Here is a 57671-nt window from a genome sequence, read left to right as displayed (position 1 = left end):
TCGGCTGGGTCATCTGGGCGATGGAACGACGCCGGCCCTGGATCGCCTTCGGTCTGGGGGCGGTCCTGCTGCTGGTGCGTGAGGATATGGGAGCCACGCTGGCGGCCGTCGGCCTGGTCCTGGCCATCCGGCGGTTCTGGGTCCCGGCCGCGGCGGCTGTGGTGTTGGGTCTGGTGGGCTTCTGGTTCGCCGTCGGCGTCGCCATCCCGCATTTCGCCGCCGACGGCGAGTTCAGCTACTGGGAGTACACGGCTCTGGGTGCGACGGCGGGCGCGGCGGTCACCACGCTGGTGACCCGTCCCTGGACGGTGCTGCCGGTGCTGGTGGACCACCCGCTGAAGCTCGGGCTGATGCTGGCCCATCTCCTGCCGCTGTGGTTGCTGCCGCTGCTGTCGCCCTATGTGCTGCTGGGCATGCCGATCCTGCTCTCCCGGCTGCTCAACGACAGGCTCACCGTCTGGGGGCTGGTCTACCAGTACGACGCCATCCTGGTGCCGATCTTCCTGCTGGCGGCCCTGGACATCCTGCGCCGGATCGGGCTGCGGCGAGGCTGGGGAAGCTCTCCGGCGATGTGGCTGCCAGGTGGGATGCTCATCCTCACCGTGATCGGCGGTGCGGTGATGGCCTACACCGTGCCGCAGCACTATCAGCTCTTCCCGTTCCACCGGACCTACACGGCAGAGAACTGGCAGCTGGACGGGCGTGCCGAGGCGCATCAGCGGGCCGTGGGGATGATTCCCGACGGCGCCTGCGTGGAGGCCGCGGACACTGCGGTCCCGCACCTGGTGGACCGGACCTATGTGGGGCTCAACGGGACGCTGAGCGAGGAGCACGTGAACTGGCTGATCATCGATGAAACCGTCGATGAGCTGGGCGGCAATGATCCGCTGAGCCCCCAAGAGGCATTCGACCGGGCCGAGGAGCTCGGCTTCGAGGTGGTCATCGAGGATGATCACGGCCTCTGGGTGCTGCACCGGGACATCCCCGACGCTTCGATCTGCCATGAGTATCTGCAGCGCTGAGGGCCTGTATCCTTGACGCCCGTGACCAGGATCTCCGCTCAGCCGCGCAGCGCCGGCCCCTCCTCTCAGCCGCGCAGCGCCGGCCCCTCCTCTCCAGGGTCCTCCCGCATGCAGTGGATGGATTTCCTCCGCGGCATCGCCGTGCTGCTGGTGGTCGTGCTCCACGCAGCCTCCCACGGTGGGGCAGAGACGGAGACCTGGAGCGAGATCAACCGGCATCTGACGCCGTTCCGGATGCCGCTGCTGATGTTCCTCTCCGGGATGCTGCTGCACCGGTCCCTGGCCAAGCCGCTGCCGATCTACCTCTGGGGCAAATTCGCCGCCATCGTCTGGCCGCTTCTGGTGTGGATGTGCCTCTACGGCTTCTTCGTGCGCAACGGCATCGGGGGTCCCGGAAACGGCATCGACTACTGGCTGAGCGGGGACTACCTGTGGTTCCTGATGTCGCTGACGCTCTGCTACCTCTTCGCGGCACTGTTCAAGCCGCTGCTGAGCCGGTTCCCCACGGGCAACGGCTGGGCCTTCCTGGCGGTCTTCGCGGCGATGATCATCACCTATGTGACCGGTGATGTGGCCGGGGGAGTCATCGGCAGCACCGTCTGGTACGGCTCCTTCTTCTTCCTGGGCGCTTGGGCGGTCCGCTTCGCCCCGATCTGGGTCAGGTCCCACTGGTTGCTGATCCTGCCGCTGCTGCTGGCCTCGGCCTATTTCGCCCATATCGCCGTCCACGACCGTGACCTGCGGGTCGGCACCCTGGAGGCGGCCGGCATCTCTGTGCTGGGGATCGCGGTGATCCTGTGGCTGGCCGCGCGGCTGCCGCGGATCGCCCCGGTCCGCTTCATCGAATGGGTGGGCCGCAGCTCCATCGTGGTCTACGTGGCGCACTTCCCCATCATCATCGTGGCCCGCGGCAACGTCCTGCAGCCGCTGGGCCTGGAGCCGGGTGTCCATGTGATGCTGATGACGCTGATCGGCATCGGCGGATCGGTGCTGCTGGTGTGGCTGCGCCCCTGGACCACCTGGCTCTATGTGCTGCCCGGACATCAGAAGGTCGCAGCCCGACTCCTGGAGCGCCGCTGATTCCAGGATCCCTGCTCTGGCGACTAGGCTGGGGAGCATGGCTGAATTTATCTACTCGATGATCAAAGCCCGCAAGAAGGTGGGCGACAAAGTCATCCTCGATGACGTCACGATGTCCTTCTACCCGGGCGCCAAGATCGGCGTGGTCGGCCCCAACGGCGCCGGTAAGTCCACGATCCTCAAGATCATGGCGGGCCTCGACGAGCCCTCCAACGGTGAGGCCTGGATCTCGCCGGGCTACTCGGTGGGCATCCTGCAGCAGGAGCCCCCGCTGAACGAGGAGAAGAGCGTCCTGGAGAACGTCCAGGAGGGTGTGGGTGAGATCTTCGAGAAGGTCCAGCGCTACAACCAGATCTCCGATGAGATGGCCAACCCCGATGCGGACTTCGAGGCCCTCATGGAGGAGATGGGCAAGCTCCAGGAACAGATCGACGCCGCCAACGCATGGGACATCGACTCCCAGCTGGAGCAGGCCATGGACGCTCTGCGCTGCCCGCCCGGCGAGGAGCCTGTCACCCGCCTCTCCGGCGGTGAGCGCCGCCGCGTGGCACTGTGCAAGCTGCTGCTGTCCAAGCCGGACCTGCTGCTGCTCGATGAGCCCACCAACCACCTCGACGCCGAGTCCGTGCTCTGGTTGGAGCAGCACCTGGCCGACTACGAGGGCGCCGTGCTGGCCGTGACCCACGACCGCTACTTCCTCGACCACGTCGCCGAATGGATCTGTGAGGTCGACCGCGGCCGCCTGTACCCCTACGAGGGCAACTACTCCACCTACCTGGAGAAGAAGAAGTCCCGTATGGAGATCCAGGGCAAGAAGGACGCCAAACTGGCCAAGCGTCTGTCCGAGGAGCTCGAGTGGGTCCGCTCCAACGCCAAGGGCAAGCAGACCAAGTCGAAGGCCCGTCTGCAGCGCTACGAGGAGATGGCGGCCGAGGCCGAGCGCACCAAGAAGCTCGACCTCGAGGAGATCCAGATCCCGCCCGGACCGCGTCTGGGCACCCAGGTCATCGAGGCCGAGAACCTGCAGAAGGGCTTCGGCGACCGCACCCTGATCGATGGGCTGGGCTTCTCGCTGCCGCGCAACGGCATCGTGGGCGTCATCGGCCCCAACGGCGTCGGCAAGTCCACTCTGTTCAAGTCCATCGTCGGCTTCGAGGAGCTCGACGGCGGAGACCTCACCATCGGCGACTCGGTGAAGATCTCCTATGTGGACCAGAACCGCGAGAACATCGACCCGGAGAAGAGCCTCTGGGAGGTCGTCTCCGACGGGCTGGACTACATCCACGTCGGTGCCGTGGAGATGTCCTCCCGCGCCTACGTCTCTGCCTTCGGATTCAAGGGCCCGGACCAGCAGAAGAAGGCAGGCGTGCTCTCCGGCGGTGAGCGCAACCGCCTGAACCTCGCGCTGACCCTGAAGCAGGGCGGCAACCTGCTGCTGCTCGATGAGCCCACCAACGACCTCGACGTCGAGACCCTCGGCTCACTGGAGAACGCCCTGCTGGAGTTCCCCGGCTGCGCCGTGGTCATCTCCCACGACCGCTGGTTCCTGGACCGCGTGGCCACCCACATTCTCGCCTGGGAGGGCACAGGGGATGACCCTGCCAACTGGTACTGGTTCGAGGGCAACTTCGAGGCCTACGAGAAGAACAAGGTGGAACGCCTCGGCCCGGAGGCCGCCCGCCCGAGCCGAGTCACCCACCGCAAGCTGACCCGCTCCTAGAACGGGGCGGCTTCACGCTGGTCGGAGGCCGAGGTGTCCCAGCCCTGCTGGGAGGCCTCGGCCTTCTGCGTGTCTGGACCCTCCTGGTCCGCCTCCGGGGCAGGAGAGGCCCCCTGCTCCGAGGAGCCGGGGTTCAGCCGGGTGAAAGACCCGGTGCCGAAGGTCAGGTCATGGCCCAGCCCGTCGGCGTCGATCTCCACCGCCGTGCCGCGCTGGCCGGCGTCGTTCTCCCAGGGGCGGATCTTCAGGCGACCGGTGACGATCACCGGATCTCCCTTGGCCAGGGTGCTGTGCGCATTCAGCGCCAGATTGCGGAAACATGTCACGTTGAACCAGTTGGTCTCCCCGTTGACCCATTCCCCGGACTCCCGATCGAAGCGGCGCGGAGTCGAGGCCAGGCGGAAGGTGGAGATCGGCAGGCCCTTATCGGTGGTGATCTTGCGGATATCGGTGCCGGCGAAGCCTCGCACGGTGACGGTCTCTGACATGAGAGTTCCTTTCCTGTGATGAGCATGTCCACCCTCAGAATCTCCTCACGGGGATACGCTGCGGACAGGAAGCGTGCGATCTGGGGAGTCCCGGGCGTGGCGCACCGCACTCCGGCTCGCCTGTGGAGGAATCCAATCGGTACACTCATAGACTGGACTCTCCGGAGTCCTTGCCCCAGTAGCTCAGGGGATAGAGCAGCGGCCTTCTAATCCGCCGGTCGGGGGTTCGATTCCCTCCTGGGGCACTTTTCGCCACACCCTCTGCACGGAGACACCTTCTATGACCACCGCTGCCGCTCCCACCGCACTCTGCGGCGGAGCCGCTGTGCCGCGCGTGGTCATGCTGAGCCTCCACACCTCGCCGCTGGTCCAGGCCGGCCAGGGCGACGCCGGCGGGCTCAACGTCTACGTCAACGCCCTCTCACGCTCCCTGCGCGCCGCCGGTGTGGCCGTGGACATCGTCACCACCAGCATCGAGGAGGCCGGCTCAGCCGAGCAGGCTGATGTGGTCACCGTGCTTGAGGACGGCCGTCGCGTGCATACCTTGGCTGTGCCGGCTCATCTGCTCAGCGGCCCCGACGGCCGACCGGATAAGAACCGCCTGGTCGAATACGTGGAGGATCTGGCCGCCCGCGCCGAGACCTCGCTTGCCGGTTGCGGGGAGCCGGGGGAGCAGATCATCCTGCACTCGCACTACTGGATCTCCGGTCTGGCCGCACTGCATCTGGCCGACCCGCGGCGCCCGCTGATCCACACCATGCACACCATCGGACGGGTCAAGCGGGAGCGCGACCCCTCCTCGCGGGAGGACCCCCGGCGGGATGCCGCCGAGGCGCGGATCGCCGCCCGTGCAGACCTGCTCACCGCCAACACTCAGCATGAGGCCGATGATCTGCACCGGCTCTTCGGCGTGTCGCGGCAGCGGGTGGGTCTGGTCAAGCCCGGTGTGGACCTCGCTGTCTTCCATCCGCCCGCAGGATCGGGGGAGGAGGATCCCCGCGCCGAGTTGGAGGGTCGTCCGCTGCGGCTGACCTTCGCCGGGCGGCTTCAGCCGCATAAGGGACCGCAGGTGGCCATCGAGGCTCTCGGCGTCTTCCGGACCATGATGCCGGAGGTGCCCCTCGAGCTGACGGTGGCCGGGCAGCAGAGCGGCAGCGATGCGCTGGATGTGGCCACGCTGGCCGAGGCGGCCGGCGTCGGGGATCTGGTGCGCACTGCGCCGCCGATGCCGCATCAGGATCTGGCCGATCTGTTCCGCAGCAGCGACGCCGTCCTGGTCCCCTCCTACAGCGAGTCCTTCGGTCTGGTGGCCCTGGAGGCCATGGCCTGCGGCACGCCGGTGCTGGCTCATGACGTCGGGGGCCTCTCCGAGCTGGTGGGACATAAGCGAACCGGACGTCTCATCGGTTCACTGGATCCCCAGGAATGGGCCGGACAGATGCGCTGGTTGGTGCTGCACCGCCGCGCCTGGAACCGTTACAGCAGCACCGCCTCGGCCACGGCGCAGTCCTACTCCTGGGCTGCCACGGCCAATGCCGCACTGGCGCTCTACCGCCGTCTGGCGCCGGCCCGCGTGGGCTGATCGCGCCTGATCAGACTCAGCGCTTGGTCCGCATGACCGAGCGTTGGATGGTCTCGCGGATCTTCGGTCTGATCCCCTCAGGAGCGCGGACCATGCCCTCCTGAGCCACTGTGGCCACGTGGTTGCCCGAGCGGTCATAGATATAGCCCATGCTCAGCCCGCGGGCGTTCTGCGCGCTGGGACTGTCCTGCAGGTAGAGGAGCCAATCATCGGCGCGGGCATCGCGGTGCCACCACATGGCGTGGTCCAGTGACGCGATCTTCATGCCCGGCTTGGCCCAGTAGAGGCTGTGCTGGCGCAGGATCGGCTCCAGCAACGTGTAGTCGGAGGCGTAGAGCATGGCCGCGCGGTGGATGTTCGGGTCATTGGGCAGCGGCGCCTTGGCCCGCATCCAGACGCCGTTGGACGGCCGCGGAGACTTATCCGACTCCAGGTAGAGCGGCTTGTCGATGTGGCGGATCTCGAAGGGGCGCCCATAGCCCCACTCCTGCATGACCGGATGCTTCACATGCCCGACCAGTTCCTGCGGGGAGGGGAGCTCCTCCGGCGCCGGGATCCCGTCCAGGGTGGGCAGCTGATGCTCCAGGCCGGGGGAGGGCTTCTGGAAGGAGGCGATCATCGAGAGGATGGGGCGCCCGCCCTGATAGGCCTGGCTGCGGCGGGCGGAGAAGCTTCCGCCGTCGCGCAGCCGCTCCACGCCGATCTCGATGGGTTCCGTGGCATCGCCGGGCCGCAGGAAGTAGCCGTGCACCGAGTGGATGGCGCGCCCCGGCTCCACCGTCCGCATGGCTGCGGCGGCAGACTGAGCCAGGACCTGCCCGCCGAACACGCGCCAGAAGGCCTGCTCAAAGACCGGGCCGAGGAAACGGTCCTCAGGGTGGGCCGTCTCCTCGGTGACCGAAAGCTCCTCCAGGTCCAGCATGCCCACCAGCTGCTCCACGGCCTCCTCAGGCGTCGGGGCGCGGTACTGGTGCTCAGGCATGGGGAACTCCTTCGAGGACGGTGCGGCTTCTGCCCACCACTCTAGTTCAGAGGACCGAGGCCAGGCCGAACACCGCGGCGGCCGCGCCGAAGCCCATCACGCCGATCAGCGTCTGCAGCACCGTCCAGGTCTTCAGCGTCTGCTTCACCGTCATGTCGAAGAACCGCTGCATCAGCCAGAAGCCGGAATCGTTGACATGGGAGGCGATGACCGAGCCGGCCGCCACGGAGACCACCATGGCCGCCAGCTGCACCTCGTTGAAGCCGGCATCCATCACACCGGCGGAGAGCAGGCCGGCGGTGGTGGTCAGCGCCACAGTGGCCGAACCCTGAGCGATGCGCAGGACACCGGCGATGATGAATCCTGCTGCGATCATCGGGATCCCGACGCCGTCCAGGGAGTCCGACAGCGCCTCACCGATCCCGGACTCACGCAGCACGGAGCCGAACATTCCGCCGGCGCCGGTGATCAGGATGACGGCGCAGACCGGTGCCAGCGCCTTGTCCATGACCTCTTGGGCACCGCCCAGGCCGCGTCCTCCACGGGTTCCCAAGGTCACCAGGGCGACCACCAGGGTCAACGCCAGGGCCACCGGCACCTCGCCCAGTGAGGTGAGCAGTCCGTACCAGGTCTGTTCGGTCTGCTCCTGGGTGACGACCTCAGCGGTGGAGAGGGTGTCCAGGCCGGTGTTGAAGAAGATCAGCACCATCGGCATCAGCAGGATCGCGATCACCAGGCTGAACCGGGGAGGATTCTGCTCTGCCTCCTCGGAGGCCTGTCCCAGCAGAGAGGGGATGGGAAGCTGGAGCCGCCGTCCGGCCCACAGACCGAAGAGGTAGCTGGTGACGTACCAAGTGATCACTGCGATGGGCAGGGCCATCAGCAGGATGATGCCCACGTTGGCGCCGAAGAACTCTGCGGCGGCCACCGGTCCCGGATGCGGCGGCACAAAGATGTGCATCACCGAGAAGGCGCCGGCCACGGGCAGCCCGTAGAGGAGGACAGAGCCGCCGAGGCGGCGGCCCACAGCGAAGACCACGGGCAGCATGACCACCAGGCCGGCGTCGAAGAAGATCGGGAAGCCGAAGAGCAGCGAGGCCACACCCAGGGCGAAGGGCGCCCGGTCCTCGCCGAACCGTCGGATCAGGGCGTCGGAGAGCACCTTGGCCCCACCGGAGACCTCGATGATCCGGCCGAGCATCGCGCCCAGGCCGACCAGCAGCGCCACTGAGGCCAGGGTGGAGCCGAAGCCGTCGGTCAGCACGCCGACGATCTCGCCGGTGGGGATTCCTGCCACCGCTGCGGTGGCCAGGGAGACCAGCAGCAGGGCGAGGAAGGCATGGATCTTGAAGCGGATGATGAGGATCAGCAGCACGGCCACCGATCCGGCGGCGATGGCCAGAAGCGGCCCTGCGCTCATGGTCTGTTCCCAGTTCTCCAGCGTCATCGCAGCGATCCCTCCTCGCTCTTGGCCAGCCAGGCCGAGGCCGCATCGATCAGATCCTCGATGGAGCCGTCGTTGGAGAGGACGACGCCGTCCTCATCGGCATGCAGCGCCTCCAGAGTGGCCAGCTGAGAGTCCAGCAGAGAGGCGGGCATGAAGTGGCCCGAGCGGTGGGCCAGGCGGCCGGTGAGCCGCGGAGTGTCCACCGTGACGTGGAGGAATAGCACCTGCCCGTGGGCCTCACGCAGCACATCGCGGTAGCTGCGGCGCAGAGCGGAGCAGGTGATGATGCTGCCGCCGGCGGTCTGCTCGCTCATCCAGTCGCGGAGAGTCCGCAACCAGGGCCAGCGGTCCTCATCGGTGAGCGGGATCTGCTGAGACATCTTCTCGATGTTCTCCGGCGGGTGAAACTCATCGGCTTCGGCCATGGGCAGTCCCAGCCGGTCTGCCAGTTCGAGCGCCAGTGTGGATTTGCCGGAGCCGGAGACTCCCATCACCACCAGGTGGCGAGGAGCATCGGGGCGGGGCCGGATAGGCTTGCGATCAGGACTCGTCATCGAATTCCTTGAGGTCGGGTCGGGGCCGGAGCCCCCCATCGTCTGTGATGGGGGCCACTGGCAGACAAAGGTAGCATCTTTTCTCGAAAAGGTGTGATTTTTCTCAACCACGAGGGGAAGGGGACCGTGTGGCGCCGCAGGCCAACGGCATCGCAGCCGTGCGCCCGGAGGGCATGTCAGCCGCTCTGGGACGGGAGATCATCGGGGGAACGCTGCAGCCGGGGGAGATCCTCACCTTGGACTCCCTGCAGGGTCGCTTCGGCGTCTCCCGGACGGTGGCCCGCGACGGCGTCAAGGTCCTGGAGTCTCTGGGGCTGCTGTACTCCAAGCGCCGCGTGGGGCTGGTGGTCACCGCGGAGGACCAGTGGAACGTCTACGCCCCCTCGGTGATCGCATGGCGTCTGGAGTCGGAGCACTCCCGCAAGGCCTATGTGGAGCTGAGCCAGCTGCGCATCGCCGTGGAGCCCGAGGCCGCCGAACTTGCGGCCCAGCACCGCAGCGAGGAGCAGATGGAGGAGCTGCTCGCCCTGGCGTCCAAGATGCGCCGTCTGGGCGAGGCCGGACGTCTGGAGGAGTTCATGGTGGCCGACGTCGCCTTCCATCGGCTGCTGCTCGAGGCCGGGGGCAACACCATGTTCACAGCGCTGGGCGATGTGGTGGCCGAGGTGCTCACCGGCCGAACCCATCACGGTCTGATGCCCGAGCGCCCCAAGCCCGAGGCTCTGGACGCCCATGACGCCGTGGCCCGGGGCATCGCACAGCAGGACACGCGCACGGCTCGGGAGAATATGCAGCTGCTGGTCGATGAGGTGCGCCGGGCTCTGGAAGAATGAACGCTATGACCCCCTCTTCCTCACCTGAGGTCCTGAACTTCGCCGAGGCCGTCTCGCTGCAGGACCTCTCCACCTACATCAAGCGCGCACGACGCATCCAGGAGCAGGGGATCCGCCTGCAGGCCGCCGGCTCCGTGGTGGCGGCCTGGGTGCCGGTCATGACACCCAGCTCACTCAACGGCTCTCTGCCGGCGGTGCTGGGGCTGCGCACGATGGCTCTGGCCGAGGCCTCCACCGCCGATGTCACCGCCGAGCTGAACTCGGTCAGCGAGCGCCTGGCCCGCATGAACCCCGCAGAGACCGAGCTCTCCCTGCCGGTCAGCCGGCTCAACGCACCCTGGGCGGCTGTGACCCCGCCGCGCTCCGGCTGGGAGCCGTTGGGGACCATCAGCGATGACACGCTGCGTTCGGCGGCAGAGGAGGGGATCCGTGAGATCTCCGAGGCCGTTCCGGATACGGCGGGAGCCCATGTGGTGGAGCAGGTCCGCGAGCGCGTCTGGGGCCGAACCCTCGACGGCGGTCTGCCGGCCGGTGCGGCCTTCGGCAGCTTCGCACTGAACTTCCTGGGCGCGGCCGAGACTGGAGCCATCACCACCGTCCACCGTGTGGGCCGCTGGATGCGGCTGAGCTCCCAAGGTGGGTTCACCCTGGTCAGGAGCTGAGGCTCTGCGGGTCCTCCCGTCGGGGGAGGGCTCAGCTGTTGACCATGGAATGGGCCGCCCGCTCCAGGTAGTCCCAGAGGATCTCCTCATGGATAGGGGAGAGCTCTGCGGCCTTGACCGCATGGCTCATGAAGGCCAGCCACTTGTCCCGGGCTGCGGCATCCACGCGGAAGGGCATATGCCGCATGCGCAGCCGCGGGTGGCCGCGCTGCTCCTGGTAGCTCCGCGGACCTCCCCAGTACTGCTCCAGGAACATCAGCAGGCGCTGCTTGGCCGGCTCGAGGTCCTCCTCGGGGTACATCGCCCGGAAGTCTTCGTCCTCGGCCACCTGGTCGTAGAAGACGTCCACGATCATCTTGAAGGTCTCGTGCCCGCCCACAGCATCATAGAAGCTCTGCTGCTCCGGACCGGTCTTCTCCTGATCGTCGCCCGCGCCGCTGTCCTGCTGGACGGCCGGCGTCGTCGTCGGGATGCTTCCGTCCGGGTTGGGCAGGAAGCCGAGGTCGGCTCCGGCGGGGCGTCCGGTCTCCCGGTCCACGGCACCGCCGTCTGCGGGCAGGCCGCTCACCTGCGAGGGTGCTTTTCCGACCGGCTTCACCGTGGCGATGGGCGCACCCAGTCGGCGGGAGAACTCCGGAAGCTTCCGGCCGTCCTCTGATGTCTCGGGATGCTCATTCGACTCGCTCATGATGCCTCCATTCTACGGGCTAGGATGGTTCTGATCTGAAGGATCTGCCGTCTCTGAGAGGAACTTCGCCGACTATGCGCGTCCACATCGCCACTGATCATGCCGGAATGGAGCTCTCCGCCCATCTGGTCGAGCACCTCAGCGCCCAGGGCTACGAGATGGTCGATCACGGTCCGCAGGAATATGACGCTCTGGACGACTACCCAGGCTTCTGCCTGAAGGCGGCCGAGGCGGTGGCCGCGGAGCGTGCCGAGGGGCACGACTCCCTGGGCATCGTGCTCGGCGGATCCGGCAACGGCGAGCAGATCGCGGCCAATAAGGTCCGCGGCGTTCGGGCGGCGCTGGCCTGGAGCCTGGACACCGCACGTCTGGCGCGCGAGCATAATGACGCCAATGTGGTCGGCCTGGGCGGTCGCCAACACTCTCTTCAGGAGGCCACCGCCCTCGTGGAGGCCTTCCTGACCGCCGCGTGGAGCGAGGACGAGCGGCACACCCGCCGCATCGGCAAGATCGCCCACTACGAGGAGACCGGCGAGATCCTCGACTGAGGCCCTCGGCTCGCTATGCCTGAAGGACATACGCTGCACCGGCTCGCCCGGCAGATCGATCGGCTCTTTGTGGGCCGACCCTGGAAGGTCAGCTCCCCGCAGGGACGGTTCGACGCCGGCGCGGCCCGCTTGGACGGACGCACACCGGACCGCGCTCAGGCCTGGGGGAAGCACCTGTTCATCCACGTGGGCGCGGATATCTGGCAGGTCCACCTGGGGCTCTACGGAGCCTTCAGCTTCAGTGGGGATGAGCAGTTCACCCAGGGGGAGACCGCCCTGACGCTGGGCGCCCCGCGTGCCGCCGCTCAGCAGCTTCAGCCCGAATACGACGACGCCGGGTGGATAATCCCCGAGGCGCCCCAGGGTGCGGTGCGCGCCAGGATCCGCAGCCAGCACGGCTGGGCCGATCTGCGTGGACCGGCCACCTGTGCGGTGCTGACCGCCATCGACTATGAGAAGGTCATCCGCCGGCTGGGGCCAGACCCGCTGCGCCAGCCTGAGGGCGGCTGGGATCCGCAGGGCCGTGAGCAGTTCCTGCAGAACATCTCGCGGCGTCGGATCAGCATCGGAGCCGCGCTGATGGACCAGGCGGTGATCGCCGGCGTCGGGAACATCTACCGGGCCGAGTCCCTCTTCCTGGAGGAGATCTCACCGGATACCCCCTCCAGCAGCATCAGCCGCGAACAGGGGGAGGCGCTCTGGAGCCGGCTCACCCAGCAGCTGCGCCACGGCGTGGCCGAAGGTGTCATCCGTACGCTGCGACCTGAGGAAGCTGACGGCGAGGAGAGTGACGGCGTCGGGGGCTCCGCGGCCGTCAGGAGCACCGATGCCCGGGCCGGGCTCACTCATGACTACTATGCCGGGCGAGTCCGCGATGTCGAGCGCCGTCATCACGTCTATCAGCACCAGGGCACTCCCTGCCTGCGCTGCGGGGAGACCATCGCCATGCGGGAGCTGCAGGGCCGGCGCCTGTACTGGTGCCCCGGCTGCCAGACCGGCTGAGCTGCCGCAGCGGTGCCGCTGAGGCAGCTGTTCAGCAGCTGCGCAGACCTGGGTGTGAACGGCCCGCTGCCCGCTCGTCGGCGTCGATGTCCGCTGATCCTGAACAGTCCCGTAGAATCGCACCGTCCGCAGCGGACGGCCCGACGCACCACCCGAGCGAGGAGAAGCACGCCCCGTGTCCGAGAACATCAGCATCACCCTCAACGGCTCATCCACGACCCTTGAGGCGGGCACCACAGGCACCACACTCTTCGCCCAGGAGGCCACAGCGGTGGTCATGCGCGTGGACGGCGAGCTGTGGGACCTCTCCCGCGAGATCCCTGCCGGTGCCGCCGTGGAGTCGGTGGACATCACCGAACAGGACGGCCTCAACGTCCTGCGCCACTCCACCGCCCACGTGATGGCCCAGGCCGTCCAGCAGCTCTTCCCCGGCTCCAAGCTGGGCATCGGCCCCTACATCACCGACGGCTTCTACTTCGACTTCGACGTGGAGGAGCCCTTCACACCTGAGGATCTGAAGAAGATCGAGAAGGCGATGCAGAAGATCATCAAGTCCGGCCAGACCTTCGAGCGCGAGGTCGTGGACACCGATGAGGCCAAGCGCCAGATGGCCGAGGAGCCCTATAAGCTCGAGCTGCTGGGCGAGTCCGGCGGTGAGACCGCCGAGGGCGCCTCCGTGGAGGTCGGCGGCGACGTCATCACCGTCTACCACAACGTGGACCGCAAGGGAGAGCGCGTCTGGGCAGATCTCTGCCGCGGGCCGCATGTGCCCTCCACCAAGCTCATCGCCAACGGCTTCGCTGTGATGCGCGCCGCCGGTGCCTACTGGCGCGGCAAGGAGACCAACCCGCAGTTGCAGCGGCTCTACGGCACCGCCTGGCCCACCAAGGAGGACCTGGTCGCCTATAAGGAGCGCCTGGCCGAGGCCGAGCGCCGCGACCACCGCCGTCTGGGCCGTGAGCTCGACCTGTTCAGCTTCCCCGAGGAGATCGGCTCCGGCCTCTCCGTCTGGCACCCCAAGGGCGGCCTGGTCCGCGGCCTCATGGAGCAGCACGCACGCCAGCGCCACCTGGAATCCGGCTACACCTACGTCTACACCCCGCACATCTCCAAGGCGGACCTCTTCGCCACCTCGGGGCACCTGGCCAACTATAAGGACGACATGTGGCCGGCCATCTCCATGGATGAGGAGGTGGATGAGGACGGCAACGTCACCAAGCAGGGCCAGGACTACTACCTCAAGCCCATGAACTGCCCCATGCACATCCTGATCTACAAGGACCGTGGACGCAGCTACCGCGAGCTGCCGCTGCGGTTCGCTGAGAACGGCACCGTCTACCGCAACGAGCGCTCTGGCGCACTGCACGGACTGACCCGCGTGCGCGGCTTCACCCAGGACGATGCGCACCTCTTCGTCCGCCCCGACCAGCTGGAGGCGGAGGTCACCAAGGTCGTCGAATTCGTGGTCTCCCTGTTGCAGGACTTCGGGCTGGAGAACTTCGAGCTCGAGCTGTCCCTGCGCGACGACGAGAAGGACAAGTGGGTGGGCTCGGACGACTTCTGGGACTCCGCCACCCAGGCGTTGCGCAATGTGGCGATCAGCTCCGGCCTCAAGCTCACCGAGATCCCCGGTGAGGCCGCCTTCTACGGCCCGAAGATCGACCTGAAGATCACCGACGCCATCGGGCGCAAATGGCAGCTCTCCACTGTGCAGGTGGACCCGAACCTGCCCGAGCGCTTCGAGCTGGAGTACACGGCCGAGGACGGCTCCCGCCAGCGCCCGATCATGATCCACCGTGCGCTCTTCGGCTCCATCGAGCGTTTCTTCGCCATCCTGCTGGAGCACTATGCCGGTGCGTTCCCGGCCTGGCTGGCTCCAGTGCAGGTGCGTGGCATCCCGGTGGCCGAGCCCTTCAACGACTACTTGGGAGAGGTCATCGAGAAGCTCAAGGCCGCCGGTGTGCGCGCCGAGCTCGACGACGGTTCCGACCGTTTCCCCAAGAAGATCCGTACGGCTTCGAAGGACAAGATCCCGTTCGTGCTGATCGCAGGCGGGGAGGACGCCGAGGCCGATGCGGTCTCCTTCCGCTTCCGCGACGGCAGCCAGGACAACCAGATCCCGGTGGACGAGGCCGTGGAGCGCATCCTGACCGCCATCCGGAACAAGGAAGCCTGAAGCTAGCAGTGGGGGACGAGGAGCAGCAGTTTGCGCCGGCCGGGGTTCCCGATGCCTTCCAACGGCTCTGGAACCCCCACCGCACGGCGTACCTGAAGCGCGGCCAGGACCAGGTCACCAGCCGCTCGGACTGCCCGTTCTGTGAGGCTCCGGACCACGACGACGCCGACTCGCTGATCATCCACCGCGGTGAGCGCTGCTTCGTGCTGCTGAACCTCTACCCGTATAACCCCGGGCACCTGCTCGTCTGCCCGTACCGGCACGTCCCGGATCTGACCGATCTGAGCGCGGCCGAGAGTGAGGAGTTCACCCGGCTGGCCCAGGTGGCGATGACAGTCCTGCGCAGCGTGGCGGCCCCCGGCGGCTTCAACCTGGGCATCAACCAGGGCAAAGTCGGCGGGGCCGGCATCGCCGCACATCTGCATCAGCATGTGGTGCCGCGCTGGGGAGGAGACGGCAACTTCCTGCCGATCATCGCTCAGACCAAGAACATGTCCCAGACGCTGGGGGAGACCCATCAGCTGCTCTCCGAGGCATGGCCCGAGGCCGAGGCTGAGTTCACGGCAGAGCGGCAGGGGGAGCGCTGATGCTCAACCGCTATGCCAAGGCCTTCTTCGTCGCACTGTTCACCCCCATCGCCAAAGGTCTGTTGAAGCTGGGCCTGACGCCCAACGCGGTCACCGTGATCGGAACGTTGGGCGTCTGCGCCGGTGCGCTGATCTTCTATCCGATGGGTGAGCTCTTCTGGGGCACCGTCTTCATCACACTCTTCGTCTTCTCCGATCTGATCGATGGCCTCATGGCGCGGATCAGCGGCAATGGTTCCGTACTGGGCAGCTTTCTGGACTCCACTCTGGACCGCATGCAGGACGGCGCTGTCTTCCTGGGCTTGCTGGTCTGGTTCTTCACCGGGGGAGAGCATGTATGGCTCGGCGTCGTCGCCTCGCTGTGCCTGTTGCTGGGCGGGCTGGTCTCCTATGTCCGCGCCAAGGCGGAGTCGCTGGGCTATACGGCCCAGGGCGGCATCGCCGAACGGCCCGAACGGATGGTGCTGACCCTGGTCTTCACCGGATTCACCGGTCTGGGCCTGGCGCCTGAGGTTCTCCTGGCTGTGCTGAGTCTGCTGGCCGCGGCCTCGCTGGTCACGGTGATCCAGCGGATGGTCAGCGTCTACCGCCAGTCGCTGGAGTCGCCCCGCTGAGCTGGGCTGAACTGAGCCCCGCTGAGCTACGCTGGGTTCAGCGGGGCTCTCCGCTGAACGAGGGGCGAGGCTCACACCGGCTGCAGTCCCAGCGAGCGCATCAGCGGCTCGGTCTGCGGCTGCCTCCCGACGGCGCACCGGTAGGACTCGTAGGGATCCCGCGTGTTGCCGCGGGCCAGCAGCTCCCGGCGGAAGTGCCGGCCAGCCTCGATGAGCCGGCCCGCCGCTGCCTCCTCGCGGAACCATTCGGCCGCGTCGGCGGCCAAGGCCTCGGCCCAGAGGTAGGAGTAGTAGCCGGCGGCGTATCCCGATCCGGCGAAGATGTGCTTGAAGAAGCCGCTGCCGTAGCGCGGTGGGACCAGCGGATGGTCCAGCCCCCAGGCGTCCAGAGCCACCTGCTCGAAGGCCTCGGGATCTGAAGCGGCGGCCTCGGCCTGCTCTGGGCTCAGCGTATGCCAGGCCAGGTCCAGCACCACGGCGGCCACATGCTCGAAGGTGCTCAGCCCCTTTCCCCAGAGCTCCTCCTCGGCACGAGTGCGCCCCGGCTGCTCCAGCTCGCCGCTGTGCAGATGTTGGAAGATCTCGTTGACCTGGGAGGGGAACTCGACGTTGTCCCGGGGGACCGCCGTGCCGGATAGCTCCTCGAACTCGGCCTGGGCCAGCAGCCCGTGGAGGGCATGGCCGAACTCATGGAACAGGGTGCGCATCTCATCGTCGCTGAGCACCGTCTCAGCCCCGGGCGCGGCCGGAGTGACGTTGAGACAGTTGATGACCACCGGCCGTGTGCCGGTCAGGCTGGAGGCCACGGAGAAGGAGTTCATCCAGGCGCCGCCGGATTTGGTGGGCCGCGCATAGAGATCCAGCAGGAACAGCCCCATCCCGGTGCCGGGAGTCCCGGCTGTGCCCTCGAAGACCTCGAAGCTTCGTGCGCCGGGGGCGAAGCCGGGGAGGTCCTCGCGCTCCACCACGCTGATCCCGTAGACCTGGCCGGCGGCGTGGAAGACCCGTTGCAGTGCGGACTCCGGCGGCACCCCTCCAGCGCTGCCCTTGCCCTCGGCGTCGTCATCGGTGCGATCATCCTGCCGAGCTGACTCCACCAGCTGCTGACCGAAGCTGATGTCCCAGGGCTCCAGCTGCTGCACCTCAGGCTCGGCCCGGCGCACCGCCTCAGCGATCCGTCCGATCTCATCGGCCAGCCGCGCTGCAGAGCCGGAGGCGATCCGACCGAGCATCTCTTCGATGCTGGACCGGTTCGGAGCGGTGCGTCCGGGCAGCACCGACTCCAGGTGATTCTCGAAGCCCAGCAGCTGGGCGCGGCGGGCTCGCAGCACGGCGATCCGCGCTCCGATCTGCCGGGTGGTCCGCCCGTCCTCACCCGGCAGGGAGCCACGGGCGATGGAGGCTCGGTGCAGGCGTTCACGGGTGGTCCGGTCTTCCAGCCAGCTCAGCAGCCCCTGCTGGACGGGCATGGTCAGCGTGAGCAGCCAGCCCCGGTCGTATCCGACCTCGCGTGCGGCCTGGGCCAGCGCCTCCTTCTGGGCGGCGGGCACACCGCGCAGGGCCGATTCCTCCGTGACATGGACGGCGGCCTGGGCGGCCTCGTGGTTCTGCAGCTGCCCATAGGCGGTCTCCTCGCAGGAGAGCTCCTGGTTCAGAGCGCGGAGGGACTCCTGCTGCTCAGGTCCCAGGCCGGCGCCGGCCAGATCGGCCGCCTGCAGCTCCTGCTCCAGGAACCACCGCTGTTCGGGGCTCGCCGGAGTCTCATCCCGGGCGATCCTGTCGTGCAGCTCGGTGAGCCGGGCATGCAGCCCAGGGTGCAGCCGCAGCAAGTCCTGATGGGCGGCCAGCTCCGGCGCCAGAGTGCTGCGCGCCGAGCGGCGGACCTCATCGGCGTCGGCGGAGTACACACAGGAGAAGGCCCGCTGGGTGCGGTGCAGCAGGGCACCGGCCCGGCCGAGGGGGCGCAGCGTGTTCTCCACGGTGGCCGGAGACGGATCGGCGGCGATGGCCTCGATCTCCGCCCGGTGGGCATCAAGCCCCTCACGGGTCTGGGGAACCCAGCGGTCATCGCGCCACTGCCCTGTGCCGTCTCCCTGTGCGGCGGTGTGCAGTGCGGGATCCGGATATCCGTAGTCAAGCTCAGCTGCCACGTGAAGGCCTCTCTCTCCGATAGTCTTGGAAGCAGAGTAACGAACAGTTGTTTCAGACAACTTTCAGCGCCGTGGGCGCTTCTGCTCCAGGGAAGCGGCGCTGAAGCGTCACGTCGCAGACAGACACGAGGAGAATTATGGCCGGCCACTCCAAATGGGCCAACACCAAGCACCGCAAGGCTGCTGTCGATGCCAAGCGCGCCAAGATCAACGCGCGCTACATCAAACAGATCGAGGTCGCCGCACGCAACGGCGGGCCCGACCCCGCCGGCAACCCGGCACTCGATCTGGCCGTCTCCAAGGCGAAGAAGGAGTCGGTGCCCAACGACAACATCGATCGCGCCATCAAGCGCGGTGCTGGTCTGACCGGCGACTCCGTCGAGTACGAAGAGATCACCTACGAGGTGCGCGGCCCCGCCGGCTCCGCCCTGTTGGTGGAGTGCCTCACCGACAACCGCAACCGTGCCGCCGCCGACGTGCGCACTGCGGTGACCCGCTCGGGCGGCACTGTGGCCGACCCGGGCTCGGTGGCATATATGTTCCAGCGCAAGGGTGTGGTGACTGTGCCGCACGCCGAGGGCCTCACCGAGGACGACGTCCTGGCCGCCGTGCTGGAGGCCGGCGTCGAGGATGTCCTGGAGCAGGAGAGCCGCTTCGAGGTCCAGGCCGAGCCCGGCGATCTGCGGGCCGTGACCTCCGGACTGGAGGAGGCCGGCATCGAGTACGACTCCGATGAGGTCGCCTTCATCTCCGACATCAAGGTGGATCTGGAGCTGGCCGACGCCAAGAAGTTCCTGAAGCTCCACGATGCCCTCGACGACCTCGACGACGTCCAGGCCATCCACACCAACGCGGACCTGAGTCAGGAGACCCTGGCCGCGCTCGACGCCGAGAGCTGAGCGGGGCAGCCAGATGGTTCCGGTCTCCGGCTCGGCGGGTGGCTCCCTGGTCGCACAGCGCATCCTGGGAGTCGACCCGGGGCTCACCCGCTGCGGCTTCGCCGTGGTGGAGATGAACCGCAACCGCACCGGCGAGTCGGTGCATGTGGAGGTCAAGGGGACCTCCTCGGATCAGGACCTCGCCGTGCGGATCCTGGCCATCCAGCGCGCCGCCGCGAAGCTGCTGGACAGCTACGCGCCGGACGTCCTGGCCGTCGAGCGGGTCTTCGCCTCGGCCAATGCGCCCACTGTGGTGGGCACCGCCCAGGCCTCGGGAGTGGTGATCGCGGCCGCCGCGGCGCGCGGCATCCCGGTGGCCTGGCACACCCCCTCGGAGATCAAGGCGGCGGTCACCGACGACGGCGGCGCGGATAAGGACGCAGTGGCCCGCATGGTCCAGCGCATCCTGAAGCTGCCGGGTCTGCCCAAACCGGTGGACGCCACCGATGCCTATGCCGTGGCCATCTGCCACGCCTGGCGCTCCGGCATCGGGGCGCGCTTCGACATGTCCGCGGGGACACGCACGCACCAGGGAGCTCGAACGTCCCTGCAGAAGGCGGCCGAGAAGCAGAAGGCCGCTCTGACACCCGCCCAGCGTGCCTGGCGGGAGGCCGAGCGCGGGGTGCGTTAGTATTCGAAGGTCTGTTCTAATTGATGCTCCGGCTGTTAGGTGAGTGATGATCTCTTCGATCCGCGGTGAAGTCCTCCATGTGGCCCTCGACCACGCCGTCGTGGAGGTCTCCGGATTCGGGCTCGAGGTCACCGCCACGGCCCAGACCCTGGGGCAGCTGCGCGTGGGCTCCGAGGCGCGCCTGCAGACCAGCTTCGTGCCCCGGCAGGATGATGCGCCGCTGCTCTTCGGCTTCGCCGATGTGGGGGAGCGGGAGATCTTCACCACGATGCTCTCCATCTCCGGGGTCGGGCCGCGGCTGGCCCTGGCTGTGCTGAGCGTGCACACTCCGGCAGAGGTCCGTCAGGCCATCACCGAGTCGGACACCGCCGCTTTCACCAAAGTGCCGGGCATCGGGAAGAAGACCGCCCAGCGCATCCTGCTGGAGCTGGCTGGCAAGCTGGTCATCGAGCAGGTGGAGGTCTCTGCCGATCCCGCCGCCGCACAGCCTGCCCCGCAGGACGAGACCGTGGATCAGGTGCGTGAGGCGCTGACCTCCCTGGGTTGGACGGAGAAGGACGCCAAGACCGCGGTGGACAAAGTCCTGGAGGCTGAGCCTGAGCTGGCCGGCAAGGACGTCTCCGAGGTCCTGCGCCACACGCTGCGCTCCCTCGGAGGGCCTGGAGGCGGCCGATGAGCACAGAGGACCCGCGCGAACTGGTGGGCAGTTCTCCCGTTGCCGAGGAGAAGGCCATGGAGGCGGCCCTGCGTCCCAAAGCCCTGGACGACTTCGTGGGCCAGAAGACGGTGCGCGGACAGCTCTCGCTGGTGTTGGAGTCCTCGCGGCTGCGCGGTGCGGCATCAGATCATGTCCTGCTCTCCGGTCCGCCCGGTCTGGGCAAGACCACGCTGGCGATGATCATCGCCGGCGAGATGAACGCACCCCTGCGGATCAGCTCTGGGCCCGCGATCCAGCACGCCGGGGACCTGGCGGCCATCCTCTCCTCGCTCACCGAGGGAGAGGTCCTGTTCATCGACGAGATCCACCGGATGTCCCGCCCTGCCGAAGAGATGCTCTATATGGCCATGGAAGACTTCCGGGTGGACATCATCGTGGGCAAGGGTGCCGGGGCCACCTCCATCCCACTGGAGCTTCCGCCCTTCACCCTGGTCGGCGCCACCACCCGCGCCGGCCTGCTGCCCGGTCCGCTGCGCGACCGCTTCGGCTTCACCGGGCACCTGGAGTACTACAGCACCGAGGAGCTCGAGCTGGTCCTGCGCCGCTCGGCCGCCATGCTGGACGTGTCCGTCTCCACTGAGGGCTTCGCGGAGATCGCCTCCCGATCCCGCGGCACGCCCCGCATCGCCAACCGACTGCTGCGCCGCGTGCGCGACTGGGCACTGGTCCACAGCGTGGAGGATGTCGGGCGCAGCGCGGCCTCCGAGGCCCTGGACACCTATGAGGTGGATCGTCGCGGCCTGGATCGCCTGGACCGCGCCGTGTTGGAGGCGCTGTGCACCAAATTCCGCGGGGGACCGGTGGGGCTCTCCACGCTGGCCATCTTGGTGGGCGAGGAGACTGAGACCGTTGAGACGGTGGCCGAGCCCTATCTGGTCCGGGAAGGATTCCTGGCCCGGACCCCGCGTGGGCGCATCGCCACCGATGCCGCCTGGGAGCATCTCGGGCTGCCTGTGCCTGTCCCTGAGGAGAGGTCCGGCGGCTGAGGAGCTCAGGGAATCGGCTGATACCCTGAATCGTTGGAGAACACCCCCCCCTAAGTCCGTGACACAGACAGATTGGCTCAACCCTGTGATCGATCCCCTCTACGCCCATTTCACCGATGCTCAGATCCTCGCCGGAGGAGGCGGAGGAGCAGCCGGTGGCGGCGAGTTCTTCATGCTGGCTCTGCTCGGTATCATGCTGGTCTTCATGGTGATGACCTTCCGCCGCGGCAAGAAGATGCGCGACGCCCAGGCGGCGGCGGTCAGCTCCGCTGTGGTCGGCGCTGAGGTCATGACCGCCGGCGGCATGATCGGAACGGTCGTGGCCCGCGACGAGGAGCGTCAGCGGCTGACCCTGGAGTTCTCCTCGGGCGACCGTGCCGACTTCCAGGTCGCTGCCGTCCAGCACATCATCGAGCCCGCCGTGAGCCCGGAGGATCCCAGCCACGAGGATCCCACCGCCGGCCAGGAGAAGTAAGAGCCCCTCATGGCCAGGACCTCACCGGTGGCGCGCGCACGCATAGCCCTCACGGGTCTGCTCGTCCTGCTCTTCGGCATGGGCGGACTGCTGACCTACGGTGTCCAGCAGGGTCAGGCCCAATGGGCGCCGCTGCTGGCCCTCGACCTCGAGGGCGGCACGCAGATGGTCCTGTCTCCCCAGCTCGACGAGGGTGAGGGAGAGGTCGACGACGAGCAGCTCGAGCAGGCCGTCGAGATCATCCGTCAGCGCGTGGACGGCACCGGTGTGTCCGAGGCTGAGATCACCACTCAGGGTGCGCAGAACATCGTGGTCGGCATGCCCGGCACTCCCGATGAGGAGACCCGCGAGCTGATCCAGGCCTCGGCCGATATGGAGTTCCGTCCCGTGCTGCAGATCAGCCAGGACGAGGACTACATGGAGGAGCTGGCCGCCCAGGACGAGGAGCTCGAGGGCACCGCTGACCAGGACGAGCAGGCCGCTCCTGAGGGGGAAGATGCCGCTGCGCAGGATGGCGAGGACGCCGAGCAGCAGGAGGCCGCCCAGGAGGAGGGCGACTCCGCCCAGCCCGAGGACTTCCCGGAGCCTGAGGGCGAGCCCCAGGACAACTCCGACCCCAACTGGGTCACCCAGGAGCTGGCCGCGGACTTCGAGAACCACACCTGCTCCCGCGAGGTCAGCATGGAGGAGCGGGCTGCGGCCGATCCGGCCGAGCCGCTCATCGCCTGCGACCCGGACAGCGGTATGAAGTACCTGCTGGGCCCGGTGGATGTGCCTGGAACCCATATCGACGACGCCGACTTCGGCATGGAGCAGACCGGTCAGGGCATCTCCACCGGAGGCTGGGCGGTCAACCTCAGCTTCGACGCCGAGGGCCGGGAGGAGTTCGCGGACTCCTCGACTCGCCTGAACGCCCTGGAGGGTGAGCGGAACCAGTTCGCGATCATGCTGGACGGCCAGGTCATCTCGGCCCCGAGCATGAACGCGCCGATCACTGACGGCAACGCGCAGATCACCGGCAACTTCACTGAGGAGGAGGCACGGAACCTCTCTGAGCAGCTGCGCTACGGCTCGTTGCCCATCAGCTTCGAGATCGAGTCTGAGGAGCAGATCTCCGCCACCCTCGGTGAGGATCAGCTGCGCATGGGTCTGCTGGCCGGTGTGATCGGTCTGGTGCTCACCGCGGCCTACGCGCTCTTCCAGTACCGTGCGCTGGGCCTGGTGACCATCACCTCGCTGGTGGTCGCCGGTCTGCTCACCTGGTGGGCCATCGCCCTGCTGGGCTGGTCCGAGGGCTATCGGCTCTCCCTGGCCGGCATCGCCGGACTCATCGTCTCCATCGGTCTGACCGCCGACTCCTTCATCGTCTACTTCGAACGTGTGAAGGATGAGCTGCGCGAAGGCAGATCCCTGGCCGGCGCGGTGGAGTCCGGTTGGGCCCGCGCGCGGCGCACCATTCTGGCCTCGAAGGCCGTGAACATCATCGCCGCCGTGGTGCTCTACCTGGTGGCCGTGGGCAATGTGCGAGGTTTCGCCTTCACCCTCGGCCTGACGGCGATCATCGACGTGATCCTGGTCTTCCTGTTCACCCACCCGCTCATGCAGGTGCTCGCGCGGCGGAAGTTCTTCGCCGCGGGCAAGCGATTCTCCGGCCTCTCGGAGAAGGAGCTGGGCGTGGACGTGCTCTACCGCGGCCGCGGACGCTTCGCCCGGCGCGATGTGGTCTACTCCGACCCCTCAGCGGTGGGAGCGGCCACGTCTGAAGAGGCTGGAGAGGAAGAGTCCTCCGCGGAGGATGACGTCACCGATCGAGCCACGGCGGAGGAACGCTCGGCGGAGCGGGCCCAGGAGCGCCGGCGTCGCGGTGAGCATGCCGCCGCCGATCGCCTCGAGGCCGTGCCCGACATCTCCGAAGAGGAGTGGGCCAAGATGACCATCGCTGAGCGGCGCAGGGCGCGCGAGCAGGCAGCACGGAAGCAGGCTGAGGCCGGTCCCGGCGCCTTAGAGGCCGACGAGGAAGAGGAGGCCCGCTGATGGCAGCAGGATTCGCCAAGGCAGGCAATCAGCTCTATACCGGGGAGCGCGCCTATCCGTTCATCCAGAAGTCCAAGCTGTGGTTCGCACTGGCGGGACTGATCGTCCTGATATCTGTGGCCATCCCGTTCTTCCGCGGCGGCTTCAACCTGGGCATCGAATTCACCGGCGGCTCAGAGTTCACCGTCTCGCAGACCGAGGACACCGATATCGCCATCGGTGAGGACGTGGTCTCCGAGGTCACCGGCCAGGAGGCCACAGTGACCAATGTGGCGCCGGGAACCGTCAGGGTCCAGACCGAGGAGCTCAGCGACACGGAGACCCTGGATGTGGCCGAAGGGCTGACCGAGGGCTACGGCGTGACCGCCGAGCAGGTCTCCTCCACCTTCATCGGCCCGGTCTGGGGCGAGCACGTCTCCGATCAGATGATGCTCGGCCTGGTCATCTTCATTGTCCTGGTCGCCCTCTACATGGCCTTCTACTTCCGGACCTGGAAGATGTCGTTGGCCGCCATCGCCGGCCTGGGCTTCGTGGTGGTGACCACAGTGGGCGTCTACGCGGCCACCGACTTCGAGGTCACCCCGAGCGCGATCATCGGCTTCCTGACCATCCTGTCCTATGCGCTGTACGACACCATGGTGGTCTTCGACAAGATCCGAGAGAACCTGGATCCCTTGGAGAGACAGCAGGACCAGACATTCACTGAACGGACCAATCTGGCGGTGAACCAGACGCTGGTGCGTTCGGTGAACACCTCCGTGGTGGGCATCCTGCCGGTGGGCTCCATCCTGTTCATCGGCTCCTGGCTGCTGGGTGCCGGCACGCTGCGAGATATCGCACTGTCGCTGTTCGTGGGCATCATCGTGGGCACTGTGGCGACCATCTTCGTCCAGGCTCCGCTCTACGCGCTCATCCGTCGCCGCGACTTTGCCGAGCACACCGAAGAGGTCCTGGCACTGCGTGAGGAGCGCTTCGAGCTGGCCGGCATCACCCCGGTGATCACCGCCTCCGGCACTCCGCTGCAGGACGGCAGGCCTGTGCCGTTCCCGCCGCTGCCCGAGCCGGAGCCGGAGGAGGACGAGCTCGAGGAGGAGGACCAGTGGCAGCTGGTCATCCAGAGCTCGGATCCGGCCGCAGTGCCCGTGGAGGCGCCCGACGCCGATGACTCTGGGGACGACTCCGGCATCGGCTCGTCGCGCGAATCTTCGTAAGGACCCTTTCGGCGTTACAATTGCGGACACACCTCGCTGGTGAACAGCACGGTGAACAGTTTCGGAAGGAAGTAGGTCCGCACTGGTGAATGACGCGTCCGCCCAGGCCGTCTCGCACTCGGCAGCTACGCCACCGTCCCCGCCGGTGACGCGGCGGGCGCGTGCTGTCGGCGTCGTCGGGGACTCGGCGGACGGCGAGTCTCCGCTGCTGGAACCGCTGCTGCGGGCCGTGCGCTCCAGCGGCCGCGATCAGGACCTCCCACTGATCCGGCGGGCCTTCGAGATCGCCGAGTTCCACCACCGCGATCAGCGGCGCAAGAGCGGTGATCCCTACATCACCCACCCGGTGGCCGTGGCCACCATCCTGGCCGAACTGGGCCTGAACGGCTCCACGCTGGCCGCCGCACTGCTGCATGACACCGTGGAGGACACCGAGTACAGCTTGGAGCAGCTGACCTCGGACTTCGACGAGGAGATCGCCCTGCTCGTCGACGGGGTCACCAAACTGGACAAGCTGAAGTTCGGCGACGCCGCCCAGGCTGAGACGGTGCGCAAGATGGTCTTGGCCATGGCCAAGGACATCCGCGTGCTGATGATCAAGCTGGCCGACCGCCTCCACAATGCGCGGACCTGGCGCTACGTGCCGGCCGAGAAGAGCGCGAAGAAGGCCAAAGAGACCTTGGAGATCTTCTCCCCTCTGGCTCACCGATTGGGTATGAACACCATCAAATGGGAGCTGGAGGACCTCTCCTTCGCAGCGCTCTATCCCAAGGTGTATGAGGAGATCGTCCGTCTGGTGGGGGAGCGGACCCCGCAGCGTGAGAAGTTCCTCTCCGAGGTGCGCCAGACCATCGCCGATGATCTCAACGGGGCCAGCCTGGCCGCCACCATCACCGGCCGGCCCAAGCACTACTACTCGATCTATCAGAAGATGATCGTCCGGGGTAAGGACTTCGACGACATCCACGATCTGATGGGTGTGCGTGTCCTGGTGGACTCGGTCCGGGACTGTTATGCCGCACTGGGCACTCTGCATGCGCGATGGAACCCGCTGCCGGGGCGGTTCAAGGACTACATCGCGATGCCGAAGTACAACATGTACCAGTCGCTGCACACCACCGTGATCGGTCCCCAGGGCAAACCGGTGGAGATCCAGATCCGGACCTATGAGATGCACCGTCGGGCCGAATACGGTGTGGCGGCGCATTGGAAGTATAAGCAGAAGGCACCGCAGGACGGGGGCGCACCGGAGGTCGGCGCCGGCGGCTCCACCGGTGGGGCCACCACGCAGCAGTCTCAGGCCACAGAGGACATCGGCTGGCTGAGGTCCCTGGTGGACTGGCAGTCCGAGACAAAGGACCCGGACGAGTTCCTGGACTCGCTGCGCTACGAGATCAACGCCAAAGAGGTCTTCGTCTATACGCCCAAGGGCGAGGTCATGGCCCTTCCGGCGGGCTCCACGCCTGTGGACTTCGCCTATTCCATCCATACCGACGTCGGGCATCGCACCATCGGAGCCCGCGTCAACGGCAAGCTCGTCCCGCTGAACTCCGAGCTGCAGCACGGCGACTGGGTGGAGATCTTCACCTCCAAGGCCGAGAGCGCCGGTCCCAGCAACGACTGGCAGCAGTTCGTCAAGAGCGCCAGGGCGCGCAATAAGATCCGCCAGTGGTTCAGCAAGGAACGCCGTGAAGAGGCCGTGGAGCGCGGCAAAGATGATCTGACCAAGGCCATCCGCAGATCGAACCTCCCGCTGCAGAAGGTCATGAACCCGGATGTCCTCAGCGAGGTCGCCCAGCAGCTGCACTACTCGGACATCTCCGGACTCTATGCGGGCATCGGCGACAGCCATGTCTCCACGCAGAACGTCATCGAGCACCTCACCGCCCTCTTCGAGCCGGAGGAGGAGGAATCCGAGGAGCATGACACCACTCCGATCACCAAGCCCAGCTCCGCGCCGAGCCAGTATTCCGACGCCGGGGTCATCGTCAAGGGGGCCGGCAACGTCCTGGTGAAGCTGGCCCGGTGCTGCACCCCGGTTCCGCCGGATGAGATCGAAGGCTTCGTCACGCGCGGCCAGGGGGTCTCAGTGCACCGTTCGGGCTGCCGCAACGTCCAGCAGCTCCGGGACCAGCCCGGGCGCCTGGTGGAAGTCGAGTGGGCGCCCACCAAGTCCTCGGTCTTCCTGGTGGAGATCCAAGTGGAGGCCCTGGACCGCAAGTCCCTGCTCTCCGATGTGACCCGGGTGCTGGCAGAATCCCAGGTGAACATCCTCTCGGCCAGCGTGCAGACCTCCCGGGACCGCGTGGCCATCTCCCGCTTCTCCTTCGAGATGGGGGACCCACGCTATCTCAACCATGTGCTGAACTCGGTGCGCCGCATCGACGGCGTCTATGACGTGTACAGGACTGTGGGCAAGCGCCGCGAGGCGGAGTGATCCAGCGCCTCGATGATGCGTTCCCGGTGCTCATCGGTGGCCTGGCTGCGGTGGAAGCTGCGTGAGCGCACCGCCATGATCTCCTCAGCGATCCTCTCCCGGACCGTACCGCGGCTCTCCAGCGCGGTGATCAGCTGACCCAGCGTGCCGATCCTGCGCGTCCAGGCGGCCACATCGGCGTCGTGGAGTGCCTCCACATGCTCATCCGGGCTCCAGGAAGGCGTGCGTCGCGGCCAATAGCTGACCTCTGTCCGATAGAAGGCCTGCTGCCGGGCCGCTTTGTCCACGGCACCTCGGCTTCCCACTGTCCCGATGCCCAGGAAGAGATCCACCGCTGTGCGCAGCACAGTGGTGACCGGCAGATGGTCCACAGCGGTGATCTCAGTGTCCAAGAGGGTGACCTGATGGATCTGCCGCTGCAGGTCCAGGCTGGGCCGGTGGCGCAGGAATCCTTCGGCGCAGAGCGTCAGCCGCTCCGGGCGCGGGGCTCCGAGGTGGATCCAGGCCGCGGTCTCTCCGCAGAGGGCCACGCCCGGGCTCTCCGTCCGGGCCAGGAGCAGTCTCAGCGCGCGGGCACGCAGCGTAGCCGTATCGGGGCGGCCTGAGGCCGCATAGACATCGGCGAGGACATGCCGCAGCGAGCCCTCCTTGGCCATGATCTGCAGCTCCTCGGAGCGGAAGAGCCCATCCGGGCGGTACAGATCTGCGAAGGGATCAGTGCTGGTCATGCTCCCAGCATGACGCAGTCGGGCCGATGCTGCCCGCAGTTATCCACAAGCCCGGCCGGGCTCCACGCCTCGGGTGCGGCGCATCTCCAGGGCATGCTCCAGTATCTCGACGGCCGCGGCCTGGTCGATCCGGTCGCGCTGATCCTTGGACTCCACGCCGGAGGTCCGCATCTTAACTGCTGCAGAGACCGTGGAGAGCCGCTCATCCACCAGGCGCACTTCGGCCTCCAGCTCGGCGTCTGCGAGCCGCTGTGCGAGCTGTGCGGCGTAGTCGCGGGCCTTCTGCGTGGACGAGGTCTCTGCACCGGAGAGCGAGAGCGGCAGCCCCACATAGATGACCGCGGCGTCACGGTCGGCCACGATCTTGGTGAGCATCCGCAGATCCGAGCCCTTATTGGGGTCCCGGCGCAGGGTCATCACCGGAGTGGCCAGCAGGGCATCCGGGTCCGTGGCGGCCAGGCCGACGCGGGCATCGCCCACGTCGACGCCGAGCCGCACACCGGCGCGCTGAGCCATCAGCCGCGGTTCCGCACGGTGGAGACCAGGCTGTCGAGGGCCTCAGCGATCTTGGAGGCGTCCTGCCCGCCGCCCTGGGCGATGTCCGGCTTGCCGCCTCCACCGCCGCCGAGCACGCCGCAGGCCTGCTTGACCAGGTCACCTGCGGAGACGCCCTCAGCGCGGGCCTCCTCCGTGGTGGCCACCACGATCAGGGGGCGGCCCTTGGATTCTGCGGCCACGGCGACCACTGCGGCGCGGGAGCCGAAGCGTCCGCGCAGGTCCATCGCCAGATTGCGCACATCATCGGCCCCGGAGACGGTTCCGGCGTGATGGGCGAGGACGTCGACGCCGGCGGCGTCCACGGCTTGGCTGACCAGCTCTCCGGCCTTGGCGCGCAGCTGTTCGGCCCGCAGACGCTCCAGCTCGCGCTCGGTCTCCTTGAGCTTGGCCAGGGTGGAGGAGATGCGGTCCGGCACCTGATCGGCGGGTACCTTGAGCATCTCGGTCAGCTGGTTGACCAGGGTGCGCTCAGCGGCGAAGTGCTGGAAGGCGTCCATGCCCACCAGCGCCTCCACGCGGCGGTTGCCCGAGCCCACGGAGGCCTCGGAGAGCAGGGCCAGCGTGCCGATCTCGGCGGTGTTGGAGACGTGGGTGCCGCCGCAGAGCTCACGGGACCAGGGGCCGTTCATCTCCACCACGCGCACCTCATCTCCGTACTTCTCGCCGAAGAGCATCATGGCGCCGAGCTTCTTGGCCTCCTCCAGGCCCATGACCTGGGTGTCGACCTCGTGGTTGTCGCGGATGGCCAGGTTGGAGATCTCCTCCAGCTCCTGGCGGGCTCCCTCGCTCATGGCCTCCGCCGCGGAGAAGTCGAAGCGCAGGTATCCCTCCTTGTTGAAGGAGCCGGCCTGGACGGCCTCCGGTCCCAGCACATCGTGCAGGGCCGCGTGGATGATGTGGGTGGCCGAATGAGCCTTCTGGGCGTCCAGGCGGCGGCGCAGGTCGATGGCGCCCCACGCCTCAGCACCGGCGGGCACCTCACCGGAGACCACGCGGGCGCGGTGCACGGAGAGTCCCTTGATGGGGGACTGGACGTCTGTGACCTCGATCTCGAAGCCGTCGCCTGTGATTCGCCCGGTGTCCGGGGCCTGACCGCCTGCCTCCGCGTAGAACGGGGTGGCGTCGAGGATGAGCTCAATCTCATCACCGGCTGCGGCACGGTCGCGAGATTCGCCGTCGACCACCAGGCCGCGGATGTGTGACTCGGTGGTGTGCTCGGTGTAGCCGGTGAAGTGAGTGGGGGTGTCGGCCAGAAGCTGACGGTAGATCTCAGTGTCGGCGTGGCCGGACTTCTTGCCTTTGGCATCGGCGCGGGCACGCTCGCGCTGCTCGGTCATGAGCTCGCGGAAGCGGTTCTCGTCCACGGCGACGCCGGCCTCTGCGGCCATCTCCAGGGTGAGGTCGATGGGGAAGCCGTAGGTGTCGTGCAGTGCGAAGGCGTCTGCGCCGTCCAGCGGTGCGCCGGAGGACTTCGCCGTGGACACGGCCGACTCCAGGCGCTCCGTGCCGGCGGAGATGGTACGCAGGAAGGCCTGCTCCTCACGCTCGGCCACCTGGGCGATCTTGGAGAAGTTGGCCTCCACCTCCGGGTAGACGCCCTTCATCGCGTCCCGGGAGACGGCGATCAGCTCGGAGAGCACCGGCTTCTCCACGCCCATCAGGCGCATGCCCAGGATGACGCGGCGGATCAGGCGGCGCAGGATGTAGCCGCCGCCCTCGTTGCCCGGACGGACGCCGTCGGCGATCAGCATCAGGGCGCTGCGGGTGTGGTCGGCGATCATGCGCAGGCGTACATCGGTGGCGTGGTTCGGGTCTTCGGGATCCTCGGTGGAGGTGTAAGTGACCCCGGCCAGCTCCTGGGCGCGGTCCAGGACGGGACGGACCTGGTCGGTCTCGTACATGTTCTCCACACCCTGCAGGATCATCGCCAGGCGCTCCAGGCCCAGACCGGTGTCGATGTTCTGCTTCTCCAACGGGCCGGCGATCTCGAACTCAGACTTCGACTGCACCGAGGAGAGGCGGTACTGCATGAAGACCAGGTTCCAGATCTCCACGTAGCGGTCCTCATCGGCGGCCGGGCCGCCGTCGGCGCCGTAGGCGGGGCCGCGGTCGTAGTAGATCTCGGAGCAGGGGCCGCCGGGGCCGGGCTGGCCGGTGTTCCAGAAGTTGTCCTCTGGGCCGAAGCGCTGGATGCGCTCCTCGGGGACGCCTACAGTGTCGCGCCAGATGCCGAAGGCCTCGTCGTCGTCCTGGTAGACGGTCACCCAGAGCCGCTCGGGGTCTAAGCCGAAGCCGCGCAGGCCGGTCTCCGGGTCGCCCTCGGTGGGGCTGGTCAGCAGCTCCCAGGCCATGGGAATGACGCCGGCCTTGAAGTAGTCGCCGAAGCTGAAGTTGCCGCACATCTGGAAGAAGGTGCCGTGGCGGGCGGTCTTGCCCACTTCTTCGATGTCTTCGGTGCGGATGCACTTCTGGACGGAGACGGCCCGGTCATAGGGCGCCGTCTCCGTGCCGGTGAAGTAGGGGATGAAGGGCACCATGCCGGCGATGGTGAACAGCAGGGAAGGGTCGGGGGAGACCAATGAGGCAGAGGGCACCTTGGTGTGGCCCTTGGCCACGAAATAGTCGTACCAGGTGCTCGCGATGTCCTCAGACTTCATGGTGGGGATGACCCTTCTGCCGCTATGGGGGATGACTGGACAATCTTAGTGGATACAGCAAAGCCCGCCGCATCCCTGGGAGGGACGTGACGGGCTTCGCCTCAGCTCGCTGAGGGGATCAGCGTGCGTAGTACTCGACCACGAGCTGCTCTTCGCAGGTCACGGGGACCTCAGCGCGCTCGGGCCTACGGCTCAGAGTGGCCTGCAGCTTGTCGATCTCCACGGACAGGTAGCCGGGAACTGCAGGCAGCACATCCTGGTGGGCGCCGGCAGCGGCGACCTGGAAGGGCTCGAACTTCTCGGAGCGCTCGTGCACCTGGATGACCTGGCCCGGCTTCACGCGGTAGGACGGGCGGTCCACGCGCTTGCCGTTGACGGTGATGTGGCGGTGGACCACGAACTGGCGCGCCTGAGCGACGGTCCGGGCGAAGCCGGAGCGCAGCACCAGGGCGTCGAGGCGGGACTCGAGCAGCTCGATCAGGTTCTCACCGGTCAGACCCTCGGACTGACGCTTGGCCTCTTCGTAGTAGCGGACCATCTGCGACTCGCGGATGCCGTACTGTGCGCGCAGACGCTGCTTCTCGCGCAGACGGACTGCGTAGTCGGAGTCGGTCTTGCGGCGGGTGCGGCCGTGCTGGCCGGGGCCGTAGGGACGGCGGTCCAGGTACTTCTGGGCCTTGGGGGTCAGCGCAACGCCGAGGGCGCGACTGGCCTTCACGGTGCGGCGACCGCGCAGGGGCGTGGTGGGCATAGTGTGCCTTTCTTCATCAGTCGGCATCGATGTTTATCGCAGCTGTGTGGCACCAAACCTCGCGCAGCTGCGTCCTGGCCTCCGAATCTGCTGGGAGAGCTCGAGCTGCCGAGTGCTCGATGACTGCGACAGAAGACATACTTCTGCCTGCCAGACAGCTGTCCACTCTACCAGATCGGCAGAGCAGGCGAGGGATCAGCCGCGCAGAGCCTTGCGGTCCGGGCGCACGCGATAAGGGTCCACACCCTTCGGGATCGGCGGCTTGGTGTTGGAGAGGGCGCCGATGCGCTTCTCCACGGCGTTGACCTCGTGCTTGGTCAGCGTCTTGGGAAGTTTCTTGATGGACTTGGTCAGCTTGGACAGCGGCACCTGCTCCTCGCCGCGGCCGCACTGGACCACATGCACTGGAACATTGGGGAGGTACCGGGAGAAGCGGCGGCGTTCCTTCTCGATCATCTTCTTGATTCGCCCGGAGGGGCCCTCCGAGACGAGGATGAGGCCCGGCCTGCCGACCACGCGGAACACGGCGTCCTGGGTCTTGGGGTTCATGGCCACCGGATCCTCGGTGACGATCCAGCCGCGGCGCAACGTGCCCAGAGCGGCCGCAGAGGCACCGGGGCGCCCGTCGATCCGGGCGAAGGCCGCCTTCTCCGCACGCCGGTTCATCACGATCATCGCGGCGAGCAGACCGAAGGGCAGACCGATCAGCAGGCCGGTGATCCAGTGGAAGGGCAGCAGCACGCTGAACAGCACGAAGCTGACCGCCAGTGCGACCAGGAAGGCCAGCGCCATCCACCACGCGATGTTGGGGTCGAACTCGCGGGTCATGCTGAAGACCTGCTTCAGCCGGGCGAAGAAGCCTTCGCCCTTGTTCTTCTTGTCCTTGCGACGGGACTTGCGAGCCTGCTTCTCAGCCTTCTGCTGCGCCCTGAGCTTCTTCAGCTCGGACTTCGCCTCGGCTTTTGAGGTGACCTGGGGAGTGGAGGATGAACCGGTTGCCATAATGGTCCCAGTCTATCGCATCAGTGCCCTGCGGCGACCAGGGTGGCGGCCTCCTGGCGGGTCTGCCCGGAAGGTTCGATGTGGGAGAGCTCAGCGGGGATCTCCCAGCCCTTCTTCTTCATCGCCTTGGCCCACAGGGAGCCGGCCCGGTAGGAGGACCGGACCAGCGGTCCGGACATCACGCCCAGGAAGCCGATCTCCTCGGCCTCCTGCTGGATGTCCAGGAACTCCTGGGGCTTGACCCAGCGGTCCACCGGCAGGTGGCGTGGGGTGGGCCGCAGGTACTGCGTGATGGTGAGCAGGTCACAACCGGCGTCGTGGAGGTCCTGCAGCGCCTCGGAGACCTCTTCGCGGGTCTCGCCCATGCCCAGGATCAGGTTGGACTTGGTGATCATGTTGTGGCTGCGGCCCTGGGTGAGCACGTCCAGGGAGCGCTCATAGCGGAAGGCCGGACGGATGCGGCGGAAGATGCGCGGCACCGTCTCTACGTTGTGGGCGAAGACCTCCGGCTTGGCCTCGCAGATCCCGGCGATGTTCTCCTCCTTGCCGGAGAAGTCCGGGATCAGGATCTCGACGCCGGTGCCGGGGTTCAGCTCGTGGATCTTGCGAATGGTCTCGGCGTAGAGCCAGACGCCCTCATCGTCGAGGTCATCGCGGGCCACACCGGTGACGGTGGCGTAGCGCAGCTCCATCTCGGCCACGGACTGGGCCACCTGCAGCGGCTCGGACTCGTCCAGGGCTGCGGGGCGGCCGGTGTCGATCTCGCAGAAGTCGCAGCGGCGGGTGCAGGCGGAGCCTCCGATGAGGAAGGTGGCCTCGCGGTCCTCCCAGCACTCGTAGATGTTGGGGCACCCGGCCTCCTCACAGACGGTGTGCAGGCCCTTCTCGCCCACACGCTTCTTCATGTCCACGAACTCCGGGCCCATCTTGACCTTGGAGCGCATCCAGTCCGGCTTGCGCTCCACGGGCACGGCGGCGTTCTTGGCCTCCACACGGAGCATGCGGCGGCCCTCCGGGGCGACATTGCTGCTGGCGGCACCTCCGCCGGTTCCGCATCCTCCGGTGGGACGGACTGCCTGTTCGGTCACTGGGGGACACCTTCCTTCGGCTGTGCGACGGAGCAGGCGCTGAGCACCGACTCCTGATCGGCGGACTGCTCAGTCCGCTGACCCGCACCGATGTAACGGGGCAGGGCTGACTTCAATTCCTCGGCGATGCGCTCCACCACCTCTTCGGGGCGGACGGTGCTTCCGATCTCTGCGCTGATGGTGGTGGTGTCGGCGTCGCTGATCCCGCAAGGGATGATGTTATCGAACGGATCCAGAGAGTTGGAGCAGTTCAGGGCGAAGCCGTGCAGCGTCACCGACTGGTGCACGCGGATGCCCACGGCTGCGATCTTGCGGTCCCGGGGGCCGTCGGTCAGCCAGACGCCGGAACGGCCCTCGACCCGCTCACCCTGGATGCCGTAGTCCTCGGCGAGCACCTTCATGATGACGCCCTCGAGGGTGCAGACATAGTCCTTGATCAGGGAGCGGTCGCGCAGAGCCAGGATGGGGTAGCCCACGAGCTGGCCGCGGCCGTGCCAGGTGATCTTGCCGCCGCGGTCCACATCGATGACCGGAGTGCCGTCCTTGGGGCGGTCCACCTCTTCGGTGCGCTTGCCCGCTGTGTAGACGTCGGCGTGCTCCAACAGCAGGAGGGTGGAGGGGGAGGAGCCCTCACGGACACTGGTGTGGAGCTGACGCTGCAGCTCGAGCGCCTCGGTGTAGTCGACCAGATCGGGGTCGAAGCCGAGCCTGCGTAGTTCGAGGTCCATGCCCCTAGCCTAAACCTTAAGAGCGTAGAGACGTGACCGCCGGCCCGCAACGCGCAGGGGCTCGTTCCTGTGGAGAACGCTCCCGGCCCGCCAGGGCTGTGGATAACCTCAGCGGGGATCGGTGAACTGGGGCATCGTTGGCGTCATGCAGAGCAATCTGAAGTCTCAGAGCACCCTGGACAGTCAGTGCGATTCGGAGCGTCAGCCGGCCCCGGCGGTGCCCGGCTTCTCGGTGCGGCGCCTGCTGGGCATCGGCGGACAGGCCGCCGTCTGGCTGGTCCGAGCGGAGCGGCGGCGACCCGGGCTGCCTGAGGAGCTGGCGCTGAAGGTTCCGCGCCGATCCTCCGCAGGCGATGCGGCTTCCCAGGCCGAGCCGGCGGATATCCGCGCGGAGCTGCAGGCTATGGAGCCGCTGCGCCATCCGCATATCGTCCGCGCCTATGGTGCCGTGCCCACTTCGGTCGGCCCCGGCCTGCTCCTGGATGCCTATACAGGCGGGGCGCTGAGCGGGCTGATCCGCGCCGAGGGCCGGATCGGCCCGGGCGAGCTCGTGACGGCTATGAGTCCCATCGCCGAGGCGGTGGCGCATCTGCACAGTCAGGGTGCGGTGCATGGAGACATCTCGGCCGGAAACGTCCTGCTGGCCCCGGACGGCCGGCCGGCGCTGGCCGATCTGGGCGAGGCGCAGCTGCTGGGGACACCGCTGAGCGAGCGCGGGACCCCGGGTTTCATGGCACCGGAGCGTGAGGACCTGATCCGAGGTCACGACGCCGGCCGCAGCCTCTCCCGACGACTCGCCTCGGACCTGGCTTCCGAGGCCGACGTCTATTCCTTGGCTGCCGTGTGCTGGTACGCGCTCACCGGGGAGGCGCCGGTGACCGGGCGGGACAGGCCGCCGCTGTCCGCACTCTGCTCCGAGGCGCCGGAGCCGCTGGTCGGTCTGCTGGAGGAGGGGCTGTCCGAACACCCGGAGGGTCGGCCGACGGCGGCAGAGTTCGCCCATGCCCTCTTCTGTGCGGCCCCGGCACAGCCGCTGGATCTGAGCGCACATGTGGAGGATGAGGTTCTGCCCGAGCTGCCCACCCGGCTTCCAGATCCCCGCGACCGTCCGCGCGCCCCGCTGGGCAGGATGCTGCGCAGCAGGGTGGGCCTGATCGCTGCCGCCTGCGCCCTGGTGCTGGGCACCGGCGGATGGCTCTGGTGGAGCGGACTCGAATCCTCGGCAGTACAGGGCCACGGGGAGATGGTGCAGTCAGCAAGGGACGGGATCTCTGAGGCCGAGGTGCTCGAGGCCCTGGAACGGATCACCGCAGCGGACCCGGAGGAAGCCTTGGAGGGCATCGCCGCGCTGCGCACGGCCGCCCTCTCGGAGCCCGGCTCAGATCTGGCGCAGGTCTACACCGTGGAAGGCTCCCCTGCGCTGAGCGCGGACCGGGAGCTGATGGATTCCCTGCTCGCTGAGGAGATCTCCTATGTCGGTCAGCAGATGGAGATGGAGATCCTCGACGCCGACCCGGTGAGCTCTGCACCGGTCGGCGAGGGGGAGCTGTCAGAACCGGATGATGGACTGGAGTCGGATGAGGCGGCTGCTCTGGATGTCAGAGTCTCCGCACAGGACTTCCACTCGGAGCAGCTGCACACCCAGGAGGTCCGGCTGATCCTGCAGCGGCATGGGGACCGATGGCTTCTCTACGAGGTCCGCGAGCTGTGAGGGTCCGGATACAGCTGTGGGGACCCGCTCAGGATGAGCAGGTCCCCACAATACAGTGGTCAGCCAGGATCAGAGTCCCAGCTGAGCCTCGAAGTTACCCTCTTCCAGACGCGCCTTGAGCGTCTGCAGGAAGCGGCCGGCGTCGGCGCCGTCCACGATCCGGTGATCGTAGGTCAGCGAGAGGTACATCAGGTGACGGATGCCGATGGTGTCGTTGCCGTCGGCGTCGGTGACCACCTTGGGACGCTTCTCGATGGTGCCGGTGCCCAGGATGGCCACCTGGGGCTGGTTGATGATGGGAGTGTCGAACAGCGCACCCACAGAACCGATGTTGGTGATGGTGAACGTGCCGCCGGCCAGCTCCTCCGGTCCGATCTTGCTGTCGCGGGTGCGGCCTGCGACGTCGTTGATCTTCTTGGACATGCCGGCCATGGAGAGATCGCCCGCATCGGAGATCACCGGGACCAGCAGGCCCTTCTCGGTGTCCACGGCGAAGGCGAGGTGCTCGGCGTCGTGGTAGACGATCTCCTGGGAGTCCTCGTGGTACTCGGCGTTCAGCTTGGGGTGCTGCTTGAGCGCCTCGGTGACCGAGGTGGCGATGAAGGGCAGGTAGGTGAGGTTCACTCCGTTCTGCTCCTTGAAGGAGGCCTTGGCCTTGGCGCGCAGGTTCACGATGCGGGTCATGTCGACCTCTTGCACCTGAGTCAGCTGCGCGGAGACCTCCAGGGACTCCTTCATCCGGCGGGCGATGACCTGGCGGATCCGCGGAGCCTTCTCCGTGGTGCCGCGCTTGGTGGTGTCCACCTCGACCTTCGGCGCCGGCTTGGATTCGCCGCCGGCGGGTGCGGACTCTGCCGGGGCAGAGGACTTCTCGGCCTCTGCCGCGTCCAGCACGTCCTGTTTGCGGATGCGGCCGCCCACGCCGGTGCCCTTGACCGAGGAGAGGTCGATGCCCTCCTGCTTGGCCAGTTTGCGGACCAGCGGGGTCACGTAACCCTCTGCCGAAGAGGAAGACGCTGCGGAGGAGTCGGAGCCGGAGGAAGCCGGTGCAGACTTCTCTGCGGGCTTCTCCTCAGATTTCTGAGCCTCCTGCTCGGGAGCCTCCTCCGGCTTCGGTGCCTCCTGCTCGGGCTCCTCCTGAGCGGGAGCGGGCTCCTCAGGCTTGGGCTCTTCAGCCTTGGGCTCCTCGGCCGGTGCCTCCTCTGCGGGCTCGTCCTGAGCCGGTGCAGAACCGCCGGACGGAGCACCGGAGCCGACCAGTGCCAGCACGGCTCCGACCTCGACGGTCTCATCCTCACTGACCTTGAGCTCCTGGACGGTGCCTGCCACGGGGGAGGGGACCTCGGTGTCCACCTTATCGGTGGAGACCTCGAGCAGCGGCTGGTCCACGTCCACCGCATCGCCGACCTCGACGAGCCAGCGGGTGACGGTGCCCTCGGTCACGGACTCGCCCAGTGCGGGCAGGGTCACCTCCTGGGCGTCGCCGGAGGGTGCGGAGCCGGAGGAGGACTCAGTGTCCTCAGCCGGGCTCTTCTCCTCGGCCACGGCCTCGGCGCCGCCAGCCTCGCCCGCGGCGGGGGTGGGTGCCTCTTCCTCGGCCTCAGCAGGCTCCTCGGTCTCCTGGGCGGGCTCCTCAGAGCCGCCGCCGGAGCCGCCGTCGCCGATCTTGACCAGCGGGGCGCCGACCTCGACGGTCTCGTCCTCGCCCACCAGCAGCTCTTCGATGGTGCCGGCGGCGGGGGAGGGAACCTCGGTGTCCACCTTGTCGGTGGAGACCTCGACGATGGGCTGGTCGACCTCGACCTCGTCACCGACTTCGACGAGCCAGCGGGTCACAGTGCCTTCGGTGACCGATTCACCGAGGGCTGGAAGATTTACAGTCTCAGACATTGTGTCCGACTCCTAGTCGTCTCGTTTGGGTGGACTCAGCCGTGCAGCGGGTGGCCGAAGAGGGCCATGGCGGCTTCACCGAGGGCCTCATTCTGAGTGGGGTGGGCATGGACGAGGGTGGCCACATCCTCAGGGTAGGCCTCCCAGTTGACGATGAGCTGGGCCTCCCCGATCTGCTCACCGATGCGGGTGCCGATGCCGTGGACGCCCACGATCGGACCGCCCTTGACGCTCACCATCTTGATGATGCCGCCGGTGCCGAGGATGGAGGACTTGCCGTTGCCGGCCAGGTTGTACTCGGTGAGCTCGATCTGGTCCTTGCCGAACTGCTCCTCGGCCTTGGGCTGGGTGTAGCCCACGGACATGATCTCCGGCTCGCAGAAGGTGACCTTGGGGATGTTGATGTCCTCGACGATCACGGGGTTGTTCCCCACGATCTCCTCGGCCACGAAGAGGCCCTGCTGGTAGCCGCGGTGGGCGAGCTGCAGGCCGGGGACGATGTCGCCCACGGCGTAGATGCTGCCCACGCCGGTGTGCAGACGCTCATCGGTGATGACGAAGCCGCGGTCCAGGGTGATGCCCTGCTCCTCGAAGCCGAGGCCCTCGGTGACCGGGCCGCGGCCGACGGCGATCAGGCAGATCTCGGCCTCGAAGGTCTTGCCGTCCTCCAGGGTCACCTTCACACCGTCGGAGGTCTCCTCCACGGACTTGAAGAAGGTGCCCAGATTGGACCTGATGCCACGCTTCTTGAAGGTGCGCTCCAGCTGCTTGATGATCGAGGGATCCTCGTTCGGGACCAGCGTGGGCAGGCCCTCGATGATGGTCACCTCGGTGCCGTAGGAGGTCCATGCGGAGGCGAACTCGCAACCGATGACGCCGCCGCCCAGGACGATGGCCGACTTCGGAGTGTGCTCGAGCTCCAGCGCCTCGGTGGAGGTGATGATCTTCTCCGAGAGGGGCAGACCCATGGTCTTGGAGGTGGAGCCGGTGGCCAGGACGATGTTCTCGGCCTTGTAGCGGGTGCCGCCGACCTCGATCTCGTCCTGGGAGACGAGCTTGCCCTCGCCCTCGATGACCTGGACCTTGCGCATCTTCAGCAGCCCGGACAGGCCCTTGTGCTTGCCGGCGACGATGCCGTCCTTGTACTCCTTGACCTTGGCCATGTCGATGCCCTCGAAGGTCATCTTCACGCCGTACTTCTCTGACTCCTTCGCCTCATCGGCGAGCTCAGCGGCGTGCAGGTATGCCTTGGTGGGGATGCAGCCGGTGTGCAGGCAGGTGCCGCCCAGCTTGGACTTCTCGATCAGGCCGACGGTCAGCCCGTGCTGGACGGAGCGCAGTGCTGCGGCGTAGCCGGCGCTGCCGCCGCCGAGGACGAGTACGTCGAATTCCTGAGGCTGATCAGCCACGGTGTTCTCCCTTGGGTTGCATGAGAATTGATGTCGATTTCTCTGGGTTTCAGCTTATCAGCGGCGCAGGGGCGCTCAGCGTCCGAAGGACTCCAGGTAGCTGATCAACGTGCGGACCATGACGCCGGTGCCGGACTTGGTGGTGTAGCCGTAGGGAGCCTTCTCGTTGAAGGCGGGTCCGGCGATGTCCACGTGGGCCCAAGGGATGCGCTTGGCCTCGGGGTCCAGAGGGGTCTTCTCGGCATCGGCACGCTCACCCACGAACTCGCGCAGGAAGGCCGCGGCGTTGAGCATGCCGCCGAAGCGATCACCGGTGTTGGTGAGGTCTGCCACGTCGGAGTCGAAGCCGGAGCGGGCCTCCTCCGGGATGGGCATGGGCCACAGCGATTCGCCGGCCTGCTCGGAGGCCTCGAAGAGCGCGGTGCGCAGCTCCTCATTGCCCATCACGCCGCTGGTGCGCACACCCAGGGAGATCATCTGAGCGCCGGTCAGGGTGGCCACGTCGATGATCGCGTCCGGGTTCTCCTGGGAGGCGGCGACCAGGCCGTCGGCCATGACCAGGCGGCCCTCGGCGTCGGTGTTGAGCACCTCCACGGTCTTGCCGCCGTAGATGGTGATGACGTCCTCGGGGCGCTGGGCGCTGTCCGAGGGCATGTTCTCGGCCAGGCACAGCCAACCGGTCACCTTCACCGGCAGGTCAAGATCAGCTGCGGCACGCACGACGGCGGTCACGGCGGCGGCGCCGGCCATGTCCAGCTTCATCGTGGTCATGGCGTTGGCCGGCTTCAGGGAGAGTCCGCCGGAGTCGAAGGTGATGCCTTTGCCCACCAGGGAGATATGCGCCACCGGCTTGGAGGGGGAGTGCTCCAGGCGGACCAGGCGGGGCTTGCGGGCGGAGCCGGTGCCCACGCCGAGGATGCCGCCGAAGCCTTCCTTCTCCAGGGCCTTCTCGTCCCAGACCTTGGCCTTGAGCTTGGGAGCTTTGGTGGTGCTGCCGCCCTGGGCCGGAGCCTTGCTGCGGCCTGCCAGCTCCTCCGCGATGTCTGCGAAGGACTCGGGGTAGAGGTGGCTCGGGGGAGTGTTGACCAGATCGCGGGTGGCGCGCACTGCTGCGCCCACCACAGCCGCGCGGTCCAGCGCAGGACGGGTGTGGCGGTCCTTCAGATCGGTCAGGATGCGGATCTCGCTGACCGGAGTCTTGGACTTCGCCTCCTCGGAGCTGCGGAAGTGGTTGAAGGAGTAGGCACCGATGGCCGCGCCCTCAGCGATGGCGGAGACCTGCTCGGCGCTGGAGGCGGGCAGGGCCAGGGCGACGGAGTCGGCGCTGCTGAGCTGACGCACGGCCGAGCCGGCGGCACGGCGCAGAGCCTCCAGGGAGACGCCGCCGGTGGGCTCGCCGGTGAGCGGACCCACTCCGATCAGCACCAGGGTCTCGGACTTGAAGCCGTCCACGCCGGGAAGCCGCAGCAGCTGGTCGGCGGCGCCGGAGGCACCTAGGGCCTGCAGCGAGTCGGCCACGCTCTTGTCGGCCTTGTCGGCCAGGGGGTTCGGGAGGAGGATCGGGCCCTCGGGGCCCTTGGCCACGCCGAGGACCAGAGCATCGGCGTCGGTCTTCTCCACGGAGCCGGAGACGGCGGTCAGTGCGGGCTGGAAGTCGTTGATCACGTCTGTCCTGTCTGATCCCCACCACGGGGACCGAATCGGTCGAACCTCTTTATCCGTGTCGATCCTATCCAGAATCATCTGCACCGGGGAATGCCGCGCTCGGGCCCTGTGTTGTGACCCGGACAGACGCACCGGCAGGGCTGTGCGGAGAGGAGAATGCACTGTGAAAAACCCCTTGGACCTTCTGCATGTGTATCCGGCTGAGCTCGGTTTCACCGGCCAGGATGAGGACGGCGAGGACTTCTCCGGCTACACGATGCCTGACGGGGCAGTCCGGGCCGAAGGCGGGGGTCTGGTGCTGCGTGATGCCTCCGGCGCCCCGGAGCAGCGCCGGGATCTGAACATGCTCATCTCCTGGGCGGGCCACACCGACGCCGGTACGCTGAGCAAGCAGCTCGCTGACTCTCTGCTGAGCACGCTGCCGCACCGGCAGCTGGCCAGCTTCGACGTCGACTCTCTCTTCGACTACCGCTCCCGGCGTCCCCAGGTCGCCTTCACGCAGAACCGCTTCACCGACTACCGGGGGCCGCATCTGGACCTCTATGAGGTGCGCGATTCCCAGGGCCAGCCCTTCCTGCTGCTCACCGGCGATGAGCCCGACTTCCAGTGGGAGCGGGTCTCCGAGGCCGTGCTGGAGCTGATCGAGCGGCTGGGGGTCCAGCTGGTGGTCGTCGTGGACTCCCTCGGACTCCCGGTGCCGCACACCCGGTCGCTGGGGCTGACCGCCCACGGCAACAGAGAGGACCTGATCGAGGGCATCTCCACCTGGGGCCCCACCGCTGAGCTGGAGGCCGGATTCGGGCAGGTCCTGGAGATGCGGATCGATGAGTCCGGCCATGATGTGGTCGGCTACACCCTCCATGTGCCCCATTACCTGGCCAACGGCAAGTACCCGCAGGTGGCGGTGGCCGCTCTGGAGTATTCCGGAGCGGCGCTGGAGCTGATGCTGCCCACCGATGAGCTGCGCGAGTCTGCTCGTCTGGTGGATCAGGATGTGAGCCGCCAGGTGGAGAAGAACCCGGAGATCCAGCAGCTGGTGGCTCGCCTGGAGAAGAACTTCGATGATCACGCCACCACAGAGCAGCGTTCCCTGCTGGTCAAGAGCGACGACGCCGTCCCCGACGCCGAGGAGCTCGGAGCGGCCGCCGAGGCGTACCTCCGCAACCAGAACCAGGGCTGAATTCCTCCACAGCCACGGGCGCCGCCGTTGCGCCGCGCGCGGCTCTCCACAGTTCAACCTGGTCTGAGCGGAGGCCTCCCGCAGTCAGCAGAGACTGACGGCATGGATATACAGACACCGCTCTCCCTGAACCGGCCCGGCGACACTCTGGCTCTGGTGAGCCGCACCTTCGGCTTCCTTCCGAAGGACTCTCTGGTGGTGATCGGACTGGACCATGGGATCACCGGCGGACATCTGCGGGTGGACCTTCCCTCCGGTGCGGCGCAGGCTCCCGCGGAGCATATGGGCGACTTCGCCGAGACCATCGCCGACTCTCTCCTGGGGGAGCGCGCGGATCCTGCCCCGGAGGCTGCGCTGGTGCTGCTCTTCGCCCCGGAGGAGGCATCACCGGATCGGCGCCCCTATGAAGGGATGGTCACCGCGCTGGCCCGTGCCTTCGCCGCAGCCGGGGGAGCGCCCATCGTGCACACCTGGTACATCGGCGGAGGTCATATCCGCGACTATGACTGTCGGGATGCCAGCTGCTGCGGCTACCCGGGCCTGGAAGTGGACCGAGAGATGGATACAGTGCTGAGCAGCCATCCGATCTTCGCCGCACAGGAGCCCGGCAGGCCTCGCGGCGGACCGGTGGCGGGCATCCAGGGGCCGGAGGCCGTGGTGCGCTGGTTCGAGGCGGAGCCCTTCGGTGCTCGGGCACCTGCAGGCGAGCTGGCCTACAGCGCCGACGAGATCGGCCAGCTGCGCGAGGATGTGGCCAGTCATCGCGATCGTTTCGACTCCATGGCGGCACAGGACGGCCGTCCTCCCTATGTCTGTGCGGCCGCCTGGGACGCTGCGCTGTCCCGCACCGAGGTCAGCGGCTCCGCACTGTGGCTGTTGGAATGCCCGGATCAGCTGGCCGCCATGCTCACCGCCGTGGCCGACAGCGGACTGCGCGATGCCATCATCCCGATGGCGGCCCTGGGCTTCGACACCGCCCTGTGCGGATACCTGGTGCTTTCGGCGGGCCCACGCTCGGGGCTGCCGCGGGAGAAGATCGCCGAGCTGCTCGGACGTGAGGGACGACAGGTCCCCGGGGACCTGGAGGCCGCAGTGGAGGACTTCCAGGCCGCCTTTCTGGGGGACACCGGGTGCAGTCCCGAGTGGGAGCGTATCGATGCGCTGGAGACGGTGCTGCGCGTGGTCCATGCCTTCGCCGAGGAGCAGGCGCGGTCCAATATCCTCAGCCTCATGGTCTGGGTGGAATGGGCGCGCGGCCGGGGGAGCATCGCCGGGGCCTACAGCGATCGGTGCCGGGAGCAGTACCCGCAGAATCGGCTGGCTCAGCTGCTGGGACGCTATATGGAGGTCGGTGGGATATGCCCCTGGGCACAGGTCAAGAGGCACAGCTGGAGCTGGAGCAACTGCGAGAAGGGAAAGACTGAGCGAAAATTTCTTCGCCGGAGTGGGAATGAACAGAGCAGCAACCCTGTTATGGCATGCTGAGACCCTGCATCCATTGTCTGGTCCAGCCCACCGGGCGGCTCCTCCGAGAGCCCGGGGAGAAGCTGTGACCAGGGCGAAGGACTTGACAGGGTCATAGGTGTGTTGACCACCGGTCAGCCCATCGCCTTCGCACATCCGAGTCGGAAGGTCACCGTGCCAACAACTGCGTCCAAGACGAAAGAAGACAAAGCAGCCGCTGCTGAGGCTGAAGCTGAGGAGAGCACCGCTCAGAAGAGCACCTCCTCGGCCCAGAAGCCTGCTGCCAAGAAGACCGGAGGCCGCAAGAAGGCCGCCGATCCAGTGGACGAGGTGCTCGCCGAGGAGGAGCAGGAGAGCGCAGCGCCTACCGCCGCACTGGAGGCCGCCGTCGCCAAGGCGCTGGAGGACGGTGACGAAGAAGAGGTCGCCAAGAAGATCGCGGCCGCCGCCGGCGACGAGGAGAACGCCGCGGCCATCGTCGAGAACGCCAAGAAGGCCGTCAAGGGTGAAGAGGTCGAGCAGGAGGAGACCAAGGGCCGCGGGTTCGTGCTCTCCAATGCCGACGACGATGACGCCCCGGCCGTCCAGGTCGTCTCCGCCGGCGCCACTGCGGACCCGGTCAAGGACTACCTGAAGCAGATCGGCAAGGTCTCCCTGCTGAACGCAGAGCAGGAGGTCGACCTGGCGCTGCGCATCGAGGCCGGACTCTTCGCCGAGCACAAGCTCGCCGACAACGAGATCAAGGACAAGCGCCTGCGCCGCGACCTCGAGCTGGTCATCGCTGACGGGCGCCGCGCCAAGAACCACCTGCTGGAGGCCAACCTCCGCCTGGTGGTCTCCCTGGCCAAGCGCTACACCGGTCGCGGCATGCTCTTTCTGGACCTCATCCAGGAGGGCAACCTCGGTCTGATCCGTGCCGTGGAGAAGTTCGACTACACCAAGGGCTTCAAGTTCTCCACCTACGCCACCTGGTGGATCCGTCAGGCCATCACCCGCGCCATGGCGGACCAGGCCCGCACCATCCGCATCCCGGTGCACATGGTGGAGGTCATCAATAAGCTGGCTCGCGTCCAGCGCCAGATGCTCCAGGACCTGGGCCGCGAGCCCGCCCCGGAGGAGCTGGCGCAGGAGCTGGACATGACCCCGGAGAAGGTCGTCGAGGTCCAGAAGTACGGCCGCGAGCCCATCTCGCTGCACACCCCGCTGGGTGAGGACGGCGACTCCGAGTTCGGCGACCTCATCGAGGACTCCGAGGCTGTCGTACCCTCCGACGCCGTCAGCTTCACCCTCCTGCAGGAGCAGCTGCACTCGGTGCTGGACACTCTGGCGGAGCGTGAAGCCGGCGTCGTCGCCATGCGCTTTGGTCTGACCGACGGTCAGCCCAAGACCCTGGACGAGATCGGCAAGGTCTACGGGGTCACCCGGGAGCGTATAAGGCAGATAGAGTCCAAGACCATGTCCAAGCTGCGGCACCCCAGCCGCAGCCAGGTCCTGCGCGACTACCTCGACTGAGTCTGACCCGAGGATCTGGCCCGGCCCACCCAGGCTGGGTGAGACACGAAAGAGGCCCCCGGAGTGATCCGGGGGCCTCTTTCCTGGTCGACGTCCTCGTTGAGGGTCAGGAGATCCTGGAGGACTCGTCGATCCATTCGGCAGTCTGGGGGCGGAGGTTCTCTTCCACCTGGCGTGCATGGTGGTTGCAGAAGAGCAGCGAGCCGCCGGAGGACAGCACTGCGCGGATGTAGGCCTGAGCACCGCAGCGGTCGCAGCGGTCCAGAGCGGTCAAGGTGGTCTGTGCTTCGAGAGTTCCCGTGGTTCCGGTCATGCTCTTCGCCTCCTCACAAATACGTGGTGATATCCATACAACCACGGACACCTGCCGTTCATTCGGCACAGACCCCCTCAGGCGGGGCGCTTTCGCTGACCGCGTACCGAGTGGCCCCTGATCTTCCTTCGGTGGAGTGATGTGCGGCGCTTCTGCGCCCCTTCGGGCCCCGATCGGTCTACGCTGGACAGGTTCGGCTATATGCAGGAGGAGATTCGTGGCGCAGCGTTCCGAATACGATGCCCGTCATCTGTCGGTGCTCGAAGGCCTGGAAGCCGTGCGCAAGCGGCCGGGCATGTACATCGGGTCCACCGACTCCCGAGGGCTCATGCACTGCCTCTGGGAGATCATCGACAACTCAGTCGACGAGGCCTTGGCCGGCTACGCCTCCACCATCTCGATCACCCTCCACCCCGATGACTCGGTGGAGGTCTCCGACGACGGGCGAGGCATCCCCGTCGACGTCGAGCCTCGCACCGGCCTCTCCGGCCTGGAAGTGGTCTTCACCAAGCTGCACGCCGGCGGAAAGTTCGGCGGGGGCTCCTACAACGCTGTGGGCGGCCTGCACGGCGTCGGCGCCTCAGTGGTCAACGCACTCTCGGCACGCCTGGATGCCAAGGTCACCCGCGGCGGCAAGGTCCACCAGCTCTCCTTCCGCAGGGGCGAGCCAGGCACCTTCGCCGGAAGTCGCGCCACCCCCGACGCCGAGTTCAGCCCGGCCGAGAAGGGCTCACCGCTGGAAGCGGTCGGCAAGGCCAAACGCGGAGTCACCGGCACCACCATCCGCTACTGGGCCGACCGCCACATCTTCACCCCGGACGCCCGCTTCGACGATGAGGAGCTGGTCAACCGTGCACGTCAGACCGCCTTCCTGGTGCCCGGGCTGCGCATCACCATCCGTGACGAGCGCGGCACCGAGGCCGTGGAGGAGGTCTTCCAGTTCGACGGCGGCATCAGCGAGTTCGTGGACCACCTGACCCCCGACGCCGGCGTCACAGACATCTGGCGCATCCAGGGCCACGGCGGCTTCACCGAGCGCATCCCCGTCCTGGAGGATGACGGAAAGTCCCAGATGCAGGACGTCGAACGCGACTGCGAGGTGGACATCGCGCTGCGCTGGGGGACCGGCTATGAGGCCACAGTGCGGAGCTTCGTGAACATCATCGCCACCCCCAAGGGCGGCACGCATATGTCCGGCTTCGAGCAGGCGCTGCTCAAGACCCTGCGCAAGTCGGTGGAGGCCAACGCCCGTAAGCTCAAGGCCGGCAACGACAAGGTGGAGAAGGACGATGTCCTCGCCGGTCTGACCGCTGTGGTCACCGTGCGCATCGCTGAGCCGCAGTTCGAGGGCCAGACCAAGGAGATCCTCGGCACGCCCGCGGCACGTCAGATCGTGACCAAGGTGGTCAGCAAGGAGCTGGAGGCGCGGCTGAACTCCACCAAGCGCGCCGATAAGCAGCAGGCCACCACGCTGATGGAGAAGGTCGTGGCCGAGATGAAGTCTCGGATCTCGGCCCGTCAGCATAAGGAGACTCAGCGGCGGAAGAACGCGCTGGAGAACTCCTCGATGCCGGCCAAGCTGGTGGAGTGCCGCTCCAAGGGCGTGGAGGACACCGAGCTGTTCATCGTGGAGGGCGACTCCGCACTGGGCACCGCCAAGCTGGCCCGCTCCTCGGACTATCAGGCGCTGCTGCCCATCCGCGGCAAGATCCTCAACGTCCAGAAGGCCTCCATCGCGGATATGCTCTCCAACGCCGAGTGCGCCGCACTGCTGCAGGTCATCGGCGCCGGCTCCGGCCGCAGCTTCGATCTGGAGGCAGCGCGCTACGGCAAAGTGGTCCTGATGACCGACGCCGATGTGGACGGCGCCCATATCCGCACGCTGCTGCTGACCCTGTTCTTCCGCTATATGCGCCCGATGATCGAGGCGGGCCGGGTCTTCGCGGCCGTGCCGCCGCTGCACCGGGTGGAGGTCATCCACTCCGGGCGCAAGGCCAACGAGATCCGCTACACCTACTCCGAGGCGGAGCTGAACCACCTGCTGGCCGATCTGGAGAGCAAGGGGCTGCGCTATAAAGAGCCCATCCAGCGCTACAAGGGTCTGGGTGAGATGGATGCCGACCAGCTCTCCGAGACCACGATGGACCCTGCCTACCGGTCGCTGCGTCGGATCCGGGTGGAGGACGCCGAGGCGGCCGAGCGGGTCTTCGACCTACTCATGGGCTCGGTGGTCGCTCCGCGCAAGGATTTCATCATCGAGGGCTCCAAGGCGCTGGACAAGGAGCGGATCGACGCCTGAGGCGTCGTGGGCGGAGAGATCTGCGCGTGTACGTTCTTCTACGGGGCGTAGAAAAGGTACACTGGTCAAGTGACCGATCTGAGCACTCGCACCCCTGATACCGATGCCCCGGAGGATTCCTCGCGCATCGGTATCAGACGCAAAGCCGCAGCCTATGTCTCGCTGACGAAGCCCCGTGTGATGGAGCTGCTGATCGTCACAGCATTGCCCACCATGTTCTTCGCCCAGGGCGGCTTGCCCAACCCCTGGGTCGCCCTGGCCACGGTGATCGGCGGCGCCGCAGCCGCAGGATCCGCAGGTGCGTTCAACTGCTATATCGACCGCGATATGGACAAGCTGATGAACCGCACCAAGAAGCGGCCCCTGGTCACCGGTGAGCTGAGTCCACGGGAAGCTCTGGTCTTCGCCTGGCTGCTGGGCCTGTTCTCCATGGCGGTCCTCTGGTTCGGCACCAACCCGCTGGCCACTGCACTAGGCGCTGGGGCGATCTTCTTCTACGTGGTCGTCTACACGATGATCCTCAAACGCCGCACCGAGCAGAACATCATCTGGGGCGGGATCGCCGGCTGCTTCCCGGTGCTCATTGCGTGGGCCGCAGTCCGTGAGGCTGTGGAGTGGCCGGCGCTGGTGCTCTTCACCGTCATCTTCCTCTGGACTCCGCCGCACTACTGGCCACTGTCCATGAAATACCGGACGGACTATCAGCTGGCGGACGTCCCCATGCTGGGAGCCATTGCCACCGCCAAGACCGTCTCGGTCCAGGTGGTGCTCTACGCCTGGGCCACTGTAGTCTGCTCTCTGCTGCTGATCCCCATGGGTTGGGCCGGCATCACCTACACCGCCGTGGCCCTCATCGCCGGAGCATGGTTCGTCTACGAGTCTCATGTGCTCCACCGTCAGGCGCAGAACGAGACGCTGACCGACAAGAAGGCCATGAAGGTCTTCCATCTGTCCATCATGTACCTGACGCTGCTGTTCTTCGGCCTCTGGATCGATCCGTTCATCGGCTCGCCCCTGATGGGCTGAGCAGCCTCCTCAGCAGCTCCCGAAGGTCATCCTCATGGAGGATTCCGCCGCATATTGCCAGTGTTAGCGTGGCGGAATGCGCATTCTCTGTGAAGCTCTCAGCGTCTCAGTGGAGGACGCGCTCCTACTCCCTGCCGTCTCTGCTGAACTCTCCGGCCCCGGCGTCGTAGCGCTGACCGGTGCCAACGGCACGGGCAAGACCACGCTCCTGAAGACGCTGGCAGGGCGGATGCGTCCCACACACGGGAGCTGCATGTTCTATGCCTCCAGAGAGGATGGCTTCACCGGGCCCCCTTCTGAACATGATCCGACCTTCCGCGCGGAGGTGGCCTCCCTCATCGATACTCCTCCGATGGCACGGGATATGACGCTCTCCGAGCAGCTGACTCTGGTCGCCTCGTCCTGGGGTGCGAGGGCGGATCGGGCAGAGCAGGCTGATGATGAGCTGCTGGACCGTCTCACGATCCCTCAGCTGGCGGGCCGCTTCCCGCACGAGCTCTCGGCCGGCCAGCTCCAGCTCTTCACAGTGGCGCTCACTTTGAGCCGTCCTGGGGGACTCCTCCTGTTCGATGAGCCAGAGCGCCATCTCGACGAGCAACGGGTGGAGGAAGTGATCTCGGTGTTGGAAGAGCGAGCATCCGCTGGGGCCTTGGTGGTCACTGCCACGCACCGGGCAGAGATCATCGAGCGGTGTGACGGGCAACTGAATCTCGGTCCTGTGGGCAGTCGATGAACGGGCCTGCGCGCACCGAGTCCGATCGACTGCGGACCGTCCGGCATATCTACTCACGCAGGCAGGAGGCCACCGAGGCCACGGGCCGTTGGTTCCTCCTCTACGTGATTGCCCTGTTGCTGGGCATCTATGTGGTGCCTACGGCGTACCTCATCGGAACCTCCCTGGACGCGGCCACGGCCACGGCGCTCACCGGTGACGGGGCTCTGATGGTGATCAATGCCGTGCTCTGCCTCCTCAGCGCGCTCGGCTTCCTGCTCGGCACGGGGCAGGGCCCGGCATATCTCACGCCCTTCTTGGCGCACACCCTGCTCTCCGGCGACTTCGAGCGCCGCAGAGTGCTCCTCCGGCCGACCCTCGGCATGATGACCTCAGTGGCTGCGGCGGTCGTCGGAGCCACCGCTATCGCGGGCTTCTCCGTACTGCAGACAGGCGTATGGGGCCCTGGTCACTTCTGGCTCCTGCTGTCCGGTTCGCTCTTCACCGGTTTTCACTGTGGACTCTTCTGGTTCCTGGGTCAGCGGTGGGCCGCTGCGCCTCGGCGAACGGTCGCCGCCCTGCTCGTCTTTCTGATGCTCACGATCTGCGCCGCAGCACCCCTGGCAGTCCCGACAGCCATCTGGTTCTCGCCCGGTGGTTGGTTCGCTCTTCTCTGGACGGAGCAGGCCTTGGGTGCCGCGCTGGCAGTCTCCGGAGCGGTCGCCGTCGTCGGGGTGGCGCTGATGATGCTGATCCCATCTGCATTGGGCGGCATGCCTGCGCGGACGCTGATCGCCCAGAGCAGGCGAACAGCCCATGCGCGGCTCTACAGCTCCACCGGCAGCTTCGACGACGCCGCAGAGCTCTTTCGTGACAGGCCCCGGCACCGTGGTCACGCGCTGATGCGCTGGGCAGTCCGGGGGCCGGCAACCGGGCTGAGGGGCGCCTTCAGCGGTTTCGTCGCTGATCTGGCGGCAGCGACTCGGACCCCGCGGCGGCTGGTGCTGGGGTTCTCATCGATGGTGCTCGGGGTCCTGCTGGTCAGTCTGTGCCTCGGCGCAGCGGGTCCCGGGAGCGCTCAGGAGGAGGACCTCCTGCTGATCCTCGTGCCGGCCACTCTGCTCGGCACGGCTCTGCTGCACCTCGGCAGCGGGGCCGTCGCCGATGGTTGGCGCAGCCTCAAAGACGAATTCGACGCCGCCCCACTCTTCGGATGGGCGGCTCGGCAAGCAACGCTGCGGAGGCTGGCCTGGCCCTGCGCGGCAGGCCTTGTCGCTGTCGGGCTCGGGCATCTTGCCGCACAGACAGCCTCGTGGTGGTTCGGGAAGCACTCAGGCACCACGATCGGATGGAGCGCGGTACTGGCCGGCATCGTTCTGTCCGCGCGCTTCATGCAGACCATGCGAGACCGTCAGATGCCCCTGGACTCGCTGGTCCCGATTCCCACTCCCTTTGGCGATCTCTCCGGGTTGAAGGTGTTGTTCTGGGTGGCCGAGGGCCTCGTGGTCTCTCTGACAGCGGCGCTGGGGATGCTCCTGCTTCCGTGGGCCTGGTGGGCCCTCCTGCTCACCTCAGCCGCCTGTCTTGCGGTGGCCGTGGCGACCGGATGGAGCCGGACCGGGCAGGCCTGGAGCACAGGAGCACCCCGGAGCCGCTTCATGGAGCACGAGGACTCACGCTGAGTAGTCGATGACCACCCGTCCGTCGATCTTCCCGTGCTGCATCTCATCGAAGACGGCATTGATGTCGCCCAGCGGACGCTTGGAGAAGGTCGGGCGGATCAGCCCCCGGGAGTAGAAGTCCAGCGCCTCGACCATGTCCTGGCGCGTTCCCACGATGGAGCCACGGATGGTCAGGCCCTTCAGCACGATGTCGAAGATCGGGGCGGGGAAGTCTCCCGGCGGCAGCCCGTTGAAGACGATGGTCCCGCCGCGGCGGGTCATCGAGATGGCCTGGCCGAAGGCGGAGGGATGGACTGCGGTCACGAGCACGCCGTGGGCACCGCCGGTCCTCTCGCTGATCTCCTGAGCAGGATCCCGGCCCTGGGCGTTCAGCGTGATGTCGGCTCCGTGACGTTCAGCCAGTGCGAGCTTGTCATCGGCCACGTCGACGGCGACCACCCGCATCCCCATCGCGACGGCATACTGGACTGCGATGTGCCCCAGACCGCCGATCCCTGAGATGACCACCCACTGCCCAGGTCGGACACCCGTCATCTTCAGTCCCTTGTAGACGGTGACGCCGGCGCAGAGGACCGGAGCGATCTCATGCGGGTCGGATCCTTCTGGGATGGCTGCCGCGAAGGCCGCGTCCACCAGCATGTACTCGCCGAAGGATCCGTCCACGGAATAGCCGCCGTTGGTCTGCGCCTCGCAGAGCGTCTCCCAGCCGGTGCGGCAGTGTTCGCAGGTTCCGCAGGCGCTCCACAGCCAGGCGTTGCCCACCATCTGGCCCACCTCGAGGTTCGTCACCCCCTCACCGAGCTCTTCGACGACACCGACGCCCTCGTGTCCGGGGACGAACGGTGGCGCGGGCTTGACCGGCCAGTCCCCTTCAGCGGCGTGGAGGTCGGTGTGACATACCCCTGAAGCGATGAGCTTCACCAGGACCTGACCCGGCCCCGGTGCGGGACGGGGGTAGTCGGTCACTGCCAAGTCTTTGCCGAAGTCTTCGACGACGGCGGCTGTCATAGTGCTCATGGTGACTCCTTCGTCACAGCTGATGTGTTTCTGATCGGTGCCCACACCGTCTGAGTGCGGTGTACTCCGAAGCTACTGAGCTGGCCGTTGCATCAACGTTGCATGCGGGCGACCAGCGCCGCACGCTGGGGAGAGTCTGCCGGCAGAGTACGTAGAGCGGTGTAGACGGCGTCTTCGTCCCCAGCTGTCTCTGGCAGCTGCAGGTAGCGCCAGAGCTCCTGGCCTGACCCGTCTGAGAGCACAGACTCGCGCAGCAGAACGGACAGCTGATGTCTGATGCGCAGAACCCCGGGAGCCTCGGATGGGGGAAGGACATGTCCGCCGTAGAGATCCAGGGCGGCGGATCGATCACCGGCGGTGAGGGCGCGGGCGCACCGGACGGCGTCGACTTCCGGGGCAGGAGTGAGGCGGTATGGCCTGCTGAGGACCTGAAGGCCTTCGATAGGTGTTGAGTCGAGCACGCGGCGGAGCCGGAGGATCTCTGCCCGGAGTGTCACCTCGTGTCCGGTCTCGCCGTAGAGCTGTGCTGCGAGCTCCCCGGCGTTCAGGCCTGTCTCCGGACCGCCGGTGTACGCCTCCCAGGCCAGCAGCATCAGCAGTTCGGCCTGACGCAGGGTCAGGCGGACGCGCCGGCCGGCTGAGATCAGCGGGGGGGCCGCAGTTCCCAACACGGTGAGCTGCGGATTGGAACTGCGGGCCGGCAGCACCTTCAGCTCGGCTTCCGCGGCCGAGATCGCAGCGCAGATCAGGGGCAGCGAGTGGGTGGCAACAGCCTCCGGTCCGCCGGTCAGATCGACCATCCCGAGCAGATTCCCTGTGTGCGGATCGTGGATGGGGGCAGCGGAGCAGGAGAAGTGGTGCGCGGAGGAGGCGAAGTGTTCCTCCTGGTGAACCTGAGCGCCACGCCGGGTCGCGAGGGCCAGTCCCGGTGCCGAGGTTCCGATGGCGTCCTCGGACCAATTGGCACCGGGCTGAAAGGCGGATCCCTCAGCCCGCCGGAGGGTGGGCCGGGCGCCGTCGACCCAGAGAAGACGCCCCTGGGCGTCACCGATGGCTGTGATCAGACCTGCGTCGGCGGCTGGTTCGATGAGCAGCCGGCGGAAGACGGGCAGCACCAGGCGAAGCGGATGTTCCTCCAGGTAGGCGGCCAGATCGTTCTCGCCCAAGTCGATCGGTGCCGTGGCGGCAGCAGGGTTCGCAAGGTAGCCGGCTGAGCGCCGCCATGATGCTTGCAGGTCGGGAGAGAGCCTGCCCCAGGTCCGGGGCTCATCCGGGAGTGCTGTCATGGCGCTCCTTCCGGTCATCGCGACGTGTTCTGCATCACAGAGTAGAGTGCACTCCTGTGCATGTCACGACTTCTCGCTCACACCGGCGAGGCAGCAAGCCGGTGCAACGTCTATGCAACGCGTTGGGCCCTATGGTTCTCTTAAGTGATACGTATCACTTCCAAGGATTGCTTCGACCATCAAGAGGAGTCATGATGAGCGTCTACGCACAGCCCGGCACTGAGGGCAGCATCGTCAGCTACCGGTCCCGCTATGACAACTACATCGGTGGACAATGGGTCGCCCCCGTGAAGGGGCAATACTTCGAGAATCCCTCACCGGTCAACGGCAAGGTCTTCACCGAAGTCGCACGCTCCACCGCAGAGGATATCGACGCCGCGCTCGACGCCGCCCATGCCGCGGCTCCGGCCTGGGGCAGCACCTCGGTCGCCGAACGTGCTGTCGTCCTGACCCGGATCGCGGACCGCATCGAGGAGAACCTCGAGATGCTGGCGGTCGCCGAGACCTGGGAGAACGGCAAACCTGTGCGCGAGACCCTCGCCGCGGATCTCCCGTTGGCAGTGGATCACTTCCGCTATTTCGCCGGAGCAATCCGGGCCCAGGAAGGCGGGATCAGCGAAATCGACGGTGATACCGTCGCCTACCACTTCCACGAGCCCCTCGGTGTGGTGGGACAGATCATCCCGTGGAACTTCCCACTCCTGATGGCTGTCTGGAAGCTGGCCCCCGCCCTGGTAGCGGGCAACGCCGTCGTCCTCAAACCGGCAGAGCAGACACCGGCCTCCATCATGGTGCTGGCGGAGCTGATCGGGGACCTGCTCCCCGATGGGGTGCTCAACATCGTCAACGGCTTCGGCGCAGAGGCTGGGGCCCCACTGGCATCCAGCCCACGCATCAAAAAGATCGCCTTCACCGGAGAGACGACCACCGGCCGGCTGATCATGCAGTACGCCTCGCAGAACCTCATACCGGTGACTCTGGAGCTGGGTGGGAAGAGCCCCAACATCTTCTTCGAGGATGTAGCCGCCGCTGACGACGCCTTCTACGACAAGTCGCTGGAAGGCTTCGCGATGTTCGCGCTGAACCAGGGTGAGGTCTGCACCAGTCCATCACGCGCGCTGATCCAGAACAGCATCATCGACGACTTCCTCGACGCCGCCGTCGAACGGACCCTAGCGATGAAGCAGGGCAATCCGCTGGACACCGAGACCCAGGTGGGAGCCCAGGCCAGCAACGACCAGCTGGAAAAGATCCTCTCCTATCTGGACATCGGACAGAAGGAAGGCGCCCAGGTCCTCACCGGTGGGCAGCGGATGGATCCGGGAGAAGGTCTCTCCGAGGGCTACTACGTGGCCCCGACGATCTTCCGCGGGGACAACAGCATGCGCATCTTCCAGGAGGAGATCTTCGGTCCGGTGGTCTCTGTGACCGGCTTCGACACCTATGAGGATGCCATCTCAGTGGCTAACGACACCCTCTACGGGCTCGGAGCGGGAGTCTGGTCCCGCAGCGGAAACACCGCCTATCGTGCTGGCCGCGAGATCCAGGCCGGCCGCGTCTGGACCAACTGCTACCACCAGTATCCGGCCCACGCGGCCTTCGGAGGCTACAAGCAGTCCGGCATCGGGCGGGAGAACCACCGGATGATGCTGGACCACTACCAACAGACCAAAAACCTGCTGGTCAGCTATTCCGAGGACAAGCTGGGATTCTTCTAGGCCTTTGAGGAGGAAAGCATGAGTGCCGAACGAGTCGCCATCACGGGGAAAGCCGCTGCCCTGCTGCGCACCCTGCGCGAGGACCACGGACAGCCGCTGATGTTCCATCAGTCTGGGGGCTGCTGCGACGGTTCGGCGCCCATGTGCTACACCCAGGGCACCTTCATGACCGGCCCGGCCGATGTGCTGCTCGGCGAGCTCGAGCCCGGCACGCCCGAGCCGGTGCCGGTATGGATCTCCCGAGCGCAGTTCGAATACTGGTCCCACACGCACATCACCATCGATGTGACCCAGGGGCGCGGCGCCGGGTTCAGCATCGAAGGGCCCACCGGTCACCGGTTCATCGTCCGCTCCCGACTGTTCACCGATGAGGAGGCCGCGGAGCTGAGTCCGGTGCGCACCGGCTGAGCCGCAGCTGACACGCAGCAGTTCAGAGCAGCCCGGCCCGACGCCGGGTGGTCCGGTTGGCATGGTCGGAGTACCGGGACAGCCAGCGCTGCATCCCGGCGGAGGACAGCGGGCCCATGGCCGCGGCCACCCAGACCCCCACGGCCAGGGAGCCCAGGGCCGCGCCGCCGGAGAGGATCAGCGGACCGGCGCCCATGCCGATATCAGTGAGCAGGCGCCAGATGCCCAGGAACTGCGGGCGGCCGATCTCCGGGGAGACATCTGAGGAGATGGTCATCATGATCCCCGAGCCCAGTCCATTGGCGAAGCCCAGCAGGACACCGACGATCGCCAGCCCGGAGACGGTGGCTGTGACGGGGATCAGAGCCATGGTGATGCCCAGCAGCACCATGGCCGGCACCCCCAGCCACAGCCGCCCGAAGCGATCCATGACCTTGCCCGCGGGGTAGAAGAGCAGCATGTCGATGCCTCCGGCCAGACCGAAGATCAGCGAGATGGTAGTGGGGTCCAACCCGATGTGCTCGCCCCACAGGGGGATCACCTGCTGCCGGGCACCGCGGATGATGCCCACCAGCAGTGCAACCGTCCCGAGGGTCAGGAACATCCGGCGGTGTTCGACCAGGATGCCCAACAGAGTGGGCTTGGCGGCAGGGGAGCGGGCGGCGTCGGCGTCGAGCTCTGCGTGGGCGGCGGCCTCAGCCTTCTGCTGGGGCTGGGCCTTCTGTTGGGGGCGGGCCAGCAGCACGGTGACTGTGGCCGCCGCGGAGGTGGCCACGGCCACCAGGAAGACGCCGCGGGTGTCCCCGCCCAGGGTCACCAGGGCACCCAGGAAGGGGCCGACGAACTGGCCGATGCGGTGCACCCCGCCGAGTGTGGAGAGCACGCGTGCCCGCTGGGTGGCCGGTGTGACCACAGTGAGATAGGAGTGCCGCGCCAGCTGGAACACCGCATTGGCGGCACCCACCAGCAGGATGGCCGTGCCCAGGGTGATCAGCGAAGGCGAGAGGGCCGCCGCCAGGAAAGCCAGTCCCGCCAGGGAGCCGGCCAGCAGCATCGCCGCCCGGTCGCCCAGTCTGGAGGCCAGTGCTCCGGCGGGGAGGTCGGCCAGGATCTGGCCCACCGGCAGCATGGCAGCGATCAGACCGGCGGCCGCCAGGGAGGCGCCCTGCTCCACGGCGAAGGGAGCGATGATCGGCAGGATCGCGCCGAGGCCTGCGCTGAAGACGAAGGCTGGGATCAGCGCCCCGAGGACCACAGTCCTGAGCGGGAAGATCGGCTGACGGCTCGGTGGGGACGGCACAA

48 protein-coding genes, 1 tRNA gene and 1 pseudogene (1 of these 50 only partly in view) are annotated in these 57671 nt (G+C 67.1%); 30 read left to right on the top strand and 20 right to left on the bottom strand.

From position 1 onward, the window contains the following. The 3 genes in view from IEW85_RS09925 to ettA are tightly spaced (at most 37 nt apart) and all read left to right on the top strand, a layout consistent with a single transcriptional unit that may run on beyond the window. Positions 1–1022 carry the 3' portion of a DUF2079 domain-containing protein gene (locus tag IEW85_RS09925; RefSeq protein WP_188685279.1) on the top strand. The gene continues 445 nt to the left of window position 1, outside the view, so the window shows 1022 of its 1467 coding nt (coding positions 446–1467); the start codon falls outside the window, past its left edge; it ends in the stop codon at positions 1020–1022. Between the two features lie 21 nt (positions 1023–1043). After that, positions 1044–2102 carry an acyltransferase family protein gene (locus IEW85_RS09920; RefSeq protein WP_188685224.1) on the top strand — a complete coding sequence of 353 codons (1059 nt, stop codon included), beginning with the start codon at positions 1044–1046 and terminating at the stop codon, positions 2100–2102. Between the two features lie 37 nt (positions 2103–2139). Continuing rightward, positions 2140–3822: an energy-dependent translational throttle protein EttA gene (ettA, locus tag IEW85_RS09915; protein ID WP_188685221.1), complete on the top strand. Its 1683-nt coding sequence runs from the start codon at positions 2140–2142 to the stop codon at positions 3820–3822. On the opposite strand, the gene IEW85_RS09910 is transcribed toward ettA, so the two are convergent. Then, positions 3819–4310 carry a single-stranded DNA-binding protein gene (locus IEW85_RS09910; RefSeq protein ID WP_188685218.1) on the bottom strand — a complete coding sequence of 164 codons (492 nt, stop codon included), beginning with the start codon at positions 4308–4310 and terminating at the stop codon, positions 3819–3821. The two genes, ettA and IEW85_RS09910, sit on opposite strands and share 4 nt — an antisense overlap. Before the next feature lie 172 nt (positions 4311–4482). Here IEW85_RS09910 and IEW85_RS09905 point away from each other — a divergent pair. Both IEW85_RS09905 and IEW85_RS09900 read left to right on the top strand, forming a co-directional pair. Then, positions 4483–4555 (top strand) — tRNA-Arg (locus tag IEW85_RS09905). A gap of 35 nt (positions 4556–4590) precedes the next feature. Beyond that, positions 4591–5892 (top strand): glycosyltransferase, encoded by a 1302-nt coding sequence (locus IEW85_RS09900; protein ID WP_188685216.1) that lies wholly within the window; start codon positions 4591–4593, stop codon positions 5890–5892. A gap of 16 nt (positions 5893–5908) precedes the next feature. Here the strand turns inward: IEW85_RS09900 and IEW85_RS09895 are convergent, their stop codons facing one another. Genes IEW85_RS09895 through IEW85_RS09885 form a run of 3 tightly spaced genes read right to left on the bottom strand, consistent with a single transcriptional unit; the run spans position 5909 to position 8875 of the window. Next, positions 5909–6874 (bottom strand): acyl-CoA thioesterase, encoded by a 966-nt coding sequence (locus tag IEW85_RS09895; RefSeq protein WP_188685214.1) that lies wholly within the window; start codon positions 6872–6874, stop codon positions 5909–5911. 46 nt (positions 6875–6920) lie between these two features. Beyond that, positions 6921–8321 (bottom strand): GntP family permease, encoded by a 1401-nt coding sequence (locus tag IEW85_RS09890; RefSeq protein WP_188685212.1) that lies wholly within the window; start codon positions 8319–8321, stop codon positions 6921–6923. Next, a complete protein-coding gene (locus tag IEW85_RS09885) occupies positions 8318–8875 on the bottom strand; it encodes a gluconokinase (protein WP_229658940.1) in 558 nt (185 codons plus the stop codon). The genes IEW85_RS09890 and IEW85_RS09885 overlap by 4 nt, the downstream gene beginning before the upstream one ends. Positions 8876–9003: 128 nt before the next feature. Between IEW85_RS09885 and IEW85_RS09880 the strand changes: the two genes are divergently transcribed. Both IEW85_RS09880 and IEW85_RS09875 read left to right on the top strand, forming a co-directional pair. Then, positions 9004–9708: a FadR/GntR family transcriptional regulator gene (locus tag IEW85_RS09880; protein WP_229658939.1), complete on the top strand. Its 705-nt coding sequence runs from the start codon at positions 9004–9006 to the stop codon at positions 9706–9708. A 5-nt stretch (positions 9709–9713) separates the two neighbouring features. Further along, positions 9714–10370, top strand: a complete 657-nt coding sequence (locus tag IEW85_RS09875) for a DUF8185 domain-containing protein (RefSeq protein WP_188685210.1) — start codon at positions 9714–9716, stop codon at positions 10368–10370. Between the two features lie 31 nt (positions 10371–10401). Here IEW85_RS09875 and IEW85_RS14380 read toward each other — a convergent pair whose 3' ends face one another. Beyond that, positions 10402–10863: a globin gene (locus IEW85_RS14380; protein WP_373286559.1), complete on the bottom strand. Its 462-nt coding sequence runs from the start codon at positions 10861–10863 to the stop codon at positions 10402–10404. A gap of 269 nt (positions 10864–11132) precedes the next feature. Between IEW85_RS14380 and IEW85_RS09865 the strand changes: the two genes are divergently transcribed. From IEW85_RS09865 to pgsA, 5 genes are all read left to right on the top strand, one after another. Further along, on the top strand, positions 11133–11606 hold the full coding sequence (locus IEW85_RS09865) for a ribose-5-phosphate isomerase (protein WP_188685206.1): 474 nt from the start codon (positions 11133–11135) through the stop codon (positions 11604–11606). Between the two features lie 15 nt (positions 11607–11621). Further along, the gene (locus tag IEW85_RS09860; RefSeq protein WP_188685204.1) at positions 11622–12608 is read left to right on the top strand and encodes an Fpg/Nei family DNA glycosylase; all 987 of its coding nucleotides are present in this window, start codon (positions 11622–11624) and stop codon (positions 12606–12608) included. Positions 12609–12783: 175 nt separating this feature from the next. Beyond that, a complete protein-coding gene (gene thrS / locus IEW85_RS09855) occupies positions 12784–14784 on the top strand; it encodes a threonine--tRNA ligase (protein WP_188685202.1) in 2001 nt (666 codons plus the stop codon). 8 nt (positions 14785–14792) lie between these two features. Further along, positions 14793–15371 carry an HIT family protein gene (locus tag IEW85_RS09850; protein WP_229658938.1) on the top strand — a complete coding sequence of 193 codons (579 nt, stop codon included), beginning with the start codon at positions 14793–14795 and terminating at the stop codon, positions 15369–15371. Next, positions 15371–15985: a phosphatidylinositol phosphate synthase gene (gene pgsA, locus IEW85_RS09845; RefSeq protein ID WP_188685200.1), complete on the top strand. Its 615-nt coding sequence runs from the start codon at positions 15371–15373 to the stop codon at positions 15983–15985. Before IEW85_RS09850 ends, pgsA begins: the two co-directional genes overlap by 1 nt. A 71-nt stretch (positions 15986–16056) precedes the next feature. Here the strand turns inward: pgsA and IEW85_RS09840 are convergent, their stop codons facing one another. After that, positions 16057–18135, bottom strand: coding sequence for a M3 family metallopeptidase (locus IEW85_RS09840; RefSeq protein ID WP_188685198.1), 2079 nt, complete (start codon positions 18133–18135; stop codon positions 16057–16059). A gap of 137 nt (positions 18136–18272) precedes the next feature. Between IEW85_RS09840 and IEW85_RS09835 the strand changes: the two genes are divergently transcribed. From IEW85_RS09835 to IEW85_RS09800, 8 genes and pseudogenes are all read left to right on the top strand, one after another. After that, positions 18273–19034, top strand: coding sequence for a YebC/PmpR family DNA-binding transcriptional regulator (locus IEW85_RS09835; RefSeq protein ID WP_188685196.1), 762 nt, complete (start codon positions 18273–18275; stop codon positions 19032–19034). A gap of 13 nt (positions 19035–19047) precedes the next feature. After that, positions 19048–19704 (top strand): crossover junction endodeoxyribonuclease RuvC, encoded by a 657-nt coding sequence (ruvC, locus tag IEW85_RS09830; RefSeq protein ID WP_188685194.1) that lies wholly within the window; start codon positions 19048–19050, stop codon positions 19702–19704. A 46-nt stretch (positions 19705–19750) separates the two neighbouring features. Beyond that, positions 19751–20380: a Holliday junction branch migration protein RuvA gene (ruvA, locus tag IEW85_RS09825; protein WP_188685186.1), complete on the top strand. Its 630-nt coding sequence runs from the start codon at positions 19751–19753 to the stop codon at positions 20378–20380. Next, positions 20377–21408, top strand: a complete 1032-nt coding sequence (gene ruvB / locus IEW85_RS09820) for a Holliday junction branch migration DNA helicase RuvB (RefSeq protein WP_188685184.1) — start codon at positions 20377–20379, stop codon at positions 21406–21408. The genes ruvA and ruvB overlap by 4 nt, the downstream gene beginning before the upstream one ends. 58 nt (positions 21409–21466) lie before the next feature. Continuing rightward, on the top strand, positions 21467–21883 hold the full coding sequence (locus IEW85_RS09815) for a preprotein translocase subunit YajC (protein WP_188685182.1): 417 nt from the start codon (positions 21467–21469) through the stop codon (positions 21881–21883). 9 nt (positions 21884–21892) lie between these two features. Continuing rightward, positions 21893–23917 carry a protein translocase subunit SecD gene (secD, locus tag IEW85_RS09810; protein WP_188685180.1) on the top strand — a complete coding sequence of 675 codons (2025 nt, stop codon included), beginning with the start codon at positions 21893–21895 and terminating at the stop codon, positions 23915–23917. Next, a pseudogene (secF, locus tag IEW85_RS09805) lies at positions 23917–24843 on the top strand (protein translocase subunit SecF); the annotation flags it as partial. The gene secD and the pseudogene secF, both read left to right, overlap by 1 nt. Before the next feature lie 430 nt (positions 24844–25273). After that, complete coding sequence (locus tag IEW85_RS09800) at positions 25274–27565, top strand: RelA/SpoT family protein (RefSeq protein WP_229658945.1); 2292 nt, start codon at positions 25274–25276, stop codon at positions 27563–27565. Here the strand turns inward: IEW85_RS09800 and IEW85_RS09795 are convergent. The 7 genes from IEW85_RS09795 to lipB all read right to left on the bottom strand — a co-directional run bounded on the left by IEW85_RS09795 (position 27520) and on the right by lipB (position 35077). After that, positions 27520–28293, bottom strand: a complete 774-nt coding sequence (locus IEW85_RS09795) for a hypothetical protein (protein WP_188685176.1) — start codon at positions 28291–28293, stop codon at positions 27520–27522. The genes IEW85_RS09800 and IEW85_RS09795 overlap by 46 nt on opposite strands. A gap of 39 nt (positions 28294–28332) precedes the next feature. Continuing rightward, entirely contained in the window at positions 28333–28809 is a 477-nt protein-coding gene (ruvX, locus tag IEW85_RS09790; protein ID WP_188685174.1) for a Holliday junction resolvase RuvX, read from the bottom strand. Beyond that, positions 28809–31508, bottom strand: coding sequence for an alanine--tRNA ligase (gene alaS / locus IEW85_RS09785; RefSeq protein ID WP_188685172.1), 2700 nt, complete (start codon positions 31506–31508; stop codon positions 28809–28811). Before alaS ends, ruvX begins: the two co-directional genes overlap by 1 nt. Positions 31509–31626: 118 nt before the next feature. Continuing rightward, entirely contained in the window at positions 31627–32259 is a 633-nt protein-coding gene (rpsD, locus tag IEW85_RS09780) for a 30S ribosomal protein S4 (protein ID WP_188685169.1), read from the bottom strand. A gap of 195 nt (positions 32260–32454) precedes the next feature. Then, the gene (locus tag IEW85_RS09775) at positions 32455–33261 is read right to left on the bottom strand and encodes a DUF4191 domain-containing protein (protein ID WP_188685167.1); all 807 of its coding nucleotides are present in this window, start codon (positions 33259–33261) and stop codon (positions 32455–32457) included. A gap of 20 nt (positions 33262–33281) precedes the next feature. Further along, on the bottom strand, positions 33282–34262 hold the full coding sequence (lipA, locus tag IEW85_RS09770; protein ID WP_188685269.1) for a lipoyl synthase: 981 nt from the start codon (positions 34260–34262) through the stop codon (positions 33282–33284). Between the two features lie 83 nt (positions 34263–34345). Continuing rightward, on the bottom strand, positions 34346–35077 hold the full coding sequence (gene lipB / locus IEW85_RS09765; RefSeq protein WP_188685165.1) for a lipoyl(octanoyl) transferase LipB: 732 nt from the start codon (positions 35075–35077) through the stop codon (positions 34346–34348). Positions 35078–35222: 145 nt separating this feature from the next. Here lipB and IEW85_RS09760 point away from each other — a divergent pair, with 145 nt between their 5' ends. After that, a complete protein-coding gene (locus IEW85_RS09760) occupies positions 35223–36788 on the top strand; it encodes a serine/threonine-protein kinase (RefSeq protein ID WP_188685164.1) in 1566 nt (521 codons plus the stop codon). A 69-nt stretch (positions 36789–36857) separates the two neighbouring features. Here IEW85_RS09760 and sucB read toward each other — a convergent pair whose 3' ends face one another. From sucB to IEW85_RS09745, 3 genes are all read right to left on the bottom strand, one after another. Beyond that, the gene (gene sucB / locus IEW85_RS09755) at positions 36858–38678 is read right to left on the bottom strand and encodes a 2-oxoglutarate dehydrogenase, E2 component, dihydrolipoamide succinyltransferase (RefSeq protein WP_188685161.1); all 1821 of its coding nucleotides are present in this window, start codon (positions 38676–38678) and stop codon (positions 36858–36860) included. 35 nt (positions 38679–38713) lie between these two features. Continuing rightward, positions 38714–40087, bottom strand: coding sequence for a dihydrolipoyl dehydrogenase (lpdA, locus tag IEW85_RS09750; protein WP_188685159.1), 1374 nt, complete (start codon positions 40085–40087; stop codon positions 38714–38716). 75 nt (positions 40088–40162) lie between these two features. Beyond that, complete coding sequence (locus IEW85_RS09745) at positions 40163–41752, bottom strand: leucyl aminopeptidase (RefSeq protein ID WP_229658937.1); 1590 nt, start codon at positions 41750–41752, stop codon at positions 40163–40165. 163 nt (positions 41753–41915) lie between these two features. Between IEW85_RS09745 and IEW85_RS09740 the strand changes: the two genes are divergently transcribed. The 3 genes from IEW85_RS09740 to IEW85_RS09730 all read left to right on the top strand — a co-directional run bounded on the left by IEW85_RS09740 (position 41916) and on the right by IEW85_RS09730 (position 45908). Then, on the top strand, positions 41916–42932 hold the full coding sequence (locus tag IEW85_RS09740) for a PAC2 family protein (protein WP_188685155.1): 1017 nt from the start codon (positions 41916–41918) through the stop codon (positions 42930–42932). A 102-nt stretch (positions 42933–43034) separates the two neighbouring features. Next, positions 43035–44417: a DUF4192 family protein gene (locus IEW85_RS09735; RefSeq protein ID WP_188685152.1), complete on the top strand. Its 1383-nt coding sequence runs from the start codon at positions 43035–43037 to the stop codon at positions 44415–44417. A 93-nt stretch (positions 44418–44510) separates the two neighbouring features. After that, positions 44511–45908 carry an RNA polymerase sigma factor gene (locus IEW85_RS09730; protein ID WP_373286558.1) on the top strand — a complete coding sequence of 466 codons (1398 nt, stop codon included), beginning with the start codon at positions 44511–44513 and terminating at the stop codon, positions 45906–45908. 106 nt (positions 45909–46014) lie between these two features. Here IEW85_RS09730 and IEW85_RS09725 read toward each other — a convergent pair whose 3' ends face one another. Beyond that, positions 46015–46221 (bottom strand): DUF7455 domain-containing protein, encoded by a 207-nt coding sequence (locus IEW85_RS09725; protein WP_188685148.1) that lies wholly within the window; start codon positions 46219–46221, stop codon positions 46015–46017. 217 nt (positions 46222–46438) lie between these two features. On the opposite strand from IEW85_RS09725, the gene IEW85_RS09720 reads away from it, so the two are divergent. The 4 genes from IEW85_RS09720 to IEW85_RS09705 all read left to right on the top strand — a co-directional run bounded on the left by IEW85_RS09720 (position 46439) and on the right by IEW85_RS09705 (position 51940). Then, the gene (locus IEW85_RS09720; RefSeq protein ID WP_188685146.1) at positions 46439–48520 is read left to right on the top strand and encodes a DNA gyrase/topoisomerase IV subunit B; all 2082 of its coding nucleotides are present in this window, start codon (positions 46439–46441) and stop codon (positions 48518–48520) included. A gap of 78 nt (positions 48521–48598) precedes the next feature. Beyond that, on the top strand, positions 48599–49546 hold the full coding sequence (locus IEW85_RS09715) for a heme o synthase (protein WP_188685267.1): 948 nt from the start codon (positions 48599–48601) through the stop codon (positions 49544–49546). Between the two features lie 76 nt (positions 49547–49622). Continuing rightward, the gene (locus tag IEW85_RS09710; RefSeq protein WP_188685144.1) at positions 49623–50279 is read left to right on the top strand and encodes an ABC transporter ATP-binding protein; all 657 of its coding nucleotides are present in this window, start codon (positions 49623–49625) and stop codon (positions 50277–50279) included. After that, positions 50276–51940, top strand: coding sequence for a hypothetical protein (locus IEW85_RS09705; protein WP_188685141.1), 1665 nt, complete (start codon positions 50276–50278; stop codon positions 51938–51940). Before IEW85_RS09710 ends, IEW85_RS09705 begins: the two co-directional genes overlap by 4 nt. On the opposite strand, the gene adhP is transcribed toward IEW85_RS09705, so the two are convergent. Then, positions 51932–52957: an alcohol dehydrogenase AdhP gene (adhP, locus tag IEW85_RS09700; RefSeq protein ID WP_188685139.1), complete on the bottom strand. Its 1026-nt coding sequence runs from the start codon at positions 52955–52957 to the stop codon at positions 51932–51934. The genes IEW85_RS09705 and adhP overlap by 9 nt on opposite strands. Before the next feature lie 92 nt (positions 52958–53049). Beyond that, complete coding sequence (locus tag IEW85_RS09695; protein WP_188685138.1) at positions 53050–54243, bottom strand: sigma-54-dependent transcriptional regulator family protein; 1194 nt, start codon at positions 54241–54243, stop codon at positions 53050–53052. 194 nt (positions 54244–54437) lie between these two features. Between IEW85_RS09695 and adh the strand changes: the two genes are divergently transcribed. Together adh and IEW85_RS09685 are read left to right on the top strand one after the other, a co-directional pair. Continuing rightward, a complete protein-coding gene (gene adh, locus IEW85_RS09690) occupies positions 54438–55961 on the top strand; it encodes an aldehyde dehydrogenase (protein ID WP_188685136.1) in 1524 nt (507 codons plus the stop codon). An 18-nt stretch (positions 55962–55979) separates the two neighbouring features. Further along, complete coding sequence (locus tag IEW85_RS09685; protein WP_188685134.1) at positions 55980–56369, top strand: DUF779 domain-containing protein; 390 nt, start codon at positions 55980–55982, stop codon at positions 56367–56369. A gap of 22 nt (positions 56370–56391) precedes the next feature. Here IEW85_RS09685 and IEW85_RS09680 read toward each other — a convergent pair whose 3' ends face one another. Next, positions 56392–57669, bottom strand: a complete 1278-nt coding sequence (locus IEW85_RS09680; RefSeq protein WP_229658936.1) for an MFS transporter — start codon at positions 57667–57669, stop codon at positions 56392–56394. Positions 57670–57671 lie beyond the last annotated feature (2 nt).

It is taken from the genome of Nesterenkonia cremea, from assembly GCF_014642675.1.
Lineage (GTDB): Bacteria > Actinomycetota > Actinomycetes > Actinomycetales > Micrococcaceae > Nesterenkonia > Nesterenkonia cremea.
Note: the sequence above shows the minus strand (reverse complement) of the source record. Positions and strands in the feature narration are given on the sequence as shown.

Excerpts from the sequence above, each read along its gene's own strand:
- IEW85_RS09710 (WP_188685144.1), top strand. The coding sequence starts at position 49,623 with ATGCGCATTCTCTGTGAAGCTCTCAGCGTCTCAGTGGAGGACGCGCTC.
- ettA (WP_188685221.1), top strand. The coding sequence starts at position 2,140 with ATGGCTGAATTTATCTACTCGATGATCAAAGCCCGCAAGAAGGTGGGC.
- adh (WP_188685136.1), top strand. The coding sequence starts at position 54,438 with ATGAGCGTCTACGCACAGCCCGGCACTGAGGGCAGCATCGTCAGCTAC.
- IEW85_RS09775 (WP_188685167.1), bottom strand. The coding sequence starts at position 33,261 with ATGGCAACCGGTTCATCCTCCACTCCCCAGGTCACCTCAAAAGCCGAG.
- adhP (WP_188685139.1), bottom strand. The coding sequence starts at position 52,957 with ATGAGCACTATGACAGCCGCCGTCGTCGAAGACTTCGGCAAAGACTTG.
- rpsD (WP_188685169.1), bottom strand. The coding sequence starts at position 32,259 with ATGCCCACCACGCCCCTGCGCGGTCGCCGCACCGTGAAGGCCAGTCGC.
- IEW85_RS09860 (WP_188685204.1), top strand. The coding sequence starts at position 11,622 with ATGCCTGAAGGACATACGCTGCACCGGCTCGCCCGGCAGATCGATCGG.
- alaS (WP_188685172.1), bottom strand. The coding sequence starts at position 31,508 with ATGAAGTCTGAGGACATCGCGAGCACCTGGTACGACTATTTCGTGGCC.
- ruvA (WP_188685186.1), top strand. The coding sequence starts at position 19,751 with ATGATCTCTTCGATCCGCGGTGAAGTCCTCCATGTGGCCCTCGACCAC.
- IEW85_RS09875 (WP_188685210.1), top strand. The coding sequence starts at position 9,714 with ATGACCCCCTCTTCCTCACCTGAGGTCCTGAACTTCGCCGAGGCCGTC.
- ruvC (WP_188685194.1), top strand. The coding sequence starts at position 19,048 with ATGGTTCCGGTCTCCGGCTCGGCGGGTGGCTCCCTGGTCGCACAGCGC.
- IEW85_RS09885 (WP_229658940.1), bottom strand. The coding sequence starts at position 8,875 with ATGACGAGTCCTGATCGCAAGCCTATCCGGCCCCGCCCCGATGCTCCT.
- secD (WP_188685180.1), top strand. The coding sequence starts at position 21,893 with ATGGCCAGGACCTCACCGGTGGCGCGCGCACGCATAGCCCTCACGGGT.
- IEW85_RS09910 (WP_188685218.1), bottom strand. The coding sequence starts at position 4,310 with ATGTCAGAGACCGTCACCGTGCGAGGCTTCGCCGGCACCGATATCCGC.
- sucB (WP_188685161.1), bottom strand. The coding sequence starts at position 38,678 with ATGTCTGAGACTGTAAATCTTCCAGCCCTCGGTGAATCGGTCACCGAA.
- ruvX (WP_188685174.1), bottom strand. The coding sequence starts at position 28,809 with ATGGCTCAGCGCGCCGGTGTGCGGCTCGGCGTCGACGTGGGCGATGCC.
- IEW85_RS09890 (WP_188685212.1), bottom strand. The coding sequence starts at position 8,321 with ATGACGCTGGAGAACTGGGAACAGACCATGAGCGCAGGGCCGCTTCTG.
- IEW85_RS09895 (WP_188685214.1), bottom strand. The coding sequence starts at position 6,874 with ATGCCTGAGCACCAGTACCGCGCCCCGACGCCTGAGGAGGCCGTGGAG.
- IEW85_RS09725 (WP_188685148.1), bottom strand. The coding sequence starts at position 46,221 with ATGACCGGAACCACGGGAACTCTCGAAGCACAGACCACCTTGACCGCT.
- ruvB (WP_188685184.1), top strand. The coding sequence starts at position 20,377 with ATGAGCACAGAGGACCCGCGCGAACTGGTGGGCAGTTCTCCCGTTGCC.
- IEW85_RS09835 (WP_188685196.1), top strand. The coding sequence starts at position 18,273 with ATGGCCGGCCACTCCAAATGGGCCAACACCAAGCACCGCAAGGCTGCT.
- IEW85_RS09795 (WP_188685176.1), bottom strand. The coding sequence starts at position 28,293 with ATGACCAGCACTGATCCCTTCGCAGATCTGTACCGCCCGGATGGGCTC.
- IEW85_RS09695 (WP_188685138.1), bottom strand. The coding sequence starts at position 54,243 with ATGACAGCACTCCCGGATGAGCCCCGGACCTGGGGCAGGCTCTCTCCC.
- IEW85_RS09865 (WP_188685206.1), top strand. The coding sequence starts at position 11,133 with ATGCGCGTCCACATCGCCACTGATCATGCCGGAATGGAGCTCTCCGCC.
- pgsA (WP_188685200.1), top strand. The coding sequence starts at position 15,371 with ATGCTCAACCGCTATGCCAAGGCCTTCTTCGTCGCACTGTTCACCCCC.
- lipA (WP_188685269.1), bottom strand. The coding sequence starts at position 34,262 with ATGCTCCGTGTGGAGGCCAAGAACGCCGCCGTGCCCGTGGAGCGCAAG.
- IEW85_RS09705 (WP_188685141.1), top strand. The coding sequence starts at position 50,276 with ATGAACGGGCCTGCGCGCACCGAGTCCGATCGACTGCGGACCGTCCGG.
- IEW85_RS09735 (WP_188685152.1), top strand. The coding sequence starts at position 43,035 with ATGGATATACAGACACCGCTCTCCCTGAACCGGCCCGGCGACACTCTG.
- IEW85_RS09900 (WP_188685216.1), top strand. The coding sequence starts at position 4,591 with ATGACCACCGCTGCCGCTCCCACCGCACTCTGCGGCGGAGCCGCTGTG.
- IEW85_RS09760 (WP_188685164.1), top strand. The coding sequence starts at position 35,223 with ATGCAGAGCAATCTGAAGTCTCAGAGCACCCTGGACAGTCAGTGCGAT.
- lipB (WP_188685165.1), bottom strand. The coding sequence starts at position 35,077 with ATGGACCTCGAACTACGCAGGCTCGGCTTCGACCCCGATCTGGTCGAC.
- IEW85_RS09685 (WP_188685134.1), top strand. The coding sequence starts at position 55,980 with ATGAGTGCCGAACGAGTCGCCATCACGGGGAAAGCCGCTGCCCTGCTG.